This window comes from Pseudonocardia ailaonensis (assembly GCF_039531635.1).
Classification (GTDB): domain Bacteria; phylum Actinomycetota; class Actinomycetes; order Mycobacteriales; family Pseudonocardiaceae; genus Pseudonocardia; species Pseudonocardia ailaonensis.
The window spans coordinates 401,270-458,940 of the sequence record NZ_BAAAQK010000009.1 but is presented as its reverse complement, the minus strand read 5'-3'; the positions used below and the strand labels follow the sequence as shown (position 1 = coordinate 458,940).

General features: G+C 69.9%; 49 protein-coding genes (2 of these 49 running past the window's edge). 37 read left to right on the top strand and 12 right to left on the bottom strand.

The window, feature by feature from the left end; translation table 11 throughout:
* The 4 genes from ABD324_RS17995 to ABD324_RS17980 all read right to left on the bottom strand — a co-directional run.
* Positions 1–463, bottom strand: the 5' end (the start) of a protein-coding gene (locus tag ABD324_RS17995) for an LLM class F420-dependent oxidoreductase (protein ID WP_344418108.1). 467 nt of this gene lie to the left of the window's left edge; only the first 463 of its 930 coding nucleotides appear in the window; the start codon lies at positions 461–463; its stop codon lies beyond the left edge, outside the window.
* A gap of 121 nt (positions 464–584) precedes the next feature.
* Positions 585–1,499 (bottom strand): SMP-30/gluconolactonase/LRE family protein, encoded by a 915-nt coding sequence (locus ABD324_RS17990; protein ID WP_344418106.1) that lies wholly within the window; start codon positions 1,497–1,499, stop codon positions 585–587.
* A 38-nt stretch (positions 1,500–1,537) separates the two neighbouring features.
* Entirely contained in the window at positions 1,538–2,848 is a 1,311-nt protein-coding gene (locus tag ABD324_RS17985) for a hypothetical protein (protein ID WP_344418104.1), read from the bottom strand.
* A 77-nt stretch (positions 2,849–2,925) separates the two neighbouring features.
* Positions 2,926–3,714 carry a hypothetical protein gene (locus ABD324_RS17980; protein WP_344418102.1) on the bottom strand — a complete coding sequence of 263 codons (789 nt, stop codon included), beginning with the start codon at positions 3,712–3,714 and terminating at the stop codon, positions 2,926–2,928.
* A gap of 431 nt (positions 3,715–4,145) precedes the next feature.
* On the opposite strand from ABD324_RS17980, the gene ABD324_RS17975 reads away from it, so the two are divergent.
* The gene (locus tag ABD324_RS17975) at positions 4,146–4,865 is read left to right on the top strand and encodes a GntR family transcriptional regulator (protein WP_344418100.1); all 720 of its coding nucleotides are present in this window, start codon (positions 4,146–4,148) and stop codon (positions 4,863–4,865) included.
* Here ABD324_RS17975 and ABD324_RS17970 read toward each other — a convergent pair.
* Complete coding sequence (locus ABD324_RS17970; RefSeq protein ID WP_344418098.1) at positions 4,862–7,201, bottom strand: CaiB/BaiF CoA-transferase family protein; 2,340 nt, start codon at positions 7,199–7,201, stop codon at positions 4,862–4,864. The two genes, ABD324_RS17975 and ABD324_RS17970, sit on opposite strands and share 4 nt — an antisense overlap.
* Before the next feature lie 357 nt (positions 7,202–7,558).
* Between ABD324_RS17970 and ABD324_RS17965 the strand changes: the two genes are divergently transcribed.
* Entirely contained in the window at positions 7,559–8,371 is an 813-nt protein-coding gene (locus ABD324_RS17965) for an SDR family NAD(P)-dependent oxidoreductase (RefSeq protein WP_344418096.1), read from the top strand.
* Positions 8,372–8,428: 57 nt separating this feature from the next.
* Here the strand turns inward: ABD324_RS17965 and ABD324_RS17960 are convergent, their stop codons facing one another.
* A complete protein-coding gene (locus tag ABD324_RS17960; RefSeq protein WP_344418094.1) occupies positions 8,429–8,884 on the bottom strand; it encodes a Rieske (2Fe-2S) protein in 456 nt (151 codons plus the stop codon).
* Between the two features lie 212 nt (positions 8,885–9,096).
* Here ABD324_RS17960 and ABD324_RS17955 point away from each other — a divergent pair, with 212 nt between their 5' ends.
* Positions 9,097–10,329 carry a PucR family transcriptional regulator gene (locus tag ABD324_RS17955; RefSeq protein ID WP_344418092.1) on the top strand — a complete coding sequence of 411 codons (1,233 nt, stop codon included), beginning with the start codon at positions 9,097–9,099 and terminating at the stop codon, positions 10,327–10,329.
* Between the two features lie 13 nt (positions 10,330–10,342).
* Here the strand turns inward: ABD324_RS17955 and ABD324_RS17950 are convergent, their stop codons facing one another.
* Positions 10,343–11,380, bottom strand: a complete 1,038-nt coding sequence (locus tag ABD324_RS17950) for an amidohydrolase family protein (protein WP_344418089.1) — start codon at positions 11,378–11,380, stop codon at positions 10,343–10,345.
* Between the two features lie 74 nt (positions 11,381–11,454).
* Positions 11,455–12,585 (bottom strand): amidohydrolase family protein, encoded by a 1,131-nt coding sequence (locus tag ABD324_RS17945; RefSeq protein WP_344418087.1) that lies wholly within the window; start codon positions 12,583–12,585, stop codon positions 11,455–11,457.
* A gap of 261 nt (positions 12,586–12,846) precedes the next feature.
* Between ABD324_RS17945 and ABD324_RS17940 the strand changes: the two genes are divergently transcribed.
* The 11 genes from ABD324_RS17940 (at position 12,847) to ABD324_RS17890 (ending at position 27,205) form a co-directional block, all read left to right on the top strand.
* Positions 12,847–14,004, top strand: coding sequence for an alpha-hydroxy acid oxidase (locus tag ABD324_RS17940; RefSeq protein ID WP_344418291.1), 1,158 nt, complete (start codon positions 12,847–12,849; stop codon positions 14,002–14,004).
* Positions 14,005–14,027: 23 nt separating this feature from the next.
* Positions 14,028–14,312, top strand: a complete 285-nt coding sequence (locus ABD324_RS17935; protein WP_344418085.1) for a hypothetical protein — start codon at positions 14,028–14,030, stop codon at positions 14,310–14,312.
* 726 nt (positions 14,313–15,038) lie between these two features.
* Entirely contained in the window at positions 15,039–16,577 is a 1,539-nt protein-coding gene (locus ABD324_RS17930; RefSeq protein ID WP_344418083.1) for an ABC transporter substrate-binding protein, read from the top strand.
* Positions 16,578–16,638: 61 nt separating this feature from the next.
* On the top strand, positions 16,639–17,502 hold the full coding sequence (locus ABD324_RS17925; RefSeq protein ID WP_344418081.1) for an SDR family NAD(P)-dependent oxidoreductase: 864 nt from the start codon (positions 16,639–16,641) through the stop codon (positions 17,500–17,502).
* On the top strand, positions 17,499–18,506 hold the full coding sequence (locus ABD324_RS17920) for a phosphotriesterase family protein (protein WP_344418079.1): 1,008 nt from the start codon (positions 17,499–17,501) through the stop codon (positions 18,504–18,506). Before ABD324_RS17925 ends, ABD324_RS17920 begins: the two co-directional genes overlap by 4 nt.
* 355 nt (positions 18,507–18,861) lie before the next feature.
* The gene (locus ABD324_RS17915; RefSeq protein ID WP_344418077.1) at positions 18,862–20,310 is read left to right on the top strand and encodes an ABC transporter substrate-binding protein; all 1,449 of its coding nucleotides are present in this window, start codon (positions 18,862–18,864) and stop codon (positions 20,308–20,310) included.
* 374 nt (positions 20,311–20,684) lie between these two features.
* Complete coding sequence (locus ABD324_RS17910; protein WP_344418075.1) at positions 20,685–21,770, top strand: ABC transporter ATP-binding protein; 1,086 nt, start codon at positions 20,685–20,687, stop codon at positions 21,768–21,770.
* A 112-nt stretch (positions 21,771–21,882) separates the two neighbouring features.
* Positions 21,883–22,830 (top strand): ABC transporter permease, encoded by a 948-nt coding sequence (locus tag ABD324_RS17905; RefSeq protein WP_344418073.1) that lies wholly within the window; start codon positions 21,883–21,885, stop codon positions 22,828–22,830.
* Positions 22,827–24,878: a dipeptide/oligopeptide/nickel ABC transporter permease/ATP-binding protein gene (locus ABD324_RS17900; RefSeq protein ID WP_344418071.1), complete on the top strand. Its 2,052-nt coding sequence runs from the start codon at positions 22,827–22,829 to the stop codon at positions 24,876–24,878. Before ABD324_RS17905 ends, ABD324_RS17900 begins: the two co-directional genes overlap by 4 nt.
* Before the next feature lie 72 nt (positions 24,879–24,950).
* Positions 24,951–26,189 (top strand): acyl-CoA dehydrogenase family protein, encoded by a 1,239-nt coding sequence (locus ABD324_RS17895; RefSeq protein WP_344418069.1) that lies wholly within the window; start codon positions 24,951–24,953, stop codon positions 26,187–26,189.
* A gap of 104 nt (positions 26,190–26,293) precedes the next feature.
* Positions 26,294–27,205, top strand: a complete 912-nt coding sequence (locus ABD324_RS17890) for an SMP-30/gluconolactonase/LRE family protein (RefSeq protein WP_344418067.1) — start codon at positions 26,294–26,296, stop codon at positions 27,203–27,205.
* 81 nt (positions 27,206–27,286) lie between these two features.
* Here ABD324_RS17890 and ABD324_RS17885 read toward each other — a convergent pair whose 3' ends face one another.
* Complete coding sequence (locus tag ABD324_RS17885) at positions 27,287–28,219, bottom strand: alpha/beta hydrolase fold domain-containing protein (RefSeq protein WP_344418065.1); 933 nt, start codon at positions 28,217–28,219, stop codon at positions 27,287–27,289.
* A gap of 162 nt (positions 28,220–28,381) precedes the next feature.
* On the opposite strand from ABD324_RS17885, the gene ABD324_RS17880 reads away from it, so the two are divergent.
* Together ABD324_RS17880 and ABD324_RS17875 are read left to right on the top strand one after the other, a co-directional pair.
* On the top strand, positions 28,382–30,541 hold the full coding sequence (locus ABD324_RS17880; RefSeq protein ID WP_344418063.1) for an acetate--CoA ligase family protein: 2,160 nt from the start codon (positions 28,382–28,384) through the stop codon (positions 30,539–30,541).
* Positions 30,542–30,559: 18 nt separating this feature from the next.
* Positions 30,560–31,450 carry an enoyl-CoA hydratase gene (locus ABD324_RS17875; protein WP_344418061.1) on the top strand — a complete coding sequence of 297 codons (891 nt, stop codon included), beginning with the start codon at positions 30,560–30,562 and terminating at the stop codon, positions 31,448–31,450.
* Here ABD324_RS17875 and ABD324_RS17870 read toward each other — a convergent pair.
* Positions 31,425–32,174: a TetR/AcrR family transcriptional regulator gene (locus ABD324_RS17870; protein WP_344418059.1), complete on the bottom strand. Its 750-nt coding sequence runs from the start codon at positions 32,172–32,174 to the stop codon at positions 31,425–31,427. The two genes, ABD324_RS17875 and ABD324_RS17870, sit on opposite strands and share 26 nt — an antisense overlap.
* A 319-nt stretch (positions 32,175–32,493) precedes the next feature.
* Positions 32,494–33,201, bottom strand: a complete 708-nt coding sequence (locus tag ABD324_RS17865; RefSeq protein WP_344418057.1) for a TetR/AcrR family transcriptional regulator — start codon at positions 33,199–33,201, stop codon at positions 32,494–32,496.
* Positions 33,202–33,289: 88 nt separating this feature from the next.
* Here ABD324_RS17865 and ABD324_RS17860 point away from each other — a divergent pair, with 88 nt between their 5' ends.
* The 14 genes from ABD324_RS17860 (at position 33,290) to ABD324_RS17795 (ending at position 48,305) form a co-directional block, all read left to right on the top strand.
* On the top strand, positions 33,290–34,189 hold the full coding sequence (locus ABD324_RS17860) for a VOC family protein (protein WP_344418055.1): 900 nt from the start codon (positions 33,290–33,292) through the stop codon (positions 34,187–34,189).
* A gap of 37 nt (positions 34,190–34,226) precedes the next feature.
* Positions 34,227–35,585 (top strand): aromatic ring-hydroxylating oxygenase subunit alpha, encoded by a 1,359-nt coding sequence (locus ABD324_RS17855; RefSeq protein WP_344418053.1) that lies wholly within the window; start codon positions 34,227–34,229, stop codon positions 35,583–35,585.
* Positions 35,586–35,595: 10 nt separating this feature from the next.
* Positions 35,596–36,144: an aromatic-ring-hydroxylating dioxygenase subunit beta gene (locus ABD324_RS17850; protein ID WP_344418051.1), complete on the top strand. Its 549-nt coding sequence runs from the start codon at positions 35,596–35,598 to the stop codon at positions 36,142–36,144.
* A gap of 37 nt (positions 36,145–36,181) precedes the next feature.
* Positions 36,182–36,496, top strand: a complete 315-nt coding sequence (locus tag ABD324_RS17845) for a bifunctional 3-phenylpropionate/cinnamic acid dioxygenase ferredoxin subunit (protein ID WP_344418049.1) — start codon at positions 36,182–36,184, stop codon at positions 36,494–36,496.
* A 14-nt stretch (positions 36,497–36,510) separates the two neighbouring features.
* Positions 36,511–37,818 (top strand): NAD(P)/FAD-dependent oxidoreductase, encoded by a 1,308-nt coding sequence (locus ABD324_RS17840; RefSeq protein ID WP_344418047.1) that lies wholly within the window; start codon positions 36,511–36,513, stop codon positions 37,816–37,818.
* Between the two features lie 32 nt (positions 37,819–37,850).
* Positions 37,851–38,726, top strand: a complete 876-nt coding sequence (locus ABD324_RS17835) for an alpha/beta fold hydrolase (RefSeq protein WP_344418045.1) — start codon at positions 37,851–37,853, stop codon at positions 38,724–38,726.
* A 149-nt stretch (positions 38,727–38,875) separates the two neighbouring features.
* Complete coding sequence (locus ABD324_RS17830) at positions 38,876–40,345, top strand: MFS transporter (protein ID WP_344418043.1); 1,470 nt, start codon at positions 38,876–38,878, stop codon at positions 40,343–40,345.
* 145 nt (positions 40,346–40,490) lie between these two features.
* Complete coding sequence (locus ABD324_RS17825) at positions 40,491–41,690, top strand: LLM class flavin-dependent oxidoreductase (RefSeq protein ID WP_344418041.1); 1,200 nt, start codon at positions 40,491–40,493, stop codon at positions 41,688–41,690.
* Between the two features lie 21 nt (positions 41,691–41,711).
* Positions 41,712–42,965: an alpha/beta hydrolase gene (locus ABD324_RS17820; RefSeq protein WP_344418039.1), complete on the top strand. Its 1,254-nt coding sequence runs from the start codon at positions 41,712–41,714 to the stop codon at positions 42,963–42,965.
* A gap of 55 nt (positions 42,966–43,020) precedes the next feature.
* The gene (locus ABD324_RS17815) at positions 43,021–44,100 is read left to right on the top strand and encodes a VOC family protein (RefSeq protein ID WP_344418037.1); all 1,080 of its coding nucleotides are present in this window, start codon (positions 43,021–43,023) and stop codon (positions 44,098–44,100) included.
* A gap of 36 nt (positions 44,101–44,136) precedes the next feature.
* Positions 44,137–44,484, top strand: coding sequence for a putative quinol monooxygenase (locus tag ABD324_RS17810; RefSeq protein WP_344418035.1), 348 nt, complete (start codon positions 44,137–44,139; stop codon positions 44,482–44,484).
* A gap of 43 nt (positions 44,485–44,527) precedes the next feature.
* Positions 44,528–45,796, top strand: coding sequence for a cytochrome P450 (locus ABD324_RS17805; RefSeq protein ID WP_344418033.1), 1,269 nt, complete (start codon positions 44,528–44,530; stop codon positions 45,794–45,796).
* Between the two features lie 145 nt (positions 45,797–45,941).
* Positions 45,942–47,435, top strand: coding sequence for an aldehyde dehydrogenase (locus ABD324_RS17800; protein WP_344418031.1), 1,494 nt, complete (start codon positions 45,942–45,944; stop codon positions 47,433–47,435).
* Positions 47,436–47,591: 156 nt separating this feature from the next.
* Positions 47,592–48,305 carry an SDR family oxidoreductase gene (locus tag ABD324_RS17795; protein ID WP_344418289.1) on the top strand — a complete coding sequence of 238 codons (714 nt, stop codon included), beginning with the start codon at positions 47,592–47,594 and terminating at the stop codon, positions 48,303–48,305.
* Positions 48,306–49,099: 794 nt separating this feature from the next.
* Here ABD324_RS17795 and ABD324_RS17790 read toward each other — a convergent pair.
* The gene (locus ABD324_RS17790) at positions 49,100–49,570 is read right to left on the bottom strand and encodes an RrF2 family transcriptional regulator (RefSeq protein ID WP_344418029.1); all 471 of its coding nucleotides are present in this window, start codon (positions 49,568–49,570) and stop codon (positions 49,100–49,102) included.
* A 331-nt stretch (positions 49,571–49,901) separates the two neighbouring features.
* On the opposite strand from ABD324_RS17790, the gene ABD324_RS17785 reads away from it, so the two are divergent.
* The 7 genes from ABD324_RS17785 to ABD324_RS17755 all read left to right on the top strand — a co-directional run.
* Positions 49,902–50,618, top strand: a complete 717-nt coding sequence (locus ABD324_RS17785) for an HpcH/HpaI aldolase/citrate lyase family protein (RefSeq protein ID WP_344418027.1) — start codon at positions 49,902–49,904, stop codon at positions 50,616–50,618.
* A gap of 65 nt (positions 50,619–50,683) precedes the next feature.
* Positions 50,684–52,324 carry an ABC transporter substrate-binding protein gene (locus ABD324_RS17780; RefSeq protein WP_344418025.1) on the top strand — a complete coding sequence of 547 codons (1,641 nt, stop codon included), beginning with the start codon at positions 50,684–50,686 and terminating at the stop codon, positions 52,322–52,324.
* Positions 52,321–53,343, top strand: a complete 1,023-nt coding sequence (locus ABD324_RS17775; RefSeq protein WP_344418023.1) for an ABC transporter permease — start codon at positions 52,321–52,323, stop codon at positions 53,341–53,343. Before ABD324_RS17780 ends, ABD324_RS17775 begins: the two co-directional genes overlap by 4 nt.
* Entirely contained in the window at positions 53,340–54,242 is a 903-nt protein-coding gene (locus ABD324_RS17770) for an ABC transporter permease (RefSeq protein WP_344418021.1), read from the top strand. Before ABD324_RS17775 ends, ABD324_RS17770 begins: the two co-directional genes overlap by 4 nt.
* Positions 54,239–55,801: a dipeptide ABC transporter ATP-binding protein gene (locus ABD324_RS17765; protein ID WP_344418019.1), complete on the top strand. Its 1,563-nt coding sequence runs from the start codon at positions 54,239–54,241 to the stop codon at positions 55,799–55,801. The genes ABD324_RS17770 and ABD324_RS17765 overlap by 4 nt, the downstream gene beginning before the upstream one ends.
* A complete protein-coding gene (locus ABD324_RS17760; protein ID WP_344418017.1) occupies positions 55,798–56,910 on the top strand; it encodes an acyl-CoA dehydrogenase family protein in 1,113 nt (370 codons plus the stop codon). The genes ABD324_RS17765 and ABD324_RS17760 overlap by 4 nt, the downstream gene beginning before the upstream one ends.
* Before the next feature lies 1 nt (position 56,911).
* Positions 56,912–57,671 carry the 5' portion of an LLM class flavin-dependent oxidoreductase gene (locus tag ABD324_RS17755; protein WP_344418015.1) on the top strand. The gene runs 434 nt beyond the window's last position, so the window shows 760 of its 1,194 coding nt (coding positions 1–760); it begins with the start codon at positions 56,912–56,914; the stop codon falls past the right edge of the window.

The window sequence follows — 57,671 nt, the reverse complement described above, 5'->3', positions numbered from 1 at the left end:
AGGAGGCCACGCCGTCGCGCCAGAGGGCCTTCATCGCCTCGACCGACTCCCGGGTATAGCGGAAGCGGGTGTCGAAGTCCGTGCCGAACAGCTCCACCTCCTCGCGGGCCCATCCGGTGCCGACGCCGAAGAGCACGCGGCCGCCGGAGAAGTTGTCCAGCGTGCTGACCGCCTTGGCCAGCAGGAGTGGATGGTGCTCGGGGACGATGCAGACGCCCAGCCCCAGCTTGATCGTCGTGGTTGCGGCGCCGATGTAGGAGAGCAGGACGAAAGGATCAGCCATCTGCCCGTAGACCTCGGGGACGGCGCCACCGGTCATCGGGTAGGCCGTTTCGAACGCCGTGGGCAGGATCGCGTGCTCGGGCACCCAGAAGGAGTCGAAGCCGCTGTCCTCCACGGCCTTCGCGATCGTGATCGCGTCGATGGTGTACCCGGTGACGTAGAACAGGACCCCGATTTTCATGCCGGGCCGGCCGCACGGACGGCCGACGCGATGCGCGTCGCAGGGTGGGGAGCTGTAGGGGTCATCGGTGGTTCTCCATCCTTCGGGGCGCAGCGGTCCGTAATATCTATAGATTGTGGCATCAGTCGGCGGGTACGTCGACCCGCACGACATCGATCCGGGAGTTGTCGGACCACCGTGCGGCCAGGTCGGTCATCGCCGGCCCGGGGTGCAATCCCCGGCGGCCGGAGCGGAACTTGCGGATGCCCCACTGCACGGCAATGTCGTTGGACCCGTTGCTCAGCAGGAACAGTGACCGCCCGTCCGCCCCGCCCAGGCAGCACGCCACCGCGCGACGGCCCGGGATCTCCACGATGTCGGTGACCTCGCCCCCCGGCAGGACGCGGCGGTACTGCCCGTCGGCAGTCGAGGAGGTCCAGATCCCACCGCCAGCGTCGGCGGCGATGCCGTCGGCCCGGAAGGGGGTGAGATCGGCCCAGGTCCGGCGGTCGGACAGTGAGCCGTCGGGGTGCCGCTCGAAGGAGGTGAGCCGCTGTGCGGGCAGCTCGGAGACGACGTAGAGGCCGTCGGGTGTCAGACACGGCCCGTTGGGCGCGGTCAGCCCGTCCGCCACGACGCGGGCCGAGCCGTCCGGCTCCACCAGCAGGACTGCGCCGGTGCCGGGCACCGCCGCCGCGTACTCGTCCCGGCGGCCGACCGCGCCGACGTAGGCGCGCCCGGCCCGGTCGACGATCATGTCGTTGACGACGCCCAGACCGAAACCGGACAGGTCGGCGTGGACCGAGGAGCTGCCGTCGGGCCCGATCCGCAGCACCTCGGGATAGTCCAGGTTGGACACCAGTGGGGTACCGTCGGGCAGGAAGCCCAACCCCACCGGCAGCTCCGTGCCCGAGAAGCGGGCGACGGTCTCGGGCTCGTTGTCCTGGCCGACGGCGACGACGCGCTGGCCGAAGACATCGGAGAACCAGAGCCGGTCGCGGTACCAGCGCGCCCCCTCGGCGAAGCACACGCCCGCCACCAGCGGCTCACCCGACACCGCGGTCCTGCGGGCGGGCCGCGAACCGGTCGACGAGCTCACGGCGCCGCCCGAGCGACATGGGTGACCGCGGTGCCTCGGACGAGCGGCCGGAAGATGGAGAACGCCCGCGGGTGGATGTTGGCGCCGACCTCGGGCGCGCCACGCCAGTGGTACATCCCAGGGGTGCGCAGGGACTGCGCGTAGGTGATGTCTGGCTTGTCCTCAAGGTAGGGGAGCTGGTAGCCGATCGCGTCGAGAAAACGGCCGCTCCCGCTGATCCCGGGGTGTGCGGCGGTCATCGCCACCAGCTCGCAGAGGTTCGCGCCCACCTCGTCCTCGGCCAGCCCGGCCCGGGCGTCCGCCGGCGAGATCGGGTCCGGGAAACGCCCGCCCCACAGGGAGAACCAGCCGGAGTACGGCGTCGCGGGCATCCGGCTCCGTTCGTCGACCGGCGCGTAGTCCCCGGCCCGGGGCACGAACCGGATCCCGCACAGATCCGCCTGGCGGGTCCAGGGGATGCGGGTCTCCACCAGCAGCGGCACGTCGAGGCGGCCGCGGTAGGACTGTGGCCGCGCGGCGAACGTGGGCAGGCCGCGGACGTACTCCTCCGCGGACATCCCCAGCGCGGCGGGGTATCCGCGGGCCACGAGGAGGGCGACGAGCCGCTGGCGTTCGGCCTCAGGGTCCAGGTCGGTCAGCCGCGCGAGGGAGAACGGTGCGAGGGCCGTGCGTGACAGCGGGGCGTTCTCGACGAGCACCCGGTGGCGCCGGGTGGCGGTCCGGGCGCCGTGGGTGGGCCCGTGATCGCCCGCCCCCAGGTCGTAACCGACCAGCAGGCTGCCCTCCACCGGGTCGCGGTAGGCGGCGCCCCCGGGGGCCTCGGCGGAGCCGTCGAAGCGCGCAGTGGCGACCCGCCCGTCGACCCGCGAGCCGGTGCGCACCCAGAACCCGCGCTCGTCGAGGTAGTGCCCGGTCAGCCGGCGGCTGTCCTGGCTGGCCACGACGTACTGGTTGAGGGTGAGAAGGACCCGGTCCGCGGCGGCGACCTGCGTCATGAGCTCCGCCTCGGTGGTGTCGCCGAAAGGGCAGTCGATGTCCGCCTCGTAGGAGAACCAACCGGCGGGGTTGTCGTCGTTGGTCACCACGTTGTCGATGTGCAGGGCGTAGCTCGCCATCCCCGGGAACAGGTTGGCGAGGCCGTGCCGGCCCTGCTGGGTAGCGAGGTCGGGCGGCAGGTAGCCCAGCCGCTCGCCGCGTGCCGCGAGCTCGGCGAGCTCCACGGCCTCGAACGGGCACAGGGGCACGACGTAGCGCACGCCGGAACCCTCCGTGCGTTCGTCCCACAGTGCCTGCTGCAGCCCGGTCACGGCGGCCGGCGTGGGACGTTCGCCTCCGAGCCGGTCAACGACAGTGTCCGTCGACGGAGCGTGTTCGGCCACGACGGTCATCCCCTTCCTTCGGTCGAGTTCCAGTGGTGCAGGTCGGGGAGGGTGAGCGCGAGGATCCTGGTCTCGCCGTGCGCCCGCAGGAGGTGGCCCTGCCCGTACTGGTCCTGGACCAGGCAGACGTCCCCCGGGACGAGACGTTGCACCGCGTCGTCGCCCCCGACCTCCAGCTCCAGGGTCCCGGAGGCGACGCACACCAGGTTGACCGTGGCGTCGGTGTGCCAGTCCCCGGCGTGGCCCGGGGAGAACGCGATGAACTTCAGCCCGTCGAGCCGCTGCGGTCCGGCGTCGTCGAAGAGTCGGTCGAAGGCCCGGAAATGCGCGACGTCCTCGGCCACGTACATCTCGCGCAGCGTCGTCCGCCGGTCCGGCGCGGGCGGCTCGACCGGCGGCGGCACGACGCCCGTCGGACGCCACGAGGGAAGGAGCTCGACCCGCAGCACCCGGCTGCCCTCGGGATGGGTGAGTCGGTGGTCCGCCCGAAGTCCGGCGTCGAGCAGGAGCACGTCGCCCGGCCCCAGCTGGACCCGGGCCTGCGAGGTCTCGACCTCGATGCCGCCGGACACGACGAACGTCAGCTGGCGGGTGTCCTCTCCGGCCCACATCTCTCCGTGTCCCGCCGGGAGTGCGAGCGGGTGGACCGCGACTACCGACCCGGCCGGGTCGGGTTCGGGCGTGGCGGCGCGGTCCGCGGCCGTCGCCGCGGGGCCGGTGGCCACGAAGGGCAGGGGCAACGATTCCGGGCGGCTGCGCCCGGTGCCGTCCGCAGACAGCCGAACCGACTTCATGACGATGATCACCTTGGGGTGGTGGTTCTCGGCCCGGGCCGCTGGTCCGGTCCGGGTGTCGCGTGGGGGCACGTGGTCGACGGCCGGCCGCGCCCACCTACCACCGTGCACCGGTGCCGGATCCGCCCGACCGGGCCGGGGCCAGAACGCGGCTCCGGAGCACCGCCGGGGAGCGGCAGGGGCCCGACGGGAGCGGGATGGCGGCGGCCCCCCTGGACGGGCGGGCGGTGTGCGAACTCACCGCGGGGCCACACTCCAGAGATCTCTACCGGGCGAGTCGGGACCCGAGGCGTCGACGGCGGCGACCCTAGTCGACACCGCATCGTGTCCGCAAGAGAATCTACAGTTTTCGCGCGTCCCTGCTCTGGGGGGCGTCGCGGGCCGTCTGAGCTGCTCACGGCGCGGTAACGCTGCGTGCGATACTGCGCCTCATGGCTCAGTCGCGCGCGGATCGGGTGACGGACGAGCTGCGAGCGGCGATCATCTCGCGGGTCTATACACCCGGTGAGCGCCTCGCGGCGCAGGCTCTCGCCCAGCGCTTCAACGTCAGCGAAACCCCTCTTCGCGAGGCGTTCGCCCGCCTCGCGGGCGAGGGCTGGGTGACCTACCTCCCCCAGCGGGGTGTGCGCGTCGCCGACGTGTCGATGAAGGAACTGGTCGACGTCTACGAGCTGCGCGAGCAGCTCGAGCCGCTGGCGGTGGAGAAGGCGACGCTGAACCAGACGGCGCGCGGCCTCGCGGCGGTGAGGAAGTCGTTCGCGACGATGGTCCGCGCGGCGGAACGGGACCCGGGCGCCGAGGACGGCACCACTCCCGGCTCCTACGAGATCGCCCACGACCAGTTCCACCGGGTTGTGGTGCAGGAGTGCGGTTCCCCGCTCGTCGTGCGGTTCATGACGATCCTGATGGACCAGTCCGCGCGTTACCGCCGGCTGTCCATGCCGGTGCGCAGCCGGGGACGGCAGCTGCACGACGAGCACGAGCGGATCTTCCGGGCCGTCGAGGCGGAGGACCCGGCCGAAGCGGCCCAGGCCACCCTGGACCACATGCGCAACACCCGCATGGCGATCCTGGACTGGCTGGCGACCCCGGCCGCGACGGAGATCGAGCCGGAGGTCGAGGCGGACCCGGAGGGCGTGGCCGGGCACTAGCGGTACGCCGTCAGCGTGCGGTACTCCATCGGGGAGCCCTGCCGAACGACGCCGCGTGCCAGCAGCTCCGCGATCCGCTCCGCCGAGAGGCCGGACTCCTGGAGGATCTCGGTGCTGTGCTCGCCGACCCCCGGTGGGATCAGGCCGGAGCGGCGCTGCGATCGGGAGAACCGCGCGTACCGGCCCGGAACGAAGATCGTCTTGTCGTCGACGGTCCGCATGGTGTCGAACACGTCCCACGTCCGGTACTCCGGGTCGTCGATCAGCTCGACCTGCCGGCGCGCGGGCACGGCCGGAATGTCTGCCGCCCGGAGCCTGTGCAGCGCCTCCCCTCGGGTCAGCTCGGCGAATGCGGAGGTGAGCAGCCGGCTCAGCTCGGGCGCGGCGGGCAGCCGCGGGTCCTTGAGCAGACCCGCGCGGTGGAGGGCCTCGCCAGGCCGGTCCAGGGCCTGCACCCGGATCCAACCGTCCTTGGTCTCGTAGAAGGAGTCCGTCGGGCTCGGGCCGCGGAAGTCCCGTCCGCCCACACCCGCCGGGCGGCGCCCGGGGAAGCGGATCAGCTCCTCGCACTGCGAGTACGTCGAAGTGCCGGCAAGGCTGAGCCGGATGCGCTGGCCCGCGCCGCCGCGGTGGCGGTGGAAGAGGGCGAGCAGCGAGGCGAGCACGGCCAGTGCCGCGGTCTGCACGTCGTTGATGCCGACGATGCCCATCACGGGCTCGTCATCGCCACCCTGCGCCATCATCATGCCGCTGAGGGCCTGCAGCAGTGGGTCGAATGCGGGCTGTGAGGCCAGCGGACTGCCCTCGCCGAAGCCGGTGATCGAGACCGAGACGATCTGCGGGTTGACCTGCACGACCTGGGCGTAGTCGATGCCGAGGCGCTCGAGCACACCGCCCCGGTAGTTGTCGACGATGATGTCGGCCGTGGCGGCCAGCGCCAGGAACGTCTCTCGGCCCTCGCTGGACTTGAGGTCGATCGCCACGCAACGCTGGCCGCGGATGTAGGGCATTCCGCGATGTCGGAAGTCGTCACCACCGGGCACCTCGATCTTGACCACATCGGCACCCAGATCGGCGAGCAGGGTCCCGGTGAAGGGCCCGGCGAGGACGGTCCCGAGGTCGAGGACCCGGACCCCGGCCAGCGGTCCGAGCCCGTTGGGTGCGGAGGGACCGGACAGGGCGGTCGCGGCCCGCGGACGCGGTGTCCAGTCCACGACGTCGCCGGTGTGCTCGCCCACGCGGGGCGCGGGGCGGGGCGGAACCGCAGGGGTGCCGGTCATCCGGATCGGGCTCGCCGGCATGACCACCTGGCCGCGCTCCGGGTCGTCGAGCTCCACACGGACGCCGAGCGGCGCCAGCAGGGGGGAGTCCAGCCACTCGTCGCGGGCGAGCACGGGACCGACGGGGACATCGGCCGCTCGGAGCGCGTCGAGCCACTCGGTGCTGGTCCGGGTGGCGAACCGCTCGGCGAGCCGCTGCCGGACCCAGGTGCGGTTGCTCGGCAGGCGGATGGTCTCCAGATCGTCCGCGATGCGCTCGTCGTCGAGCACATCGGACAGGTCGAGCACCCGCAGTGCCGTCCGCTGGAACTTGGAGGTCAGCGTCGCGAGCAGGACCCATCGGCCGTCGGCGCACCGGTAGCGGGTGTACATCGGGTTCAACCCGCCCGGTCCGTAGTCGGCGGGCAGCTCCGTGACACCCGGGTCGATGAGGTAGGCGAAGGCAACCATGGTGGCGTGCAGGCCGCCGGCCGTGACGACCTGGCCCACGCCGGAGGTCTCGCGCTCGATCAGTGCGGCCGTGGCCGTGGCCGCGGCCCACGTCCCCTGCAGGTAGAGCAGCCAGGGATAGGCCATCTCGACCGGTGTACCGCCGTAGGAGCTCTGCCGGAAGCACATCCCCGACATCGCCCAGGTGAGGCCGGCGGACTCGGCACCACCGGCCCAGCGTGGCTCGTCGAGGAAAGCCGGCAGGCGCAGATGGACGAGCCCGGGGTTGCGACGGGTCGTGGTCGCCGGAAGGCAGGCTGCCGCGAGCGGCCCACCGGGGTCGTTGGTGACCAGAACGTCCGCGCCGTCGACCAGCGACGTCAGCCGCGCGAGGTCCGCTTCGGACGCGGGGTCGATCACAACGCTGCGCTTGGTGCGCTGCCACATTGCGTACCCGGGACGGGAGCGGTGCGGGTCCCCGCCCGGCACCTCGATCTTCAGCACGTCCGCCCCGTAGTCGGCGAGATGCATCGCGGCGATGGGCCCGGCCACCCCTTCGCTCAGGTCGATCACCCGGATGCCGCCGAGCGGTCGGGCGGGTCGTCGTGTCGGGGCCGGGTCGCTCATCTGCTGCCTTCCGGAGACAAGGATCGCGAGGGCCGGTGCGATCGATCCGAGGGATGCTGTCGCCTCCGCCCGAGCCGTACGCCACCGCCGGAGGCCGTACCGGCCGGTCGACGCTAACAGCGCGAACTGGCAAAGTCTATAGATTTTTCCGGCCCCCGGGTGGCCCCCTGGAAACTATAGATTCTCTTGTCGGTGCGCGGGCTCTGAGCTAGCCTTCTGCGACGACGACGCGCGATCGGCCAGGGTCGCCGACGGTGGTGCGCCCGGTGACCGGGGTAACGCGCTGGAGTCCGGCGGAGGCTCGACGAGCGGTCGATCCCGACATCTGCGGAGGACGACGTGCGGCTGGATTTCGGTTTGACGGGCAAGCGAGCCGTGGTGGTGGGCGCCGGGCTGGGCATCGGCCGGGACACAGCCCTGTCGCTGGCCGAGGCCGGTGCCTCGGTGATGTGCGTCGATCTGGTGGCGGAGCGGGCGGAGAAGGTCGCGGGCGAGGTCCACGAGATCGGCAGCACCGCGGCGACCTTCGTCGGCGACGTCACCGACCGGGTGGCCGTGGAGTCCCTCGGGGCGGAGACGGTCTCCGCGCTGGGTGGCGTGGACATCGTCGTGGACATCGTGGGGCTGGCCTACAACGTGGGTGTCCTGGAGGCAGCCGACCGCAGCTGGGACGCCAACTTCCGGCTCAACCTCTACCACAACTTCCTGGTCACCCAGGTCTTCGCCCGGCAGATGGTGAAGGCGGGCAACGGCGGCTCCATCGTCCATATCGGATCGGCCACAGGCTTCCTGCCGCACATCGGGAGCCTGCCCTACAGCGCGGCCAAGGCAGCGCTGATCTCGATGATCCAGTCCAGTGCCGTCGAGCTCGCGCCGCACTCGATCCGGGTCAACGGTGTCGCGCCGGGGGTGATCGACACTCCGCGCCGGAACCGCGAGTTCACCGAGACGAGCGTGGCCGCGTCGCTGCGGAACGTCCCGATGCAGCGATTTGGCACGACGCAGGAGATCGCCAACGTGGCGGTCTTCCTCTCCTCCTCCCTGGCCAGCTACGTCAGCGGGCAGGTCTACCTCGTCGACGGTGGAGCGATGGCAGTCGGCCCGTTCCCGAGCGCGCTCGGCAACCCCGTCCAGGCTCCTCTTCCCGCGACCGACGACGCCACGGTGTGACGGGTCGTGGCGTCGCCGCCGTGCCGCCGGGACTACGGCGGACAATCCCGGTGGCGTTCAGCGCGGGGTGGTCACGACCACGTAGTCGTCGTCGGTGTCGACCTGCACCACCTCCGCCACATAGGGCCCCCGGACTCGGCCCTGCGCCGGGTCCCCGTGGAGCGCCGACACGATCTGCTCGCCGTGCTCCACGGCAACGTTGAAGCGCCGAGCTCGGGTGAGCTCCGGATCGAACCAGGACTGGCCGGTCTCCAGCTCGAACTCCCAGCCGTGCCACGGGCAGGTCACGAACTTGCGGTTCGGGTCGAACCGGAACTCCCCGGGCGCGTCGGCCTCGATCGAGCTGACCACCTCACCTCCGCACAGGCTGGCGCCCTGGTGCGGGCAGCGGTCGGCCAGCGCCCGGAAGGTGCCGCCCACGTTGTAGATGCCGATCGCCCGCCCGCCGACCTGTACCAGCCGATGCTTGCCGACGGGGATGTCGCTGACCCGCGCCACGACGTGCTTCCTCATCGACGCTCCCTCGCCTGGTCCCGGTCCCGGCAGTCGCCGGGCGGGTCTCGCCCACAAGCCTGCCAACGTGACCCGGGCCCGCCAATAGCGGCAGGACCGAGAAACGGCCGGCACTCGTTGTCGACGCGACCAACACCACCGGCGGACCGGTCCCGGAGTGGTCCGCACGTCAGTGGGAGGGCAGATCCCGTCCGAGCAGCGAAGCGCGAACGGTGACCCACCTCGACCCGATGCTCTCGCGGGAACCGGCCCGGATGCAGGAGACCTGCGACGCGCTGCTCGCCTCGATCCTGGCCGACACCGCTACGTTCGGGGCCCGGCTCGGGGCGCGGATGCAACAGGAGCTGGCCGCCTACGCCGACATGTCCGAGACCCAGATGACCGCGATTCCGCCGCTACGGTGGGCCCGGCTCGGCCCCGACCGGCGCTCGTTCGCCGAGCCAGGAGCCCGCGAGCGCTTCTACCTGGCGGGGCAGATCCGGGCCCGACAGGGCGTCCCAGCAGGGGAGATGCTGCAGTCGTACCGCATCCTGCACCAGGAGCTGCGGCGCCGGGCGTTCGAACTGGTGGCCGACAATCCCGACCGCGACCTCCTGCTGCTGGAGCTGTTCGAGCGCAGCATCGCCTACGTCGACGCGGCCATGGTGGTGACCGCCGAGGGCCACCGCGCCGCCGAGCTGGAGCTGCGCCGGCGCGACGACCACCACCACAGCACCGTCGTGCGCAAGGTCCTGCTCGACGGCGACGCCAGTGCTACCCTGCGCAACGACCTGGACTCGTTCGGGATCGACTGGACCGGGCCGTTGCACGCCGTGCGGGCCCGCCTGGAGCCCGGGACGCCGCTGGACGTGCTGCGCCGGCATTTGGCGCACGACGCGGTCGGCGGCCGCAGTACCGGCCTCGTGGCCCTGATCGACCGGGACCTCTGCGGGTTCGTCACGAGCCCGCCGCCGGCGCCCGGGCCGATGGTGGTCGGCATCTCCGAGCCGGTGGCCTTCCTCGACCTGCCCCGGGCGTTCGAGCTGGCCAGCAGGGCCATGCACACCGCACTGGCCTTCGACCTGCCCGCCGGGATCTACGACCTCGCGGGGCTGGGCGTACGGGCGGCGGTCACTGCGGACCGTGACGTGGGCATCGAGCTGCACCGCCGGTTCGTGGCCGCGTTCGCCCCGCGCGGCGAGTCCGGCGCGGCCATCGTCGACACCGTCCGGCGCTATCTGGACAACGGACAGCGCCTCGACCTCACCGCGGACGCGCTGTGGGTGCACGTCAACACCGTGCGCTACCGGATCACCCGGTTCGAGCAGCTGACCGGCTGCTCGCTGAAGAACACCGAGGACTTGGTCGCGGTGTGGTGGGCGCTCCAGTACGGCGCCGGGCGCGCGACCGACACCGACGGTCGCGCCCCCGGCGTCGCCGATCCTGGCGACACGCGCGACGGCTGACCCGGTGCAACGGTCAGCCCAGCCGGTAGAACTCGCGGGCAGTCTCGGCCATCACCGCGGCGCGCGACTGCGCCGGCAGCACCGACAACAGCTGCGCCACGTCGTCACCGTGCTCGTGCGGGTAGTCGCTGGCGAACACCAGCATCTCCGGCCCGAGCCACTCGATGATCCGGGCCATCTCCTCGGGCGGCCCGGCGTTGATCGGGGCGGTGGAGAACCGCAGGTGCTCGCGGAACACCTCGCTGGGCGGCAGGCGCATCCATGGCACGGTGCGCCGCAGCCCGCGCCAGTCCTTGTCGAGGCGCCACATCAGTGACGGGACCCAGGTGAACCCGCCCTCCAGCACGGCCATCCGCAGGTCCGGGTAGCGCTGGAACAGCCCCTCCGCCACGATGTTGGTCAGCTGTGACTGGTAGAGCTGCAGCTCGCCCACCCGCTCCTCGATGTACCAGGACGGCCAGCCGCAGGCAGTGGGCGGACCGTCGCTGGTGCCGCCGTGGTGCATCCCCATCACCAGACCGTGCTCGAGCAGTGCTTCGTATACCGGGTACCAGTTGCGCTTGCCGTAGAGCGCTTGCGCCCGGACGGGAAAGAGCACCTGCACGATCCCCGGGTGGGAGCCGACCCGGTGGATCTCGGCGACCATGTCGGAGAAGGTGTGCGCCGGGATGACCATGGACGCTCGGAGTCGATCATCGCGCTCCAGCCACTCGGCGATCAGCCAGTCGTTGACGGCCCGAGTGATCGCGACGGCGAGATCGGGATGGCGGATCGAGTCCACGCCCGCGTAGCAGTTGAGCACGACGTACTCCGGTGAGCCGGGCTCAAGCAGGTCGGTGCGGAGCAGGTCGAACGCGGAGCCGGCCTGCGGGCCGGACTCCCGCCGCCAGCGTGCCGCGACCGTGCTGAGCGCCTGCGGGGGATAGGTTGTGGGGATCGAGTAGGGGCCGTGATAACCCCTCTCGGTGATGAACTCCCGCCACATCGGTGAGAGGTACTCCCAGAGCGCGGGTACGCCGGCGAACTGGGCGTGCACGTCCGTGTCGATCACCGGGCCGGTCCAGCCGCCGGTCGGCGGCGGGGTGCCAGGGCGATCCGGAGAGTTCCGGGGACGAGTGAGCAGGCTCATCGGGCTCGCCGACCGAACCCGTAGAGGGCGGCCGCGGTGTCGGCCATGATCGACTGGCGGACGTCGGTGGGCAGGTCGTGCGGGAGCGCCTCGGCGGGGGAGTCGTAGTCCCAGTGCGGGTAGTCGCTGGAGAACATCAGCCGCTCGACCAGCCCGAGTCGGCTGAACTGATCGAGCGCGCCGGTGAACCACTCCGACCGGGTCGGTTCCTCCATCGGCTGGGTGGTGAACCAGAAGTGCTCGGCCAGGTACTCGGCGGGCCGGCGCTGCAGGTGCGACACCTCGGAGCCGAGCACGTCCATCGCGGACTCCATCCGCCACACGAACGGCGCCACCCACGACCATCCGCCCTCGACGACGACCACCTTCAGGGTGGGCCAGCGGTCGAACACGCCCTCGAAGACCATGCTCGACACCTGCGAGACGACCGGATACTGGTATCCGGCGTGGTTCTCGAAGTAGTACGATGGCCAGCCCGCGCCACTGAGCTGCCCGGAGCCCGACCCGCCCGGGTGGAAGGCCAGCGGCATGTCGTAGTGGGTCAGCGCCTCGAACAGGGGCCAGTACTTCTCGTGGCCGAAGGGGCGTTCGGTGCGAGTACCGACGACGGCCTGCACCCACCGGTCGTCGAGCGCGCGGCAGCGCTCGATCTCGGCGACCGCGAAGGCCGGGTTGTCGTACTGGATGGCCACGCTGCCGCGCCAGCGCGGGTCGCTGCCGAACCACTGGTCCATCGTCCAGTCGTTGTTGGCCGCCTCCAGCGCCGCGGAGAAGACGACCGGGTCGTTGCCGCCGCTGTGCGAGATCTGACCGGGGATGTTGTTGAGAATGGCGATGTCCACGCCGAACATGTCCAGGTGTTGCCGGCGGGCGAAGACCGGATCGCCACCGGCCACCCCGCAGGGCGGCACTGCGTCGTGCCGGCCGGCCTGCGGGCGCAGGGCCGGGGTGACGTCGGCCTCCGCCCGGGTCCGGACGCCGAAGGTCCGCAGACGTTCCGCCCAGCGTTGCGGCAGGTAGGGAAGGAGGGCGTCGGTGTAGGAGATGTTGTGCACGTCGGTGTCGACGAGGCTGATGGCGACCGGGTTCACGGCGCCGCCGACCGGATGTAGTGCGGTTTCGGTCATGCGAGCCAGTGTGGCTCCACTCCGCACCGTGCTCTACGGACGGACGGTCGAACTCAGGCCCACGCCCCTTGTCGACGTCGACAACGTGTGGACGATCTCGACCGCGACCGTCCCCCGGCTGTGGATGTCGACAGAACCGGGCGGACGAGGATCGTGCATAGCCCAGTAGCCGTCGCGGGACGGCCGGTCGATGATGCCGGATGAGGCGGGCCACGATCGGTCTCGGCAGCGAATTGTGGGGGAGGAGGCGTACTGGTGAGGATGCGCTCCGCCGTCACCGTCGAGGACGTCCGCCGGATTGCGCGCCGCCGGCTGCCGCGACCGGTGTTCGACACGCTCGAGGGCGGTGCGGGAGACGAGGTGTCGCTGCGGGCCAACGAGTCGGCCTTCGCGCGGATCGAGTTCCGACCTCGGCCGCTGACCGACGTGACCACGCGGGACCTGTCCACCGTGGTGTTCGGAGAGCGGCTGTCGAGCCCTATCCTGCTGGCGCCGACCGGGGCGAGCCGGATCGCCCACTCCGCGGCCGAGCTCGCCGTGGCCGGTGCAGCCGCTCGGACCGACACCGTCTACATGCAGTCCACCGTGGCCGCGTTTCCCTTGGAGCAGGTAGCCCGTGCCGCCCCGGGCCGGCTGTGGTTCCAGCTCTACCTGCCCCGCACCCGGGACGAAACCGCCGCACTGCTCGGCCGGATAGAGATGGCCGGCTACCGCGCGCTGTCGGTCACCATCGACACCCCCGTCTTCGGAAACCGGGAACGCGACGCCCGCAGTAGGCTGCTCAGCCGGACACCGTGGCACCCGCAGACGCTCGCGCACGGGCTGGCCCGCCCGGCCTGGGCGATGGACTTCGTGCGGGGCAACCTGGGCCCGCGTCGCCCGGGCGGGCGCTCCCGGTTCACCCTCACCCAGACCCGTCAGTCGATCATGACGTCGTCGTTCTCGGTGACCTGGGAGGATCTCGACCACGTGCGTGGGCTGTGGAAGGGCCCCCTGATGGTCAAGGGCTTGCTGCGCGGCGACGAGTGCGGCCGGCTGGCCGACGCCGGGGTGGACGGGGTGATCGTCTCCAACCACGGCGGCCGCCAGCTCGACGGCGTTCCGGCCACCGTCGACGTGCTGCCCGAGGTGGTGGCGGCTGCGGCCGGGCGGCTCGTGGTGTTCGTCGACGGCGGATTCCGTCGGGGCGCCGACGTGGCCAAGGCGCTGTGCCTGGGCGCCTCGGGAGTGTTCGTCGGCCGTCCCTACCTCTACGGTCTCGCAGCCGGCGGCGAGGACGGCGTGGTCCGGGTGGTGGAGCTTCTGCGCTCCGAGCTGGACCGCACTATGGCCCTGCTCGGCGCGGCCACCGTGGCCGATCTCGAAGCCGGGCTGGTCACCGGGGCCCGTGCCCCGCGCGCCCCGGCGCAGGGGGGATAGACCGTGTCGACCCGGGACCCATCGTGCTGCTGCCGCCCGATCTGGATGAGGTCATCGACGACGAGGGCCGGGCCGGGTGTGGTGGTCAGCGAGCGGCGCCGGGGATGACACCGGTACAGATGCTCGACGCGGCGGCGGGTCCTGCAGGACGGGACACCGCCGACATGATCTTCCCGATGGCCGGGCTGATCGCTCATCCGGTCCGGAGTGCACTGCGGGTGGCACCTGGAGATCGATCCCGCGTCGGCATCAACGGTACGGAGGCGGACGAGGATCGGTCCGGTGGGCGATCGACAACAAGCCGTTGACCCCACCGCACAAAACCTATAGATTTGGCAGGGCCTCAACAGCGCCGTTGTCCTGTCCCTGAGCAGGGCGGACGGCAGCTCGCTGGTCGTGTGCCGGCCTCCCTCAGGGAACAAAGGTGATCTCACGTGCAGACTGCGAAGCGCATTTCGGCATTCGGCTCCGGCTCCTTTCCTGGTGGGCCCTCCGTGGCATCGACCGCGTGGACTCGGTCTGTCGTGCATAGCGACATTCAGTACGTCTTCAGTTCGTCGAACAGGGGGAGCCGAGTCATGGGCAAGGGCCCACCGCGAGTCCGACCATGACCCGTACTGCCGCCGACATCCGGGCCATAGGCGATTGGAGTGCGGCAACCTGTCGAGACGTCCTCCTCGGTGAGTGAAGCTCCGAGGCATAGGACAGCCCACATCCGGTCACACGTCTCGCCCCGGTCCCTCCGGGGACGGCGATCCGCGTGTCGGTCCCGTACGCGGACCGCGAGGTTGGCCACGCCGGGCGATCGCGCCGACCCCCCGCGGTCCGGTGACGAGAAGTTCCTCGTGCCGGTCGGAGCAGGCTCGCGGCCGTCCGGTTGCGCCGGTTCCCGTCCCGGCGGGACCGGCCCCAACGGTCCCGTCTGGCCCGGCACGGTCAGCAGCAGGTCAGGTCGATAAGGAGGAACCTTGAGGGACTCGAACCCCCATCAACGGCGCCGCCGGCGCTCGCGTGTCCGTCGGACGTCCCGCCGGATGGGACTCGCTCTGTTGGTGACGGCCCTGTGCACGCTGGCGGCGTGCTCGTCCGGCTCGTCGAACGCCGCGGACTCGGGATCCGACGGCGTGGCCAAGGTGGCGTGGGAGTTCTCGCCGGTCCAGGGCATCCTGCTGGACGCGGTGGCGTCGAAGGGTGGCTACCACCCCTACATGACTCTGATGTACGACTCCATGATCCATCTGACCCCGTCCGGCCCGAAACCCGGTCTCGCGACCGACTGGAGGTTCCCGGACGCGAGGACGGTCGTGCTGACCCTGCGCAAGGGCGTGACGTTCCAGGACGGCACCCCTTTCAACGCTGCCGTGGTCAAGTTCTCCTGGGACCGCATCATCGCCAGCAAGGACATGCAGAAGTCCTCGCAGATCAAGGCGATGGAGTCGGTGGAGACCCCATCGGACGACACGGTGATCGTGCACCTGAGCGGCCCCTTCGCGACCGACTGGCGCGACCGCTTCCTGAACAACCCGTGGCAGCTGGCCGTGGTCTCGCCGGACGCGGTGAAGAAGGCCGGTGGTGACTTCAGCAGGGCCCCGGTGGGTGCTGGTGCCGGGCCCTACGAGTTCGTCTCCTACGAGTCGAACCAGAAGCTCGTGCTGCGCGCCAACCCGAACTACTGGGACAAGTCAGCGGTGACCCTCAAAGGCATCGAGTTCATCAACACCGCCCAGGGAGCGCCGACCCTGGCCGCCCTCAAGGGCGGGGTGGCGAACATGGCCTTCACCGGGGCCGGTCCGGACATCGCGTCCGCCACGGCGCAGGGGCTCAACGTGTCGGCGGCCCTCAAGCCGGACTCGGCCACCAACGCCTACTTCTGCACCAGCAAGGCCCCGTTCAACAACATCAAGGCACGGCAGGCGGTCGCCTACGCGGTCAACCGCGACGCGTTCGTCAAGGGCCCCTACGGCGGTCTCGCCGTCGCCAACTCCGCGACGATCCCCACCTCCTCGCCGAACTACCCAGGCCAGGACGTGCCGGACCCGTACACGTTCGACCCGGTCAAGGCCAAGCAGCTGCTGGCCGAGGCCGGCGTGCCCGACGGAACCACGATCACCGCGCTGGCCGACCCGACCGGGGCGAACGCGGCGGTGCTGCAGGTCCTGCAACAGCAGCTGCAGTCGGTGGGTCTCAACCTGTCGATCCTGCCGACGGCGAACGCGTTCGCCGACCTGCGGACCAAGAAGCCCGACATCTACTACTCCGGGACCGGTATCTCGTACGGGTCGCAGTCGATCTTCGTCTCTCCCGGGGGCACGGCCAACTACTGCGACCTCGACGATCCGCAGCTCAACGCGGCGCTGGCCCGCACCCAGGACCCGAGGCTCGACGCGGCCCAGCAGAAGGCCGCCTGGGCGGACTACCAGCGGGTGTTCTACGACGTCGAGGCCGGCTTCACACTCGCCGACGTCAAGCAGGCGACGATCTCGACCTCCGCGGTCACCGGGATCACGGACCAGCTGGCTCCCTCGAGCGGTGAGCCGGAGACCTGGGCCGGGATCACGGTGAAGGGCAGGTGAGCGGCGGACCTCCGCCGCGGCAGGGGTCAACAGGTAACCGTTCGGCGGAAGGCGGTGCGACATGGATCTAGGGCTGAGCGACCGAACGGTCGTGGTGACGGGCGGCGCGTCGAACCTCGGGCACGGCATCGCCCTGGCATACGCCCGGGAGGGTGCCCGGGTCGTTGTCGCCGACATCGACGAGGCCCAGGCCGAGCGGACCACCGAGCTCGTCCGCGATCTCGGGACGGACGCGATTGCCGTCCGCACCGACGTCACCGACCCGGAGCAGTGCGCTGCCGCGGTGAACCGGGCGTGCGAGGTCTTCGGCGGGGTCGACGTGCTGGTGAACAACGCCGGCGTCGGTGCGGGCACCTACGGCTACTTCCGCGATTACACCGTGGAGGCCGCGCAGCGGGTGATGGACCTCAACTACTGGGGGACCTTTCACTTCTGTCGCGCAGTGATCGAGCCGATGACTGCCGCGGGCGGCGGGGCGATCGTCAATATCGGGTCGAGCGTGTACGAGCGCGGCCGGGCGGACCTGCCGGTGTACTCCTCGGCCAAGGCCGCGGTCGTGGCGCTGAGCAGGTGCCTCGCATTGGAGCTCGGCCCCAGTGGCATCCGGGTGAACGTGGTGGCGCCGGGGTTCGTCCTGCCCTCCGGTGTCGAGCAGATCGGGCGGAGCAGCACCAAGAACACCGCGACCGCGTTCAACGACTACCGCGCTCTCGCTACCGGTCTGGCTCCCGGCGGCGGGCTGCTGAATCCGGAGGACATCGCCGGCCTGGTGACGTTCCTCGGGTCGCACCGGGTGGCCCGCGGAATTACCGGCAAGGTCCTCGTGGCCACCGGCGGCACGGTGTTCGGCGACGAGGACGAGCGGCTGCAGACCACGCTGGAGGCGCTGTTCCCGTCGATGTCGGAGAGCCGGACCGAGCCATGAGCGGTGCGGGGGAGGTCGCCACCGTCCGGGGCCCGGTCGCCGAGGAGTCGCTGGGCCGCGTTCTCATGCACGAGCACGTGTTCGTGCTGAGTCCGGAGGCGGTGCAGGACTACCCCGCCGACATCCACTGGGACGAGGAAGAGAAGATCGCCCTGGCCGTCACCAAGCTCACCGAGCTGGTGTCGGCCGGGATCGGCACCATCGTCGACCTGACAGTGCTGAACATGGGGCGGTTCCTGCCGCGGCTGGCCCGGATCAACGCGGCCGTGGACCTCCACATCGTCGTGGCAACCGGGCTCTACACGTTCGACGTGGTGCCGCGCTTTCTCAAGCACATTGGGCCCGGTCGCGCGATCGAGCGGTCCGAGCCGTTGGTCGAGATGTTCGTCCGCGACATCGAGGCCGGGATCGGGGACACCGGGATCAAGGCGGGGATACTCAAGTGCGCGACCGACGTTGAGGGCCTGACTCCCGACGTCGACCGGGTTCTGCGGGCAGTCGCCCGGGCGCATCGGGAGACGGGTGCGCCCATCTCCACTCACACCCACGCCGCATCGGAGCAGGGCCTGGCCCAGCAGGAGGTGTTCCTCGCCGAGGGGGTGGACCTGACCCGCACGGTCATCGGGCACTCGGGGGACTCCACCGACCTGGACTACCTCAGGCGGCTGGCCGACCGGGGATCCTACCTCGGTATGGACCGGTTCGGGCTAGACCGCCCGCCGCACTCGGACTTCGACACCCGCGTCGGTGTCGTGGCGGACATGTGCGCGGCCGGTTACGCCGACCGGATGGTCCTCTCGCACGACGCGAGCTGCTGGACCGACTGGCTGCCCGAGGAGCTGTTGGACGGTTCCCCGTTCACCATGCCGAACTGGCGGTTCACCCACGTCAGCGAGGACGTGGTGCCGGCCCTGCGGGCGCGCGGGGTGACCCCGGAACAGATCGACCTGATGTTGATCGACAATCCGAGACGCATTCTGGGCGGACAAAAAGAAGGTTACTGACTCTCGCGAGGCCCTGACGACGAAGACGCATTCCATTGTCCTCCGCCCACGCTCCGACTGTTCTCGGCCGACGGTCGCACGGCGCACACCCCGGACACCGGAACGTCGTCCGAGTCTCGTCGAGGCAGCGACCCGATTGGATCTTCAGTACATCTCGTCACCCCTGTCATCCCGTTTCACGTCGGAGGTTCACATGCGTCCCAGGATCGATCACCCGGCCCCTGGCCGGCCGAGACGGTCGAGGCGGCTGCGCCGGGTGCTCGCACTCGGGTTGGTTGCCGGCCTGTCCCTGGCCACGGCGGCATGCTCGTCGTCCACGTCCTCGGACGGCACTGGTCAGGGCGGGTCACCGGCGGTGGCCCGCACCGCCTACACCTTCTCGGAGGTGCAGATTCCGGTGTTCGACTCGCCCACCTTCAAGGGCGGGTACCAGCCGTGGATGCAGCTGATGTACGACACCATGATCCACGAGACGCCGGCCGGAGCCGAGCCGGGCCTGGCCACGGCCTGGACGTTCCCCGACGACAAGACCGTCGAGCTCACCCTGCGCGAGGGCGTCAAGTTCCAGGACGGGACCCCGTTCAACGCTGCGGCAGTCAAGTTCTCCTGGGACCGAGTCATGGCCAGCACCACCATGCTGAAGGGCGCATCGCTCAAGTCGATGACCGCCGTGGAGGCGCCGGCGGACAACAAGGTCATCGTGCGACTGAACGCGCCGTACGCCTACGACTGGAAGAACTACCTGCTCAGAGGGTCGATCTACCTGTCGGTCGTCTCGCCCACCGCGGCGCAGAAGGCCGGTGACGGCTTCTCGGCCAACCCGGTCGGGGCCGGGGCCGGACCCTACGGGTTCGCCTCGTACACCAAAGGACAGAAGGTCACCTTGACCGCGTCACCGAACTACTGGGACCCGCAAACGATCGGCCTCTCAGGCGTGGAGTTCGTCAACACCGCCGGCGGCGCGCCCACCCTCGCCGGTCTCAAGTCGGGCTCGCTCGACGTCGCGTTCGCCAACGGCGGCGCGAACATCAACGCGGCCAAGGCGCAGGGGCTGAAGATCGCCAACACGGTCGTGCGGCCGGACTGGAACTATGGTGGCTACTTCTGCGGCAGCAAGACGCCGTTCAACAACGTCGCGGCTCGGCGCGCGGTCCTGTACGCGCTGAACCGGGACGCGTTCGTCAGTGGACCGTACGGCGGCTACGCCAAGGTCAACCCGACGACCATCCCGACCACCTCGCCGGACTTCCCGGGTGACACCGTGCCCAACCCGTACGCCTACGACGTGGCGAAGGCCAAGGCGGCGCTGGCCGCCGCCGGGGTTGCCCCGGGTACCACCATCACCGCTCTGGCGGACCCGACCGACCTCAACGCTGCGACGCTGCAGGTGCTGCAGTCCCAGCTGGATGCGGTGGGGCTGAAGCTGGAGATCACCCCCAGCGCCAACGCCTTCGCCGACATCCGGACCAAGCAGCCCGACATCTACTTCCAGGGCAGCGGGTTCCCGTACGCATCGCAGGGCATCTTCTTCGAGCCGAACGGGGTGGCCAACTACTGCAACTTCGACAACCCCGACCTCACCAGGTCCCTGGCCGCGGCGCTCGACACCAGCATCACCGCCGACCAGCAGAAACAGCGCTGGGCAGACTTCCAGAGGATCTACTACGACGTTGTCCCCGGCTTCAACCTCGCCGACATCGAGCAGGCCACCATCACCACGTCTGCCGTCTCGGGTGTCCCGGCGGACAAGGACCCTTCCAGCGGGCTGGCCCAGGCTTGGGCGGGCATCTCCATGAAGAAGTGACCGACCCGGACCGGTCGGTGGGCGATCGGATGGGGTGGTCGCGTCCGACGCGCCCACCCCACCCCGGGTTCGCGGCACGACGGCGATCTTGTCGTGTGGGTTCGATCCGGGGTGTTCCGGCCCCGATGAGTAGCGCCCGAGCTGCGCGGGCCGCAGGTCCGGCGACGTTGCCGACCGGTGTCGATCAGTGCGTTCCCGGCCTGTGTGTACGTGCGACGTTCGAGTCCGGATCGGCCTCGGTGTTCGCTTGACACAGCATCAGAATGTATAGATTCTTGTCGCGACACCTCCCTGCAGCAGCAGGCGGGGCCAACCTTTGCGGGAGCGTTCATGCAGTGCCGCACGTCATTTGATGGCGCCGGTGGTCGGTCGACATGACCCTGGCACCGCTCACCCCAGATCTCTCCACCTCGCTCGTCGATGTGCGCGGGCTGGTGAAGGAGTTCCGTCTGCCCCGGGTCGCCCTGCGCTCCGGGCGCCCGTCGGTGAAGGCGGTCGACGGGATCGAGTTCGGCATCGGAGAGAGCGAGACCTACGGGCTGGTCGGCGAGTCCGGCTCGGGCAAGAGCACCGTGGCCCGGCTGCTGGTCGGCCTGACAACGCCGACCGCGGGTCAGATCCAGGTGCGCGGCCAGGACATCACCCGGCTGCGCGGATCGACGTTGCGGGTGCACCGGCGCAACGTGCAGATGGTGTTCCAGGACCCGTATTCCTCGTTCGACCCGACCGCAACGTTGGCCGACTCAATCGCCGAACCGCTGCGGACACACACGTCGATGTCCAAGCAGGCGCAGGTCGCGCGGGTCTCGGAGCTGCTGGGGCTGGTGGGTCTCGACCCCGGGTACCGCGACCGGTTCCCGAACCAGCTCTCGGGCGGCCAGCTCCAGCGGGCCGCCATCGCCCGGGCGCTCGCCGTCGAACCGCGGCTGATCGTGCTGGACGAGCCGGTCAGCGCCCTGGACGTGTCGACGCAGGCGCAGGTGATCAACCTGCTGGAGGACCTGCAGAAGAAGCTGTCGATCTCCTACCTGTTCATCGCGCACGACCTGTCCGTCGTCGAGCACGTCAGCGACCGGATCGGCGTGATGTACCTGGGCCAGCTCGTCGAGTCCGGACCGACCGAGGCGATCTACGAGCGCCCCGCCCACCCCTACACCTCGGGGCTGCTGGACTCCATTCCCGTCCCTGATCCGCACGCGCAGCGCGAACGACGCGCGTTGAAGATTCGCGGGGACGTGCCGCCGATGGCGTTGCGGCCGTCGGGGTGCAGCTTCCGCACCCGGTGCCCGTTCGCCATGGACGTCTGTGCCGACGAGGAGCCTCAGCCCTTCGTGACGACGGAGGCCGTCACGGTGCGCTGCCACCTGCACTTCCACGGGCCGAGGCTGCTGGGCCGCAGCGTGCGCACGTTGCTGTCGCCGCCCACCGTGGGCGCCCCCGACGTGGTGTCGGCCGAGTGACGGCCCGCATCGACCCATCGGCCGCCACCGGCGGGTGTGGTGAAGGACAGGACATGCACGAGACGCCGAGCGGGCTGCGACGCCGCAGCCGCCGGGACCGGGGTGAGGTCACATGACCTGGTACGTGACCAGACGGCTGGCCAGCGTCATCCCGACGCTGCTGGTCGTCTCGTTGTTCACTTTCGCCCTCATCACCGCCATCCCGGGGGACAAGGCCCTCGCGATCGCCGGCGTGGCAGCGTCGGCCGAGGACCTGCAGCGGGTGCGTGAGCAGTACTTCCTCGACCAGCCGATCATTGTGCAGTACTGGCACTGGCTGACCTCGGTGCTGCACTTCGACTTCGGCGTCTCGCGGTTCAACGGCGAGTCGGTGGCGGGGCAGATCGCCTCCCGCCTGCCGGTGACGTTGTCGCTGGTGCTGTTGGCCGCCGCGATCGCGCTGCTGTTCGGCGTGCTGTTGGGGATCTCCTCGGGCCTGCGCCCGCGCAGCCCGGTCGACGTCATCACCAATCTGGCCTCCGGCCTGGTGCTAGCCATCCCGAGCTTCGTCGGCGCAGTCCTGCTGGTCCTGGTGGTCGGTCTGCAGTTCGGCTGGTTGCCGCTGCAGGGCTACGAGAAGTTCGGTGACTCACCCATCGGCTGGTTCGAACACATGCTGATGCCGGCGTTGGCGCTGTCCGGCAACCTCGGCGCCATCGTCTACCGTCAACTCAGGGCCTCGGTGAACGACACGCTGGGCAGCAGGTTCGTCACCGCGGCCTGGGCGCGGGGCGGGACGCCGGTGCCGGTCACCGGCAAACACGTGCTGCGCAACGCCTCCGGCCCGGCACTGACCTCGTTCGGGGTGCAACTGGCGTACCTGATCGGCGGCACCGTCGTGGTCGAGCAGATCTTCTCCATCCCCGGCATGGGGACCTACATGCTGGCGGCGATCAAGGGCAACGACGTCCCGGTCATCCAGGGCTGCATCCTGACCTTCGTCGTGTGCAACGCGGTGTTCTCGTTGCTCGTCGACATCATCTACGGCCTGTTGAATCCGAAGTTGCGGGTGGCCGCATGAGTACTCCCGGCATCATCGGAGGCCCCACGGTGCTGTCCAAGCCGCGGCGGAACTGGACGCGGCGTCTGCTGCGGAACCCGTTGGCGCTGCTCAGCGGCTCGTTCCTGCTGATCGTCGTGGTGTGCGCGGTGTTTGCCCCGCTGGTCGCGCCGTCGGACCCGTCGGCCCAGTCGGTCGACAGCCTGTCCGGGCCATCAGCGCAGCACTGGCTGGGCGCGGACTCGCTGGGCCGCGACACGCTCACCCGCATGATCTACGGGGCCCAGGTCTCGCTGACCGTGGCGGTCTCGGTGGTGCTGATCGGCCTGGCCGTGGCCGTCCCGCTCGGGGTGTGGGCCGGCTACCGTGGCGGCCGGGTCGACATGGTCGTCATGCGCGTCTCGGAGGCCGTCATCTCCATCCCCACGCTGATCCTGGCGCTGGCCATCGTGTCGTTCCTCGGTGCCGGCACGTCGAGCAGCATCTGGGCACTGGCCGTGGTGGTGACCCCCGGCCTGGTCCGGGTGGTGCGGGGGCAGGCCCGCGCGGTGGCGCAGGAGACCTTCGTCGAGGCGTCCCGCTCCGTCGGCACCCGCAACATCACGATCATGGCGCACCGGGTACTGCCCAGCGTGTGGTCGCCCATCATCATCCAGGCGACCACCTACCTGGGCGGCGTGCTGCTGGCCGAGGCGTCATTGAGCTTCCTCGGGCTGGGCACGAAGCCGCCCACGCCGAGCTGGGGCGGCATGCTGCAGGACGCTGTCAGCACCGCACTGTTCGTGGCCCCGCTGCAGGTCGTCGCGCCGGCCGTGGCGATCATCCTGACCGTGCTGTCGATCAACAGCGTCGGAGACGCGCTGCGGGTCGCCACCGGAATCGGCCGCACCCGGCCGCGGCACCGCGCGCGGGGCCAGCGACTGGGCATCACCTCGGTCGACCGCCCCTCGGCGACCCGGTCGACGGGCTCGACCGGGGCGACCCGAGAGGCCGGGCCGACCGAGGCGACCGGGGTGGCCGCGCCCGCTGGGGTGAACGGGTCTGCGGCGACGGTGGACCCGGCCGCGCCACGCCCGCTGCTCACGATCTCCGACCTGTCCATCGAGTTCGGCTCGGACAAGGGTCCGGCGACCCGGGTGGTCGAGGGGCTCAACCTCTCGATCAACCGGGGCGAGGTACTGGGCCTGGTGGGGGAGAGCGGCTCGGGCAAGACCGTCACCGCGATGTCGATCATGCGGCTGCTGCCGTCCCCGCCCGGGACGGTCGTGTCCGGGCGGATCGAGTTCGACGACGTCGACCTGCTCTCGCTGCCGCCCCGGCAGCTGCGCGACATCCGTGGGAGCCGCATCTCGGTGATCTTCCAGGACCCGATGACCTCACTGGACTCGGCGTTCACCGTCGGTCACCACCTGCGCGAGGCGCAGACCAACCACGCCTCCGTAGGCCGGGCCGCCTCGCGCAAGCGCTCGGTGGAGCTGCTCGACATGGTGGGCATCAGCCGGGCGGCCGAGCGCCTGGACGCCTACCCGCACGAGTTCTCCGGCGGCATGCGCCAGCGAGTGATGATCGCGATCGCCCTGGCCAACGACCCTGACCTGGTCATCGCCGACGAGCCGACGACCGCACTCGACGTGACCGTCCAGACGCAGATCCTGGACGTCCTGCGCGGCCTGCAGAGCGAGCTGGGAACGGCGTTGCTCTTCGTCACGCACGATCTCGGTGTCATCGCCGACATCAGTGACCGGGTCGCGGTGATGTACGCGGGCCAGATCGTGGAGACCGCGGAGGTCGACACGCTGTTCGCCAATCCCAAGCACCCGTACACGGCGGGCCTGCTCGCCGCGATGCCGCAGGCGGGCCGCGGGCTGGACCGGCTCCGCGACATCCCGGGCACGGTCCCGATGCCCAGCGCGTTCCCCGCCGGGTGCCGGTTCCACCCGCGCTGCGGCTTCGTCGAGGACCGCTGCAGGGCGGGGGCGATCCCGCTCGAGCTGGTGCAGCGCCAGGGGTCGGTCCGCTGCACCCGCAGCGACGAGCTGGACCTGTTGGGCACGGCCCAGCGCAGGTAGATCCCACTTGTTGGTCGGCCGCCGCCCTACGCGCGGCGCGGTGGCGGCCGCACTGATGGAGAGGAACGAGCTGTGCAGCCTTGGGAGTCCGAGCTGGTCGAGCAGGTCCGCGCGCTTGCGAACGGACCGATCTCCGGACGGGCCAGACACGTCGACCTGGTGGGGGAGCTGTCTCGGGAGAACGTGCGGCAGCTCGTCGATCTCGGCCTCGCCGGTGCAGGTCTGCCGGAGGAGGTGGGTGGGCGGGAGCTGAGTCTGGAGGGCTACACGCGCATTGCTGAGGCTCTGTCGCAGGGGTGCGGGTCCACCGCGGTGGCGCTCAATATGCACGTGCTGGTGGCGGACTCGCTGACGATGGGCCCGCGGTTCCCCCGCGCGGACATGGTGCTGGTCGATATCGCGTCGAACGGGGCGCTGATCTGCCAGCCGGGTTCGGTGCCTCTCGGCCGCCTCGACACCCGTTCGGTCGGGTACAGGTTCGTCGAAGACGGCGACTTCGTCGTTGGCTGTGGCGTGTCGGGGTTCGCCAGCATGAGCGACGCCGCCACCTACGTGAAGATCATCGGAACGGTCGACCGTGGGCAGGGCAGCGAGTCGTCTGCCGAGCCGGACGTCGTGGTTGCCCTGCCGCGCACCGATGCGCCCGGGCTGGAGATCTGCGGGAACTGGGACGGCATGGGGCTGCGGGGTACCGCCAGCCATGATGTGCGGCTGACCGATCTGCGGATGCCGCGTAGTGAGGTGGCGATCCTGTCGGCCGCCGAGTTTCGGGCAGCGAATGCTGGTGAAACCGCGGGATCGGCCACAAGGATGCAGGCCCGCTTCCGTGGCATGTTCGGCAGCCGGGGCATCTGGCTCGGTCTGTGCGAGGCTGCCTTTGCCTTCACACTGGACTACTGCTCACGCCGGTACGGAGCGATGGCCATCACGGGCGATTTCGCCCGCGCTTTCGGGGCCGGTGGCGACGGATTGCGCTCCGGGCAGGCCTGGGCGCAGATCGGCATCGGGCGGATGGACCACTGGATCTCGACGGGGAGAGTCATTCTCTACGACGCGGTGCATCGGTTCCAGGCCGACGAGCTCGCGGCGGGCGAGTCGGGGATCCTGATGAATCGGGTCAACTACCACCTGCGGCGGATGTGCGAGGAGGTCGTCCAGACAGCCATGGGAGTCTGCGGAGCGCATGCTTACGTCAAGGAGCGACCATTGGAGCGCATCGTCCGTGACATCATCGGCTGCAACGTGATGGGCCAGAAGACCGACGAGCTGGCGCAAAGTCTCGGGAGGGCAGCGACGTCGTTCCCCTCCTGAGGGGCGTCGCTGGTCAGACTGCGTTAGCGGTGTCACGGGAATCAGTGAAGCACTGGGTAATGAAAAATGGCTGAGTCTGACAACTGTCCTGCGAAGGATGCGTGATGGAGATTCTGGCATCGGGGCTGCAGGTTCCTGAGGGGCCGATTGCGCTGGAAGACGGCTCGATCGTGCTCGTAGAGATGAAGAGGGGCACTCTCTCCCGGGTGTGGCCGGACGGGGCGGTGTCCGTCGTGGCCGAGCTGGGCGGCGGGCCGAACGGCGCCGCCGTCGGCCCGGACGGCGCGATCTACGTATGCAACAACGGCGGGTTCGAGTGGGGCGACGTGGCCGGACTGACCACGCCAGCTCTTCAGCCGGAGGATTACAGCGGCGGCCGGATCGAGCGGGTCACCCTCGATGGTGACGTGACCACGCTCTACACCGAGGTAGACGGTCGGAAGCTCAACGGCCCCAACGACATCGTGTTCGACACCGCGGGAGGGTTCTGGTTCACCGACCTCGGCAAGAACCGCGGTCGGGAGATGGACGTCGGGCGGATCTGCTATGCAAAGGCGGACGGCTCTCAGATCGTCGAGGTGGTCCATCCGATCATGACACCGAACGGTATCGGATTGTCTCCGGACGGCTCCCGATTGTATGTCGCCGAGACCCACGCCGGCCGTCTGTGGGAGTGGGAGGTCTGCGGCCCGGGTGAGCTCGGATCGCTGGATGGACCGTCCCGCGGCCCGGTGGGGGCGAGCCTGCTACACGGCTTCGGTGGGTACCAGATGCTGGACTCGCTGGCGGTGGACGGCGCGGGCAACGTCTGTGTGGCCACCCTGATCACCGGCGCGATCAGCGTCATTCGGCCGGACGGCACGCTTGATCGACAGATCGCGGTGCCTGGGGCGGATCCTTACGTCACGAATGTATGCTTCGGCGGGGACACCGCGTACGTGACGTCCTCTGGCCGGGGGTTATTGTATCGGTCGGATTGGCCCTACCCGGGCCTCGCATTGGTATATGGCCTGTAAGTCGCCTAGGCGGCCTCCTGTCGAGAAGCAGAGGGCTGATCCCCGGTAGCCTTCTGCGAATATGCAGGGTGCATGGAAATCCTAGCGGCTGACCTGACGTCGCACGAATTTCCGAATTTCCATGGCTACGGACGCTTCTTCGGGGGCATCGCCGAAACCGGAATGGGGGCGGGCATCGATAACGTGCAGATCCGCACTGACACCGGTATCGCGCAGTGCTCGATGCATGCGCACTGTGTTGGAGAGGAAGAGATCTCGTGTCCCGCTGATCAGCAGGGTGGGCGGGAAGCCGCGCAGGTCGCCGAACAGGGGGGACAGGTAGGGGTGCGCCAGGTCATGACCGTCGGCATAGAGCAGGTTCGGCTGCATCAGGCTCTGACACGCCACGCTCAGGTCCTTGAGCGTCTCGAAGGAGTCGCCCGACTCGGTCAGGTCGAGCTGCGGGGTGACCAGAACAAGGCCGGCGGGCACGGGTAGGCCTTCGTCTCTGGCGCGGCAGATCAACGCTGCCGCGAGGTTCCCGCCGCCTGATCCGCCACCGATCACGATGTCCGCGGTGGAACGCTCGGTCAACAAGTGGCGATAGACGGTAACGAGGTCGTCCAGTGCTGCCGGATAGGGGTGCGCCGGCGGCATTCGGTAGTCCGGCGCCCAATGGACCAGCCCGGTGATCACTGCGTTTGGTTCGCTCATCGCCCGGGCGAGGTCACCTTTGCCTATGATTAATCCGCCTCCGTGTATGTCTAGGTAGATTGGCCCCTCCGGATCGGCATCGTCTGGAACGATGACATAATTCGGTACACCGGCAATGTCCTCGGCCTCCGATCGGACGGGAAGGGCTTTGGAGTAGACGCCGGTGAAATGGCTTTCCAGCATGGTGATGTGCTCTTCCCAGCCGAGTGCGTCGTCGAGCGCCGGGAATGAGTTGCGCATGATCGGCTGTTCCAATGCCGCGCGGGCCGCGTCGCTGAGGTACGCCGGAGCAGGTAGCGGAATGATCGGTCCCGGGGTCATCGAAACTCCCTATCGTCAGTGGTGGGCGGCTCGGGCGACTGCGTCGCAGTCCCCACCTTCCAGGAATCGTACAGTTCCTGTACGGTTCCTCCAACGTTCCCCGACGGTACTGCCTTCGTCCGAACCCGCCGGGTGCGACCACACGAGAGTGAGTAGTTCCCGATGACGGTGAGTCCGGCAGGTATCACACGTTTCCTGAACCCTGAGTCGGTCGCGCTGGTAGGAGTGAGCGACGAATCCTGGTGGTCACGGGGGTTCGTGGCCAACATGGCGTCCTTCCCCGGGCCGGTCCACCTGGTCAACCCGAGTCGTGAGGTTGCTTTTGGTCGGCGCACTTCGCCGTCGCTGTCCGCGATCGGCGAGCCGGTGGACCACGCCGTGCTGCTGGTATCGGCCAGGCGCGTCCCCGACGTGCTGCGCGACGCTGCCGCCGCGGGGGTGCACCACGCCACGGTGATCGCCTCGGGCTTCGGTGAGGGCGCCGGGGCCGGGGCCGAGGTGGCCGAGGAGGCCGCTGCGCTGTGCGCCGAGCACGACATCGTGCTCCTCGGCCCAAACTGCTACGGCTTCAACAACTACGCTGGCACCTACCTGTCGCGGTACACGATCGACCCGGCCGCCCGTCCGGGGAACATCGCGCTGTCGTTCCAGAGCGGCCAGCTGGGCGCGGCCACTGCCGACGCCGCCGCCGGCCGGCGGATCCCGCTGCGCTACCTCGTGAGCACCGGCAACGAGCTGGTCGCGGACACCAATGACTTCCTCGAGGCCTTCTTGGAGAACGACGAGGTGGCAGTCCTCGGCGGGGTCTTCGAACGGATCGCAGAGCCGGAGCGCTTCGAGCGCCTCGCCCTGGCCGCCATCGACCGGGGCAAGCCGATCGTCGCGCTCAAGCCGGGTCGTTCCGCGGCGGCGAGCCGCATCGCCGTCGCCCACACCGGGGCGATCACCGGCTCCGACGAGATCACCGACGCCTTCCTGGCCGACCTCGGGATTGTCCGGGTGCAGAGCGTGGAGGAGCTGGCCGAGACCGCGGGGCTCCTGGCCCGGCGCGGCTGGCCGCGGGGAGCCCGGACCGCGTTCTTCGGCTACTCGGGGGGCGCCAGCGAGCTGTTCGCCGACCAGGCCGAGGGCACCTCCATCGGGCTGCCGCAGTACTCCGAGCACACGCTCGCCTCCCTGGCCGAGGCGACCGGCATGTCCTCTACCGTGATCCACAACCCGTTCGACATGACCGTGGACGGCGCCGTCCACTACACCGACATCGTCCGGATCCTGGCCGCGTCCGGCGAGTACGACCTGCTGGTCTCGCAGGGTCAGCCGGAGCGCGCGTCCGATCCGGTGCCCGAACCGCACGAGGCGAGTGCGATTAGGAAGCTGCGTGCGGACAACGCCGAGGCCTTGTTCGGCAGCGCCGCGCAGGCAGGCGTCTTCGCCACCTACCTTGACACCGGTGACCGCCAGCCGGGCCCGGCCGCCGCCGGTGAGGAACCGCCAGCTGGGGCGCACTGGGTGTTCGGTGTCAACGGCGTGCGGGCGATCTCCAACGCGATCGACTACGGCCGTCTGCGGGATCGGACGCTGCACCGCGACGTGGTGCCGGACTACCAAGTGGCGGCCGGGGCAGATGAGCTGCTTCGCGAGGCTGCTGGGGCGCAGTCGGAGTCCCGCAGCAAGGCGCTTCTCGCGCTATACGGCATCCCGGTGTCGGAGGACCTGCTCGCCACCACTGCCGACGAGGCTGTAGCGGCCGCGGCCCGCCTGGGCGGACCGGTGGTCCTCAAGGTCGTGTCCGACGACGTCACGCACAAGTCCGACGTCGGTGGGGTGGTTGTCGGAGTCGAGGGTCGCGAGGCCGTGGCCAGGGCCCACGACACGATCGTGACCGACGTGCGGCGGGCGGTCCCGGAGGCCTACGTCCAGGGTGTCCTGGTTTCTCGTCAGGCCCATGGCGGCTTGGAGTTCTCGGCGGGCATCGCCACGGACGATCGGCTCGGCCCCGTTGTGGTGGCCGGACTGGGTGGGATCTATGTCGAGACGCTGCGCGACGTCGTGCGCATCCGTCCCCCGTTCTCCCCGGCGGAGGCTGTCGAGGCGCTACGCGGACTGCGGTCGTTCGCCGTCCTGGACGGGGTCCGGGGCCGGGAGCGCAGCGATGTCACGGCCCTGGCCGATGTGCTGGCCCGGCTGGGCCGGCTGGCTCTCGACCTGCGGGGCCGGCTGACCGAGCTGGACGTCAATCCGTTGTTCGTGCACCCCGAGGGCCAGGGCGTGCTGGCCGTGGACGCCCTCGCGGTGTTCGCCACCGGCCGCCCGGACGCTTAGCAGAAGAGGCAGGTACCCGTGTCCGGCTATCAGTGGATCACTTGTGAAACCGTCGACGAGGGCCGGATCTGCGTGATCAGCCTCGACCGGCCACGCCAGCGCAACGCCCAGCACCGTGGTCTGCTCGTCGAGCTGGGTGAGGCCATGCGGAGGGCCGAGGAGGACGACGACGTGCGTGTGGTCGTGCTGCGCGGCAACGGGCCATCGTTCTCGGCAGGGCACGACATCGGGTCTAGGGAGGGCCGTGCCGAGCGCGCCGACGGGCCCGAGCGGCATCCCTCGTTCGACCTCAACGGTGCGACCAAGGAACCAGTGGAGCGCAACTGGCGCCAGGAGTGGCACTACTTCTTCGAGAACACCCGGCGCTGGCGCGACTTGCAGAAGATCACTGTCGCCTCGGTGCAGGGCCCGGTCGTGTCGGCCGGGCTGATGCTGATGTGGGCCTGCGACCTGATCGTGGCCGAGGAGGGCGCCACGTTCTCCGATGTAGTCGGCACCCGGATGGGCATGCCGGGGGTCGAGTACTTCGCGCACCCGTGGGAGCTCGGCCCTCGCCGGGCGAAAGAGCTGCTGCTCACCGGGGACAAGATCGACGCCGTGACCGCGTATGAGTGGGGCATGGTCAGCCGGGTCTTCCCAGCGGGCACCCTACAAGAGCGCACGTTGACGTTTGCGAGGCGAATCGCCGAGCTGCCGACCACGGCGGCTCTGCTGATCAAGGAGTCGGTGAACCAGGCGGTCGACGCGCAGGGCTTCCAGGTCGCGCTGAAGGCGGCGTTCACCCTGCACGAACTGGGGCACGCACACTGGATGGTCAGTCAGAACAACTCGCGGGCAATAGTCCGGCTTCCCCCAGGCGGGCTGTGGTCGACCGGCGAGACGACTACCCGCTCGCGCGACGAGGTTTGACGGTGGCCGCCGGCCGCGTTGTCTGGTCGGGCGGGTTCGTCGCAGCTGCGGGCCGACCCGCCGGGAGCTCGGCGTTGGTCAGCCCGGCCATCGCCAGAGCGACGACCCGCTCTACGTAGGAAGGGAACTCGTTGACCTCCTGGGCAATATGCCGGGCATGGCGGAAGTCCCATCGGACGCCGAGCGCGCCGAGCATCATGTCGATCACCAGGCGGACATCGTCGGGCCGGGTCGTCTCGCCGCGCCCGACCGCTCGGTCGATGACTCCTTGTTCCGCGGCGAGGCGGGGGTGACGGGCACGTTCGTCATAGTGCTGCCGCAGCGCCGGGTTGTGCCGGCGGTCCATCTCCAGGCGTGCGCCGATCCCGGCAACTTCGTCCTTCTCGAACCATCGGATGTACTGCATGCCGTAGTCGACGAGGTCGGCGCGCAGCGAGCCCCGGTCGCGGGGAATCGGCAGTTCGAGCTGCGCAAGGGCGTCGAAGAGCAGATCGAGCGGAGTGTCCCAGCGCCGGTACAGTCCCGGCTTTCCCACCTGCGCCTCTTTGGCGATGCTCTCGAAGGTGAAACGCGACCAGCCCTCCCGCGCATACACCCGAAGCGCCGCAGCGAGCGCGGCACGCCCCACTTCTGGATCTCGGCGACGGCCACCTTGGGGTCGGGCCTGATGGTGGGCTTCGGGCGCCGGACTCATGGCGCTCTGATGTCCGCCATCCGTGCTCACCGGATGTCCTCGCCTCGCCGGGCCGCGACGCGGCCTGTGTGGTGCTGTGCTTGGAGTCTGGGAACAGGGTGGGCGGGCGGTCGCCGTGGGCGGTCCCGCTCCACAACGGATCGTGCGGGCTGGTGGATGACCAGCCTGTTCGAGCATATTCTATGGATTTTGTTGCGGGGGTCGCGTCGAGCTGAGTACTGTGACGCCGCTGGCGTCCGCCACCGCGTGGCCCAGGCACGCGAAGGGGAAGGTCGCGGACGTGGTCCAGCGGAGCGGAGGGACGGCGTCGTGGAGCCATGACGTGAGGGGCGGTCTACGGTGCGGTGGATCATCTGCGTTCTCGGGCACGGTCGGACGGGTGCACGCCGGCTACGAGACCATCGATGACGACATCGAGAAGCAGTTGAGCGGTCGTCGCCCTCCTGTTTTCGGGCGTCGAAGCCGGAGAGCCGACCACGGCTCGGACGATGCCGCCCAGCAGGAAGACGAGTTCGGGGGCTCCGATGTCGCGGCGTACGACGCCCGCCTGCTGTGCGTTGTCGAGGAGCGTTCGAGCGGCCTCGGTCAAGAGAGTTCGGCCCCATCGAGCGTTGCTCACCGGGTCCGACTCCTTCAGGCCTTCCGAGAGTAGGAGGGCGAGGCCGCCTTGAAGCTCCAGTCCTAGGGTCACGAACTCCTCGAGCCACATCGTCAATGCTGTGAACGGGGGCTCTGACGCCTGCAGTCGGTTGGCCTCGTCGGCGACGCGAGTGACGTGGCCGCGATGGAGCGCCTCGAGGAGGTGCATCCGGCTCGGGAAGTGTCGGTACAGCGTGGTCGACGCGACGCCGGCTTCGCGCGCAACCTCTTCGAGGCTGACGCTCAATCCGTCGCGAGCGAGAAGCTTCTCCGTCGCGGCGAGGATCTTCTCGACGCTTCGACGTCCGTCCGAACGTGGCGCGCGACGCCGACGCGATGGGGTGTCCCCGGACCCGGCGTTCGTCGCCCCGTCCTGGGCAGTGGCTGCGTGACCGCTTGCTCCTGTGATGGCAGCCACCCTACACTGATGCTTAAATGTGGGTAGACATCCACTTAAGCTTCTGGTCGACTCGCTCGAGGTTGTGCGACACACGAAGGAGGGCCGCATGGGTCATGTCAGTGCTCTGGGCTACGTGGGACTGATGGCGCGGGACCTCGACGCGTGGCAGACGTTCGGAACGGAGGTCCTCGGTCTCCAGGCGATGCGTGCGGCCGACTCGGAGGGGGTTGACACCTTGTTCTTGCGGATGGACCGGCGGCACCACCGGATCGCGGTTCGCGAGGGTGAGGACGGTCTGGGCTACTCCGGCTGGGAGGTGCCCACCGAGGCCGCTCTGGACGCCCAGATCCAGCGTCTGGCCACCGAGGGTGTCGCCTACACCGAGGACCCGGCGCTGGCGGTGGTCCGCAACGTCCGGCGTCTGGTGCGGTGCACCGATCCCGCCGGGTTCCCCGTAGAGATCTTCTACGGGAGCCCGTCGATCCGTGCTCCGTTCACGTCCCCGACCGGGGCCACGTTCGTGACGTCCGACCCGTCGGGTCGCGACCTCGGTCTCGGACATCTGGCCGTGCTCGTCCCGGATCCGGACAAGGTGATCGACTTCTACTCGCGAGTCCTGGGCTTCCGGCTCAGCGACTACATCACGTTTCCGACCGTTCCCCCGATGGTCCTCACCTTCACCCATGTCAACGGCCGGCACCACTCGCTGGCGTTCGGCCCGGCCCCCGAGGGAACGAGCGCCGCCCTGGACCACCTGCTGCTCGAGGTGACGGAGCTCGACGCCGTCGGTCGGGCACTGGACCTGGTCCGGGCCCGCGAGCTCTCGCTCACGGCAACTCTGGGCCGGCACACGAACGACGAGATGGTGTCCTTCTACGTGAAGTCGCCCTCCGGGGTGGGCGTGGAGTACGGCACGAACGGGAAGCTCATCGACGACGAGACGTGGACGGTCACCAACTGGAACGCAGCCCAGTTCTGGGGACACGACCGCAACCACGCCCACTGACCTCGACACCGGCCACCGCCAGACCAGAGGGAGCATCATGGAACCCACCACATCGATCGTGGATGAACTCGACGACCTCGTGTCGTACGAACGTGGTGAGATCGATCGGCGGATCTTCAGCGACCAGGAGATCTTCGACCTGGAGATGAAGCACATCTTCGGTCGGGCGTGGCTGTTCCTCTGTCACGAGACGCAGATCCCGAGGCGGGGCGACTTCTTCGAAGCTCCGATGGGTACCGACAACGTGCTGGTGGTCCGCCAGCGCGACGGCAGCATCAAGGCCTTCCTCAACACCTGCTCGCACCGTGGCAACGCGGTCTGTCGGGCCGAGGAGGGCAATGTCCGCAACTTCATGTGCACCTACCACGGGTGGACGTTCGGCCTTGACGGGGAGCTCGTGGGCGTCCCTGGCAAGCAGATGTTCTATAAGGACAAGCTGGACCTGTCCGAGCACCCGCTGCGCAAGGTGGCCCAGCTCGACTCCTATCGCGGCTTCGTGTTCGCGACGTTCGACGAGACCGCGCCGCCGCTCGGGGAGTACCTCGGCGCTACCGGGCGGCTGGGCCTGGACCTGATCGCCGAGCGCGGGGACATGGAGGCGGTGCCCGGGGTGCAGAAGTTCGTCGTCAAGACGAACTGGAAGTTCACCGTGGACAACGTCTTCGACTACTACCACCCGCAGATTACGCACATGTCGGCGTTCGCCGTCGGCACGCTCAAGGCGCCGACGCCGGACGTCATGGACGGCGGCGCGCTGACCGAGGAGGGCGCCCGACTGGAGGTGCCGTTCCTGCCCACCGACCTGCACAACCTCGTCATGGTCGGGGAGTACGGGCACGCGATCTCCGGGCCGGAGCAGAGCGCGCTGGAAGAGAACATCGGGCACGTGACGCCGTTCGAGTGGCGCTACAAGCCCGAGACCCAGGCCCGGCTGGGCGACGTCGGCAGCCGGGTCGCCGGGCATCCGCACATCTTCCCGACCGCCTGGGTCACGGCCATCGGCCAGCTCAGCCTGCGGGTGCCGCGCAGCCCCGACGAGACCGAGATCTGGTGGTTCTCCTTCCGGGACCGCAACGCCACCGAGGAGCAGAAGGCCGCCGCGCTCAGCACCCAGATCCACTTCTTCGGCCCGGCGGGCATGCTGGAGCAGGAGGACGGCGAGAACTGGTCGCAGAGCACCCTGCAAACCCAGGGCCACAAGAGCCGCGAGGTCCCGCAGCTGCTGAAGATGGGCCTCAACACTGTGGACATCCACCGCAAGGACGGCCTGGCCTTCATCGAGGCGCCGATCAACGAGCACGGCCAGATGTGGACCTACCTCGCCTGGCGGGAGTGGCTGCGCAACCCGTCTTGGGACGAGCTGCGTGAGCGCACCGTGCCGGGCGACCGGCTCTGAAGGGACGTCGATGAGCACCACCGAAGCCAGGCTGGACAGCCAGGACGCAGTCTTGGGCAACGTCCTTCTGCAGCACGAGGTCGAGCAGTTCTACTTCCACGAGTCCGGCCTGCTCGACGAGCATCGTTACGCGGAGTGGATCGCGCTCTTCACCGACGACACCCACTACTTCATGCCGCTGAGGCGCACCGTGCCCCGTCGCCAGCTGCACCGGGAGTTCACCAAGCCCGGGGAGATGGCCTTCTTCGACGAGACGAAGGAGCTCCTGGCCACGCGAGTAGAAAAGCTGAACACGGGTACGGCGTGGGCCGAGGACCCCCCCTCGCGCACCCGCCACCTGATCACCAACATCCGCATTGCCGAGCAGAACGGCGGTGAGCTGGTCGTGCAGAGCAACTTCATGCTCTACCGGACACGGCTCAAGTCCGATGTGGATGTGTGGGTGGGCCGCCGGGACGACACCCTGCGGCGCACCTCTGATGGGCTGGCCATTGCGAGGCGGTTCATCTACCTCGACCAGACCGTGCTGCAGTCCGCCAACCTCAGCAACTTCTTTTAGGCCCGACCGTGAGGACCGAGAGCAGGTGTCATCGACCATGACGTGGGTACGTGCATGTTCCGTCGACGAGCTCGAGGACGGGGACGCGGTCCAGGTCCCCACCATCCCGCCGATCGCCGTGTTCAACGTCGGTGGAGAGTTTCTCGCGCTCGACGACACGTGCTCGCACGGCCAGTCCTCGCTCGCAGACGGCTACGTCGACGGCGACCAGGTCGAGTGCGCCTGGCACCTTGCCAAGTTCGACATCCGCAGCGGCAAGGTGCTCTGTCCGCCCGCGACCCAGAGCCAGCGCACCCACGAGGTGCGTATCGAGGGCTCCGAGGTCTACGTCGCCCAGCCAGGCACCAGGTGACGAAGGAACTCCGGGTGGCCACCGATGGACCCGCGTGCGTGGTCGTGGGAGCCAGCGCGGCGGGCGTCGCCACCGCGATCGAGCTGCGCGCGAACGGGTTCACCGGCCCGGTCACGCTTGTCGACGCCGACCCGCGACTGCCCTACGAGCGGCCCCCGCTGTCCAAGGGGCTGCTGGGCGCCGCGGCCACGAACGGGACCGACGACCTGGTCCCGATCCGGCCACCGCAGACCTACGTGGATCTCGACATCGAGCTCCGCCTCGGTGAACAGGTCCTCGAGCTGGACCCGGTTCGCCGGCGCGTCCGCACCACGGCTGGCGAACTGCCCGCGGACCACGTGGTGCTGGCCACCGGGGTCTCGGCACGCAAGCTGGATGTGCCCGGGGCGGACGCGGCGAACGTGCTGTACCTGCGGAACGCGGCCGACGCGCGGGCGCTGGCCGACCAACTCGCCCACGGCGGCCCGCTGGTGATCATCGGGGCTGGCTTCATCGGGCTGGAGATGGCCGCGGTGGCCCGGGAGCACGACATCAGCGTGACCGTCGTCGAAGCTGCGCTGCACCCGCTGGCCAGGGTGCTGGGCGGCGAGGCGGCCCAGCTCATGATCGACCTGCACCGCAACCGCGGAGTCGAGTTCCTGCTGGGCGCCACGGTCTCGCGTCTGGAGCACTTGCCCGGCGTCGAGGGCCCTTCCGGGACCGTGGGCGCGGTCTGCCTGGCGGGTGGTCGCCGCATCCCCACGGCGACCGTCGTCGTCGGCGTGGGTGTGGAGCCCAACGTGGAGCTGGCCCGCGCGGCCGGGGCCATCGTGGACGAGCACGGGATCGTGGTGGACGGCTACGGCCGTACGTCCGACCCGTGGATCTTCGCCACCGGGGACGTCGCCAGCCAGCCCCATCCCGAGCTGGTGGCCCCGGGGCGCATCGAGCACTGGGATGTGGCCCTGCGCCACGGCGCCGCCGTCGGCGCGACCATCGCCGGGAACCCCACCCGCTTCGTCGACCCGCCCTACGCCTGGTCCGACCAGTACGGCGGCACGCTGCAGCTGATCGGGCGCGGGCGCCCGTCGGACGAGCTGGTCCTGCGCCGGGACGCCGAGCCGGGTCGCTTCCTCGCATTCTGGGTCCGCGACGGCGCGGTGGGGGCCGTGGCCGCCATGGGCATGGCCCGGGAGATCGGCGCGGTCCGCCGCCTCGTCATCGACCGCGTCCCGGTGGCCGCAGAGGACCTCGCCTCCCCGGAGCTCGACCTGCGCTCGGTGCTGCGCGCCCACCAGAAGCGAGCCAAGGCCCGCCCGGTCGGTCAGGAGATGGCCGGATGACCGGGCCGCAGGACACCAGAGAGGACCCCGCCGTGACCGCGTCCACCCCCCAGCTCTCCACCCCCGAGTCGCTCACCTACGAGTCGACCTACCGGCTGGTCCGCACCGCGGACTACGAGATCCAGATCAATGAGGCCGGTGAGGGCCCCCCGGTCTTCATGATCCACGGCACCGGCCCGGGGGCTACCGGATGGTCGAACTTCGAGCCTAACATCCGGGGACTCTCGTCCTCGTTCCGGTGCATCGCGGTGACCATGCCGGGGTGGGGCGACTCGAGCCCGCAGAGCCGCGAGACCGGCCGGGACCAGGGCCGGGCGATGGTCCAGTTGATGGACACGATGGGCATCGACCGCGCCGCTGTGATCGGGAACTCCATGGGCGGGGCGATCGGCATGGTTCTGGCTACCGAGCACCCCGGCCGCATTTCGCACCTGGTCATGATGGGTTCGGGCGTCTGGGGGCCGAGCGTGCTGTCGCCGGGTGGTCTCTCCGAGGGGCTGCGGGTCATCTTCGAGACCTATGAGGACCCGTCCCCGGAGAACTTCCGCCGCCTGGTCGCGGTCATGTGCCACGACCCGTCCTTCGCCACCGAGGAGCTCGCACAGGAGCGGTCCCGGTCCGCGACGAGCAAGCCGGAGCACCTGAAGAACTGGCTCGAGCTGATGCGATCGGGGGAGGGGACCGTCGGCTTCGCCGAGGCCGGCCAGAAGATCGCCCGGTCGCAAATCCCGACGCTGCTGGTTCACGGCCGCGACGACCGCACCGTGCACTTCGAGGTCAGCCTGCGCGCCAACGGGCTCATCCCGGACTCGCGGCTGGTCATGTTCAACCGGTGCGGGCACTGGGCCCAGCTGGAGCACGCCGCCGAGTTCAACGCCCTGACCGCGCAGTTCCTCGGCCGCGGCTAGGCACCGACCGCACCCGCCACCACCCGGCACGGCCCCGACCCAGCGCCGCCCGACCACCAGCACGACCCACCCCGACAGCACGCCCTGCCCCGGACGCCCGACGGCCCGCGCGTCCCCCCGGCAGACCCCCAGTGAGGAGATGGACGGCAATGTCAGAGCACACCGCCGACGTGCAGACCGTCGAGGCCGCCCCGGCGCCCGAGGCCCGCAGCGGCCGCGGGCTGGTGGTCTTCACCGCCGTGATGACCTTCGCCGCCGGGGCCGTGAGCTACATGCTGGCGCCCCTGCTGCCCGTCCTGCAGCGCGACTACTCCCTCTCCCTCGGTGAGGTGGCGCTGGTCTTCACCCTGATCGTGCTGGGCGGCGGGGTGAGCGTGGTGCTGCTGCCGCGCTCGGCCGACGCCCTGGGCGACCGCGGCGCCGCGGCGCTGGGCACCGGCCTGATGACGGCCGGCACGCTTGTCGCCGGTGCGGTCCAGACCTACCCGGCGCTGCTGGTCGGGGCCTCGCTGATGGGGCTCGGCGCAGCGACCAGCCAGATCGGCGTGGGCATCCTGCGCCGCCACCTCCCGGGCACCTCGGTCCGCACGGCCGTGACGGTGACCCAGGTGGCGCACGCCCTCGGCGGTGGAGCCGGCCTGATCGCGGGCGGCATCGCGCTGAGTTACGTGGACATGCGCGGCTTCTTCTTCTCCGCCGCGGCGATCTACGCCCTGATCGGGGTCTTCGCGATGGTGATGATCCCGCGCAGCCCGCGCAACCCGGACACCCGGTTCGGGGCGGCCGACCTGGTCGGGCTGGTCGTCTGGGTCGTCGCCCTGCTCTACGGGATCAAGCTCGCCTCGTCGTCGGGCTTCCTGCAGCCCCTGTCTATCGTGCTGCTCGTCGTCGGCCTGCTGGGCGGGGCGGCGTGGCTGCGGTTCGAGCGGCGCTCGGCCGCCCCGGTGCTGCACCTGGACCTGCTGCGCTCACCGGTCGTCGCAAAGACCGTCGTGGCTGGCATCTCCATCGGCATGGCCATCCAGGCCGTCACCTTCCTCATCCCGTTCTACGTGCAGCGCTCACCGGACACCGCCGGGTTCGGCTTCGGGTTCACCGTGCTCGACACCGGCCTGGTGCTGCTGCCCTACGCGCTGGCCGCCGCGGTGAGCAGCGTCGTCGCGGGCACCTTCATCTCCCGCGGCCGCCCGCTGTTCATCGCCGGCGTCGGCGCGGCCTGTCACGCGGTCGCCGGGCTGACCCTGGCGCTGAACCTGGCGCACCTGCCGGCCTTCGTGGTCGCGGCGGTCGTCTACGGGATCGGCAGCGGCATGGTCGCGGTCGGGCTGTTCGGGTCGGTGCAGAGCGCGGTCCCGGAGAAGCTCGCCGGGATGGGGACGAGCATGGTGGGCATCGTCCTGACGATCTCCGGCTCGCTCGGCCCCGCCATCTACTCCGCGGTACTGCAGGCTAGCGCGACGGCGGGACCGGCGGCCGGGCCGTCGCCGCGCGGCTTCGTCGTCTGTTTCGTCATCGCCCTCTGCGTGGACCTCGCGGTCGCCCTGCTCTGTGTGCTCCATCGTTACCGCGCCACCCCGGCCACCCCGGCCCCCCGGTCCGCAGTGGCCGCCACCCCTTGAGTCCTCGCGGTGCGTCGCCTCGGCGGCGCACCGCGGGTGTCGTCCCCGACCCGAGACCGACGGCGGACGAGAAAGACCCTGACGCGTGCCCTGACCAATGCATCGTCCCGCGTGCCGCGGGCCGTGCGGAACGAGGATCACTCACATGACAGTCAAGTTGCGACACGGCATCTTCATGGCGCCGTTCCACGCCATGAAGGAGAGCCCGGCGCTGCTGTTCCAGCAGGACCTGGAACTAGTGACGCACCTGGACCGGCTGGGTTTCCAGGAGGCCTGGTTCGGCGAGCACCACTCGGCCGGGCAGGAGACGATCTCCTCGCCGGAGCTGTTCATCGCCGCGGCCGCAGAGCGCACGAGCGACATCCGGCTGGGGACCGGCGTGGTCTCTCTGCCCTACCACCACCCGCTGATGGCGGCGGACCGGATCATCCAGCTCGACCACATGACCCGGGGCCGGGTCATGTTCGGCGTCGGCCCGGGCCTGCTGGCCTCCGACGCGATCATGCTGGGCATCGACCCCGCCGTGCAGCGGGACCGGATGGCCGAGGCGCTCGACATCATCCTGCGGCTCTTCCGCGGCGAGGTGGTCAGCCATAAGTCCGAGTGGTTCGAGCTGTCCGAGGCGCGGCTGCACCTCGCGCCGTACTCCCACCCCCACCCCGAGGTGGTGGTGGCCAGCGCGGTGACCCCGTCCGGCGGGCGCATCGCGGGCAAGTACGGCCTGGGCATGCTATGCGTGGCCGCCGGGGAGAACGCCGGCTTCGACGCGCTGGACGTGAATTGGCGGGTGGCCAACGAGGTCGCGGCCCAGCACGGCCACACCATGGACCCGAGCGGGCTGCGCCTGGTGGTCGGCATGCACATCGCCGAGACCCGGGAGGAGGCGATGCGCCAGGCCCGGCACGGTTTCACCAACCAGATCGACTACCTCAACAACGTGCTGCCGCGGCTTTTCGCCCCGCCCGGGGAGGATCTGATGGACTGGTACGTCGGCACCGGCAGCGCGGTCATCGGCACTCCGGACGACGCCATCGCTCGGATCGAGCAGCTGCTCGGCAAGGTGCCCGACGTCGGCGCCATCCTGCTCAACGCACACAGCTGGGCCAACCCGGAGGACACCAAGCGTTCCTTCGAGCTGTACTCCCGCTACGTCGTCCCGCACTTCGAGGGCTGGAACAAGCCCCGCCAGGAGTCCTACGCCTGGGTCGGGCGCAACCAGGAGGAGTTCGTGCAGAAGCGCAAGTCCGCCGCGCAGGCGGTGTTCGACCGGCACGAGGCCGAGATGGCAGACAAGGGTGCGGGCTCCGCCCGGCCCGACCAGGGGCAAGAATCCACCTTCGGCTGATCCACGGAAACGGAGACCACGATGACCGTGACGCACTCCCGTATCGCCCAGTTCGTGTCCGAGACCGCCACTGATCCGCAGCGGGCGCGGGACGCGCTGTCCGCCGACCTGCACGCCGCGGGTGGACCGCTCGTCGAGCGGGTGTCGCCGACAGAGGTCGACGTCACGTTCGTACACCTCGCAGATGAGGATGACGTCCAGCTGCGGACCGCGCTGCTGAGGACCTCCCCACCGTTGCTGTCCCTGCCAATGGAGACTGTCGCTGACGGGGTTCACGCCCTCACGGTCCGGGCGGCCTCGGACGCGGCCGTCTCCTACTGCTTCCTGTACTCACCCCCGTCGGCGGGGGAGACGATGGCGGAGATGATGGCGCTTTATACCGACCCAGAGGCTGCCCGGCGATTCCAGACCGATTTGGAGGCCTCAAGTCGACTCGACCTCTTCAATCCCGCCGAAATGCAGCGGGACATCGACTTCGGGACCGGCCACGCCCGCGACTCGGTCCTCGTCCTGCCGGACAGCACTTACGACCCGCAGGCCGTCAGCACCACCACGCCCGAGCTCGACGAGCTCGAGCTCGACGGCCGGCGGATCAGCGTCTACCAGCCACGGGGGGCCAGACGTGACGACGTCTTGCCGCTGGTCGTCCTGGTCGACGGAGAGGTCCTACTGCGTGGGGGTTTCGAGCATCGCCTCGACCACGCCATCGAGACTGGGGCGATACCTCCGGTCCGCTGCGTCTTGTGGCACAACAGGACGCTGACCTCGCGGATGCTGGAGATGGCGTGCGACGAGGCGCTGGCCGACGAGCTGGCCGACGGCCTGCTTCCGCTGCTGCAGAAGCGCTATGGGATCCCGGCCGACCGCGCGCAGCGGGTCATCGGCGGGTTCAGTATGGGCGGGCTGGCCGCGGTACACACCGCGTTCACCCGGCCCGATGCCTTCGGCTCGGCGCTGCCGATGTCCGGAGTGCTGTGGTTCACCCCCGACCCCGCCACCGAGGCCGGCGGCTGGCTCACGCGTCAAATCGCGGCGGCGCCCGGCGGCGACACACGCTTCTACCTGACTGTCGGCAGCCTGGAGGACATCCCGGTCAACGCGCCCGGGGTCCCCGAGGGGACGACCTGGGTCACGGCAGTGAGTGATCTGCACGACACGCTGCGGGCCAAGGGGTACGACGTCCGCGGGTTCTCTCAGATCCCATCTGGCCACGAGTTCATCAACACGGTCCAGGCCATCGCGCTGGGTCTCCCGGCCCTGCTGACAACCTCCTGACAGCGGCGGCACTGAACCCGACGGGGTCGCTTCGCCGCGGGCCGAAAGGACGATCATGGGAATACTTCCGCCAACTCTTCATCACGTCGGCCTCGTCATTCGCGACCTTGACGCCATCTCCGCCGGGTACGCCGAGTTGCTCGGCCTGGACACCTGGAACGTCACCGACCTCGGCGAGCTGACCACCGGCGCGCGCGTCCGCGGGGCGCACACGCAGGTGACCGGCCGCCTCGGCGTCGGGGTCGCCCCCTGGGGCGACTCGTTCTGGCTGATCGAGCCGGGCAAGGGGCGCAGCACCTACAAGGACTTCCAGGCCACCAACGGCCACGGCATCCACCATCTCGGCTTCGCGGTCGAGGCGGCCGAGCTGCAGCCCACGGTCGACGCCTTCGACCGGCTCGGCGCCAGCGTGGCGCAGAGCTACGAGGTCACCGGCGTCGGGTCTGTCACCGAGATCGACACCCGGGCGCTGCTGGGCGGCTACTACATCCAGCTGGTGACGCCGAGCGGGCCGGACGCGTTCGTCGTCCCCGAGGGCCGGGCCGTCGACCTGTCCCGCAGCTATGCCCGGCCCGACGGGCTCGGCCCGCTGCCGGTGCCGCGCGGCATCCAGCACTTCGGCGTCGTGGTGCGGGACATGGTCGAGCGGGTCGACGCCCACGGGAACGTGTTCGGCATCTCCGACTGGGTCGTGCAGAACTGGCGCACCGAGCCCGGGTCGCTGGAGTCCCCGACGTTCGAGGGCCGCCCGGTCGACCACGAGTACTTCGCAGCGGCGTCCCCGCTCGACGGCCCGCTGGGCTTCGAGGTGGTCCAGCCGACCCTGGGCCCCTCGGACTACAAGGAGAACTTCCTCAACCTGGTCGGCCAGGGCATCCACCACATGAACCTGGTCGGTCTGGACGACCACGCGCACTGGCTGCGGCTGCGGGACTGGCTGCAGAGCGCCGGGGTCAGCGTGTGCATGAGCGGGGACCTGATGGGCGGGGCCGCCGAGTTCTACTACATCGACACCCGCAAGCGGCTCGGCGGCGTCGTCGTGGAGTGCTTCGGCATGGACCCGAATGCCGACCTGACCCAGATGAAGCAGCGCGGGCCCTACTACCGGATCAGCAAGGAGCCGGCACCCGCCTGAGCGCGGGCACCGGACCGGCGCGGAGGAGACGAGACGATGGCAGCAGTACGGGTCGTGGTGAACATCCACGTCAAACCGGGTGACGAGGACGCCCTCAAGGAGGCGTGGAAGAGCACCTACGAGTGGGCCAACGCGCAGCGCGGCTGCATCCAGTACGAGCTGTTGCAGTCCACGACGACACTCAGCAACTTCGCCATGCTCGAGCACTGGGCCGACGAGGAGGTCTACGAGGAGCACTGGGAGGCCGAGCGCGGCCGAGAGATCCCCTACGCCCACCTGCTCGACTGGGGCGAGCGGCTCACCGGGCGCGACGGTGTGGAGTTCTACGAGCAGAAGTACTACCGCCAGGTCGACGGGCGCTGGCAGCCCGTCGAGGAGGGGTGACCCGGTGGCCGCGTCCACAGTGAGCAGAGAGGAGCAGAACGACGTGACCGTTGCGCTCGCGCCGCCGTCGCCCCGTGATTTCGACCCGACGGCTGACATCTCCCGGATGGCGTTCTGGCGGCAGTCCCACCTGGAGCGGGAGAAGGTGTTCGCCCGGCTGCGCCGGGAGTCCCCGGTGTCGTGGCAGCGGCCCGTGGAGTGGCCGCTGCCGCAGCCCTTCAGCGGCTTCTGGGCGCTCACCCGGCACGCCGACATCACCCGGGTGAGCACGGACAACGAGACCTTCCGTTCGGCGGAGAGCGTCGTGCTCGAGCCGATCCCGTCGGACATCGCCCGGATCAGCGCGTTCTTCATGGCGATGGACGCGCCGGAGCACACCCGGCTGCGGAAGATCATCTCTTCGGCGTTCTCCCCCCGGCAGATCCGCAAGATCACCTCCTCGATCACGGACAACGCCCACGAGATCGTCCGCGTCTTCGCCAAGAAGGGCGAGGTCGACGTGGTGGAGGACCTGTCCCGGCACCTGCCGGAGCGGACGTTCTTCGAGCTGGTCGGCATCCCGGAGTCTGACCGGGAGTACCTCGGGCGGGTCATCCGCACCTTCACCGCCGAGCCCGGGCGCGCCGACAGCGACGAGGACCCGATCCAGCGGCTGCTGCGGGTCAACGGGGAGCTGCGCGAGTACGGCGCCGAGCTGGCCGCGCGCAAGCGGCGCGAGCCGGGTGACGACGTGATCACCACGCTGGCCACGACCGAGACCGACGGCCAGCGCCTGTCCGACGACCAGATGGGGGCCGCCATGGTGCTGCTGGCCGTCGCGGGCAACGACACGACCCGGCAGACGACCTCGCACGCGGTGAAGGCCCTGGCCGAGCACCCCGAGCAGCGGGACTGGCTGCGCGAGGATCTGCCTGGGCGGATCAACGTCGCGGTCGAGGAAATGATCCGCTGGGCCAGCCCGATCGTGCAGTTCGCCCGGGTGGCGGCGCACGACGCGGAGGTCGGCGGGCAGCTGGTCCGGGCCGGGGAGAAGGTCGTGATGATCTACTCGAGCGGCAACCGTGACGAGCACGCCTTCGACGACCCGCACCGGTTCGACGTCGGGCGCTCGCCGAACACACACGTCGGCTTCGGGGGCGGCGGGGTCCACCACTGCCTGGGCTCCCCGGTCGCCCGGGCCCAGCTGCGCGCGCTGTTCACCGAGCTGCTCACCGTGGCGCCGGTGATCGAGGTCGGGGAGCCCGTCTACACCCAGAACACCCTGGTCAACGGGATCACCAGTCTCCCCGCGCGCGTCGTGGGCGGTGGGTGAGGACGAGCCGCGCCGTGGCGGGGGACCGCCTGCGTCACCGCCCCGCCAGGACCCCGGAGCCGTCTCTCGTGCGGCTCCGTCACCCTCTCGGCTCCGTGACGGGCGCAGGTCCTGGAGCCGGCACAGCCTTCGAAGGAGCACACCCATGACGAACGTCCAGGATCCGCGTGTTGTGCCGTTCCTGCACCGGCCCGGCGACCTCTACGTCGGCGGGGAGTGGGTCGCACCGTCCTCGACCGCGCGGATCGAGGTGATCGATCCGACGACCGAGGAGCTGTTCCTCGAGGTCGCCGAGGCCCGGCCCGCCGACATGGGCCGGGCGATCTCGGCGGCGCGAACCGCGTTCGACGACGGGCCGTGGCCGACACTGACCCACGCTGAACGGGCGGGCTACCTGCGTGCGATGGCGGACACGCTGCGCACACGGCTCGACGACGCGAGCGGCATCTGGTCCCGCCAAGCCGGTGTGGTGCATCGTTCCGCCCGGTTCAGCGTGGGCTTTGTCCCCGAGGCCTACGAGTTCTATGCCGGAATGGCCGACTCGTTCCCGTTCAGCGAACCGGCCCAGCCCGGCGGTGGCGGCGCGTACGGCCTCCTGGTGCGCGAGCCCGTCGGTGTCGTCGGCGCCATCGTCCCGTGGAACGCGCCGCTGACCCTGATGGCCTACAAGCTCGCGCCGGCCTTGATCGCGGGATGCACAGTGGTCCTCAAGGCGGCCCCCGAGGCGCCGGGTGAGGCCCTCCTGATGGCGGAGATTGCTGAGGCGGTGAATCTGCCGCCCGGTGTGCTGAACGTGGTGACGGCCGACCGGGAGGTCTCCGAGCTGCTGGTGACCGACCCGCGGGTGGACAAGATCGCCTTTACCGGGTCCACCGCCGCCGGCCGGCGGATTGCCGCGCTGTGCGGGGACCGGATCGCGCGGTACACCCTGGAGTTGGGCGGCAAGTCGCCGGCGGTGGTCCTCGACGACGTGGACCTAGAACAGACCGCACGGACCTTGGCCCGCGCGGAGTGCTTCCTGTCTGGCCAGGTCTGTTCCTCGCTCACCCGGGTGATCGTCAGTCGGCACCGACACGACGCGCTGGTCGAGGCACTGGCCGCCGAGTTCTCCGGTGTTCGGGTCGGCGACCCCTTCGACGAGGCGACGGAGATGGGTCCGCTCGTCTCGCGCCGGCAGCGGGACCGGGTGCTCGGCTACGTCGAGCGGGGCAAGCAGGAGGGCGCGACCCTTGCCGCGGGCGGTGGGCGGCCGTCCCATCTCGATCGCGGCTGGTTCGTCGAGCCGACGGTGTTCGCCAACGTGGACAACTCCTCGATCATCGCCCGGGAGGAGATCTTCGGGCCCGTGCTCACAGTGATTCCCGTCGAGGGCGAAGAAGAGGCAATCCGAACTGCCAACGATTCAATATTTGGCCTCAATGCGTCGGTGTTCACCGACGACGTGGATCATGCGCTGTCCGTTGCTCGCCGCCTCCGGTCCGGAACGGTGGGCCACAACGAGTTCCGGAACGATCACGGGATCGGGTTCGGTGGTTTCAAGCAGTCTGGTACCGGGCGTGAGGGCGGCGCGGACGGACTGCTTCCGTATCTGGAGTCAAAGACCATCATTCTGAATGCCGTGCCGTCGGACCATTCCTGACGCAAGCCTGGGGTCGTTAGGCGAGGCGTGCATCGGCGGGGCCGGCGCTCCTTCTGTGTCGACGCGGTCGGATGTGCGGCGAAGCTAGCATGAAGAATAAGATTGCCGAGCGCGGGAATCGGATCTGCGGCCTATTTGGGAGAATCATTGAACGCGGTGGTGATTGAAGCTGGTTGGGGGCTGGGTCGTGTCGTTGCGCGTGCTCTTCTGGGTGACGGTTGCACCGTTGTCCTCGCCGGGCCTCATCTCGACTCATTGAGCGAGACGGCCGACGGGCACGCCAGGGCGATTGTCGTACCCGCAGATGTGTCGGACCCGGCTGAGGTTGACGAGCTGTTCGCATCCGTTCCCGGTCGCCTGGATCTGCTAGTCAATAGTATGGGTCAGTTCGGCCCGACAGGCACTCCTGATGAGATCTCGGTAGATGACTGGAAGACGACCGTGTCCGCTAATCTCACTAATGCATTTATTTGCGCTCGCGCAGCCTTCGCCGCAATGCGGAGGCAGCGTCCTCAGGGTGGCAGGATCGTCAACATTGGTTCAATTTCGGCTCACGTTCCTAGGCCGGAGAGCATTGCGTACACCGCTGCGAAGCATGCAATCACCGGACTGACGAGATCGTTGTCCCTGGATGGTCGACCGTTCAATATTGCCTGCGGCCAGATCGACGTCGGAAATGCCACTCGACACCAGACTGCCGGGGTTAGGATTAGAGCTCAGCAGGCGGATGGCAGTGTTCGATCCGAACCGACATTTGATGCTGTGTATGTCGGCGCCGCTATTCGGTTCATGGCATCGTTGCCTCTCGACGCCAATGCTCAGTTTCTCACTTTGGCCGCTACTACGATGCCGTACGTGGGTCGCGGGTGAAGCGCCCAGACCGGTGAGACGTCTCGTGCAGCATTGATCCGTCGTGGCGGGTCGTGAAGAGTCGTCGTGAGGACCGTTCTACTCGGTCGCCACGTCATTCGTGTGGAGTATTCGTTCGCCGTCGCCCGGTCATTCGATTCCTGGACGGCGTATTTTCGACACGATCGGATGGTGAGGCGAGAGTCGGGAGCGACTGGAGCGCTTTCGCGGGAAGAAACGCTCGCCCCACTCAGGGCATTGATTCATGCCACCCCAGCTCATGACACCACTCGTGACGCGAAACCCCGTTCAACCCTGTTCCTGAGGGGCCTGTAGAGGGATGTCGCGGGGATGTTGTCGCAGGCGGGAGACTTGTGAGGGGAGTTGTGCTCGCTTTACACCCGAGCGGTCGCAGGTTCGAACCCTGCCGCGCCCACCCTCCTCAGCCTGCGGATTGTTGGGTCCGGCGCTCTCGTACCTCGCGTGTCGTGACCCCATTTCTGACCCGAAACGGTCCTAGCGTCGCCGCATGACTTCCTCTCGAGCAGGACGCAAGCGGATCCGGGGCAGTATCGACAGGCTGCCGAACGGCGGGCTCCGCGTACGCGTGAACGCCGGCTACGACGCTGTCACCGGGCGCCGGCATCGCCTGACGGAGATCATTCCGCCGGGCCCCGACGCAGTTGCCCAGGCCGAGGCCGCGCGCACCCGGAGCAATCGCCGCGCGCGTGGCCGGGCAGACTTCGTCCGCGGCTGCCCTCTCGGACCCCCGCTCAGGGGATCGGCGGTTGCAGAGCCGAGGTCGGCTCCTGTGGTCAGCGGATGACCCAGTGCGTGCGCCAGGCGTCGGGGTCCTCGGTGAGCTTCTCGATCTCCGGCGGCACGCCGCCCGCCGCGAGCTGGGCGATCGTCACACCCTCGAGAACCGTCCGGATGTTGACCCGCAACGCGACCCACACCAGTTGCAGCGCGGCGGCGGAGGAGTTGTAGGTCGCGTCTTCGGGGCAGCCGCCGCGGATCTCGGTCAGTGGGCCATCGATGGCGCGCAGGACGTGGGCGACCTGGATCTCCTCGGCGGGCCGGCGAAGGCGGTAGCCGCCGTCGCCCCCGCGCTGGCTCGACACGAAGCCCGTCTTGCGCAGGTCGCCGAGGATCGCCTCGAGGAACTTGTGGGGCACCTCCTGCGCCGCGGCGATGGCCTCGGACCGCAGTGGCGCCCCGTCGGTGGCTTGGGCCAGCTCGATGAGCGCGCGCAGGGCGTAGTCGGCCTTGGCGGAGATTCGCACCTATTGTGCCTCCCGTCACACTCGAACGAGCAGGATTGATCCCTATCGACTTTATAGGGAAACTGGGGAACATGCGACAGCGTGCCGCCACCGACACGAGCAGCCCTCTGCTCGTCGTGCGCCGGCACGTCGATCATGGTCGCACGTCCAGCGCCATCTGTTGCTGAGACTCACCACTCGCCGCTGACCCGGAGTCGTGGCCGTGGTGCCCGGGCCGCCGTCGTCCTCGACGGAGCCGCTGTGCTCGTTTCCTGAACCTCCTGCGCCGCCCTGTGTCGTCGAGTGAGCCACTCGTCGGTGCACGTCGCTGTGCCTCTCGAACAGGTGACCCATGACCACCTTCGCTCCGCCCACCGGGCTCCCCTTCACCTCCTACCTCTACGTCCCGGCGTTCGAAGCCGGCTCCTCGGCGGGACACGCCGCCGCGGGCGCCGTCGTGCTCGATCTGGAGCACCTCACCCCGGCCGAGCACAAGGAGCTCGGGCGCCGCAACGCCTCGTCCTATCTGGACGCAGCCACCGGGCCGGTGCTGGTGCGGGTCAACCATCCGTCCACCGGACTCCTGGAACAGGACCTCGACGCGATCGTCCGGCCCGGCCTGCGGGCGATCCGGCTGCCGAAGTCCGAGCACCCGGATGAGGTCCGCTACATCGCGTCGCTCGTCGAGCGTCTCCGTGCAGAGCGTGGGCTGGTCGACACGATCGGCCTGCAGGTCATGGTCGAGACCGCCCGTGGCGTCGAGGCGATCGCGGCGCTGGCGCGGGCCACGCACACGGTGTGGTCGGTGGGACTGGGGGAGGGGGATCTTTCCGCGGACCTCGGCACGCGGGAGGACGAGGGGCTCGCGTTGTCCCGCAGCAGCGTCGTTCTCGCCGCGCGTTCGGCCGGCCTGCCGGCTCCGGTGCAGGTCACCTATGGCGGTCCGGTCGAGGGTCTGCGGGCCTCGACCGAGCGCGGCCGGCGACTCGGGTTCGGTAGCCGAACCGTTCTCGATCCCGCCTTCGCCGCGACCGTCGACGAGATCTATTCCTCCGCGGTCCACCGATGATGTCCCGCCAGATCGACCCGAGCGAGATCCGCCCGACCACCCCCACCCGAGAGGACACCCCCGCCATGACCACGAGACGCCGCCGGACCTTGCGGACCGGCACCGCTGCCGGTGCGCTCCTGCTCGCACTTGCGGCCTGCGGCGGACCCGGTCAGGCCGGGCAGGCTGCCGGGCCTCCGGTCGACGGCGGGCAGCTGACCTACGCGCTGTCGGTCTTCCCGAAGTGCGTGGATCCGGCCCTGCAGGCGCGCGGGCTCTCGGCTCCCCAGCAGTTCGTCGAGACCCTGACGGACCAGGATCGCAAGACGGGTGAGGTGGTGCCCCGGCTGGCGCAGTCGTGGGAGATCTCTCCGGATGCCCGCAGCATCACCTTCCACCTGCGGCAGGGCGTGACCTTCAGCGACGGGACGCCGCTGACGGCGGAGGTCGTCAAGACGAACATCGATACCCTCAAGACCCTCGCCGGGCAGGCAAAGACGGACACCCCGCTCATCAGCGCGCTCAATTCGTACAAGGGCACCACGGTGCTCGACGCGGCGACGTTCCGGGTGGACTTCGGTGACCCGGAGCTGGGCTTCCTGCGCTATGTCAGCGACCCGTATTTCGGGATCTACTCCGCGTCCACCGTGGCCTCGAGCTATGACGCGCGGTGCGCGGGGACGTCGCTGGTCGGCACCGGCCCGTACGTGATCGACAGCGTGGTGAAGAACCAGAAGATCGAGCTGAGCAAGCGGGCCGACTACAACTGGGCCCCTGCCGGCGTCACCGGGCACACCGGGGCCGCGCACCTCGACAAGATCGTGTTCCAGGTCGTCCCGGAGTCCGGCGTGCGCGTCGGCGGCCTGCTCTCCGGCCAGTTCGACGTGGCGGACGACATCCCGGTCACCGACCAGGACTCGGTCACCGCGGGCGGGAACCAGCTGGTCACCGGCCAGGTGCCGAACCTCGTCCCCGGCCTGCGCCAGAACCCCTTCAGCCCGCTCGGCGGCGACGCGGTGGTCCGTGAGGCGCTGCAGAAGAGCATCGACCGCACGGAAATCCGGGACACGCTCTACAACGACAACTACGCCCTGCCCACCAGCGTGATCTCGAAGATCACCCCGTACTACGCCGACCAGTCCGCGCTGCTGACCTACGACCCGGACGTGGCGAAGGCCCTGCTCACCGGCGCGGGATGGACGACCGGTGCGGACGGGATCTGGCAGAAGGACGGGCTCCGGCTCGCCCCGCGCGTCATCTACGTCTCCGGCACGGTCCAGGGCGCGACCCAGCAGGAGCTGGAGCTGATCCAGCAGCAGCTCAAGAAGGTCGGTATCGACCTGCAGCTCAAGCCGGGCACGCAGTCCGAGTACGACGCGGTCTACAACGACAAGAAGAACGCCTCGTACGACTTCCTCACCGGATCCGGCCCGGCCAAGGACATCGACTTCCTCTCGGGCCTGTTCAGCAAGACCAACCCGGCTCTCGGCGGCGCCGACCAGCCGGAGCTGCAGGCGGCCTCGGACCGGCTGAACCTCGCGTCGACCGAGGCCGAGCGCCGGTCCGCCGCGTCCGACCTGCAGAAGCTGATCATCGGCAAGGGCTACTGGCTGCCGATCCGGGAGCAGACCAAGGCGGTCGGGGTCCGGTCGGGGGTGCAGGGCGTCGCGATCGACCCGTACGGCGCGACGGTGCTGTACGACGCGTGGAAGAAGGACGCGTCGTGACGGCGTCCGGCCCGGCTGCCCGCCGGGCCGCGGCGCTCCGCCGCGGTGGCTACGGCCGCTACCTGGCGCGCCGGGCGGCGCAGGGGGTGTTCGTGCTGTGGGCGGCCTTCACGCTGTCGTTCGTCGTGCTCTACCTGCTGCCGGGCGACCCGGTGTCGATCATGCTGAACGCGACCGGGGACGGGGTCGGGGTCGATCCCGGCGCGGTGGCCGCGCTGCGGGCCGAGCACCATCTGGACTCCTCGCTGGTGGTGCAGTACCTCTATGCCCTCGCGGACGCGGTGTGCGGCGACTTCGGCAGCTCCATCCCGACCGGTGAGCCGGTCACCCGGGCGATCGCGGAGGCACTGCCGCAGACCCTGGCGCTCACCGCGGTGTCGTTCACCCTGGCGGTGCTGGCCGGTGGGGGACTGGCGCTGCTCTCCACCTCGGTGCGGTGGCGGCCGCTGCGGCGGGTCCTGCTCTCTCTGCCGCCGCTCGGCGTCTCGGTGCCCACCTTCTGGATCGGGCTGATCCTGTTGCAGCTGTTCTCCTTCCGGGCGCAGCTGTTCCCGGCGACCGGCAACGCGGGGTTCTCGGCGCTGGTGTTGCCGGCGATCACTCTCGCCGTCCCGACGGGCGCGGTGTTCGCGCAGGTGCTGGCGAAGAACCTGGCGGCGGCTTGGCGCTCGCCGTTCGTGGAGACCGCGCGGGCGAAGGGCCTGAGCCGAACTCACATCCAGCTGCGGCACGCGTTGCGTAACGGCTCGATCCCCGTCCTGACGATCATCGGCATCACGGTCGGGCAGATGCTCGCCGGCGCCGTCGTCGTCGAGACGGTGTTCTCCCGCAACGGGATCGGCCGGCTCACGGAGGAGAGCGTGGCCGCTCAGGACATCCCGGTGATCCAGGGCCTGGTCGTGCTGTCCGCGCTGGTGTTCGTGCTGGTCAACCTGGCCGTCGATGCGGTGTACCCGCTCGTCGACCCCCGGATCGGGCGGCTCGAGCGCCGCCGTGCACCCCAGGAGGCCCTCGCATGACGGCCGTCGAGCTGTTGCCGGACACCGCCACCAGTGTCGTCGCCGATCCGCGCGGCTCCCACGGGCCCGTGCGGAGGGGCGGCGCCCTGCGCGCGGCGGTGCGCAGGCCGGGGCTGGTGCTGGCGGTCCTGGTGCTGCTGCTGGTGCTGGGCTGGGCGTTCTTTCCGGAGTGGTTCACCTCCCGGGACCCGTTCACGGGTGTGCCGCGGGACAAGCTGACCGCCCCGGGCGCCGAGTACTGGTTCGGGACCGACCATCTGGGCCGGGACCTGTACACGCGGGTCGTCTACGGGGCTGCGCTGTCGCTCAAGGCGACCGCGATCGCCGTCGCGGTGGGGTTCGTGGCCGGAACGCTGATCGGGCTGGTGTCCGGCTTCGTCGGCGGCCGGTTCGACGGCGTCGTCATGCGGCTGGTCGACGTCCTGCTGTCGATCCCGGGCCTGCTCCTCTCGCTCGCCGTCGTCACCGCGCTCGGGTTCGGCACCGTCAACGTCGCGATCGCCGTCGGGGTGGCGTCGGTGGCGAGCTTCGCCCGGGTCATGCGCGCGGACGTGTTCCGTGCCCGCACCGAGGTCTTCGTCGAGGCGGCCACGGTGAGCGGGGTGAGCAGACCGGAGATCCTGCTGCGCCACGTGCTCCCGCACGCGCTGGGCTCCGTCCTGGTCCTGGCCGCACTGGAATTCGGGGGGGCGATCCTCGCGGTGTCCGCACTGAGCTTCCTCGGGTTCGGCGCACCGCCGCCGCAGCCGGAGTGGGGGGCGCTGGTCAGCGAGGGCCGCAACTACCTGGCGTCCGCCTGGTGGCTGACCACCCTGCCCGGCTTCGTCGTGGCCGCCTCGGTGCTGGCGGCCAACCGGATCAGCCGGGCACTGGACCGGGACGGAGGTGACTTCCGGTGAGCCTGTTGGAGATCACGGACCTGCGCATCGCCTATGGGGACCGGCCCGCGGTCGAAGGAGTCGCCCTGACTGTGGCGCCCGGTGAGATCGTCGCGCTGGTGGGGGAGTCCGGCTCCGGCAAGTCGACGACGGCGCACGCCGTCATCGGCCTGCTGCCGGGCAGTGCCGCGGTCACAGGGAGCGTGCGCTTCGCGGGCGAGGAGCTCGTCGGGTTACGGGACAAGGAGCTGGAGGCGGTGCGCGGCAGGCGGATCGGGTTCGTCCCGCAGGATCCCGGGGTCTCGCTGAACCCGGTGAAGCGGATCGGCGAGCAGATCGCCGAGACCCTGCGCGCCCACGGGCTCGCGGACCGCAAGGGCGCCGCCGAGGAGGCGCTGAAGGTCCTGGAACGGGCCGGGCTGCCCGACCCCGAGCTGCGGGCGCGGCAGTACCCGCACCAGCTCTCGGGCGGGATGAAGCAGCGCGTGCTGATCGGCATCGCCCTGTCCTGCGGCCCCGAGCTGATCATCGCGGACGAGCCGACGAGCGCCCTGGACGTGACCGTGCAGCGGCGGATCCTCGACCACCTCGAGGAGCGGGCCCGCACCACCGGCACCGCCGTCCTGCTGATCACTCACGATCTCGCCGTCGCGGCGGACCGCGCGGACCGGGTCGTCGTGCTGCGTCACGGACGGGTGGTCGAACAGGGGCCGGCCTCGGCGGTGCTGACCGAGCCGCGCGAGGACTACACGAAGGCGCTGATCGCCGCCGCGCCGACGCTCACGTCCGACCGGCTCAAGACGACGGACCCCGCCGGCGTGCCCGTGCTGCGGGTGGAGGGTTTGCGGAAGGACTTCGGGAGCACGCTCGCAGTGGACGACGTGTCGTTCGCCGTCCGCGCGGGGGAGACGTACGGTCTGATCGGCGAGTCCGGCTCCGGGAAGTCCACGATCGCGCGGCTCGTGCTGCGTCTGGAGGACCCCACGGCCGGCCGGATCACTGTCGTGGACGAGGACGTCACGGCGTTGCGGGGGAAGGCGCTGCGCGGCTTCCGGCGCCGGGTCCAGCTCGTCTACCAGAACCCGTACTCGTCGCTGGATCCGCGCTTCACTGTGGAGCAGGCGGTGGCGCAGCCCGCGAAGGCGTTCGCGGTGGGGGACACCGCCTCCCGGCGCCGCTCGGTCGCGGAGCTCCTGGACCGGGTGGCCCTATCGGCGGACACGATCGACCGGCGTGCAGGCGAGCTGTCCGGCGGGCAGCGCCAGCGGGTCGCGATCGCACGGGCGCTGATCCTGGAACCGGAGATCGTGGTGCTCGACGAGCCGGTGTCCGCACTGGACGTGTCCGTCCAGGACCAGATCCTGCGGCTGCTGGTGGATCTGCAGGCCGAGCGAGGCCTCGCGTACCTGTTCATCTCGCACGACTTCGCGGTCGTCCGGCAGGTGGCGGACACCGTCGGTGTGCTGCAGGCGGGCCGGCTCGTCGAGCAGGGCCCCGCCGAGGAGGTCCTGCGCGAGCCGGAGCACCCGTTCACGCGAGAGCTGCTGGCCGCGGTACCCGGCCGGGAGGTGCGGGTATGAGCTTCGTGGCGCGGGCGGAGGCACTCGTCGCGGAGCTGGCCGAACGCGCGGCGAAGGACTGGGAGCGCACCTACGTCCCGGAGAACACCGCGGCGGTCCGGACGGCCGAGCTGCCGCTGCTCATCGTCCCCGAGGTGTGGGGCGGCCCGGGCGGGACGATCACGGAGGCGTCCGCGGTCGTGCGGGCGGTGGCCCGCGGGGACGCCTCGACCGCGCTGATCCTGGCGATGCACTACATCCAGTCCGCCAAGCTCTTCGCCGGAGCCGATCCCCGGGTGGAGCCGGTTGCGAAGGCGATCCTCGCGGACTCGTCCCTGCTCAGCGGCACCGCGAGCGAGCAGCGCAGCGGACCGCCGAGCCGAGGGGGGCGCATCGACAGCGTGGGCCGCGCCGTGCCCGGCGGCTGGGAGCTGTCGGGCCGCAAGCGGTACGTGACCGGCAGCCTCGCACTGGGCCACCTCGTCGTCGCCGCCCACGTGGGCGACGAGCAGGGCGGACTCGGGCAGTTCCTCGTCCCGTTGCCGGCCGAGGGCGTGCGGATCGAGGAGAACTGGCAGGTCGCGGGCCTGCGCGGCTCGGCGAGCAACGACGTCGTGTTCGACGCGGTCGCGCTCCCGCCGGAGGCTCTCCTCGGCCGGGCCGAGATCGGCGCGGTGGCCCCGAAGGACCCGGTGTTTGCGCTCTGGTGGCCCCTGCTGCTGGCATCGGTGCACCTCGGGATCGGGGAGGCGGCTCGGGCGGAGGCGTTCGCCTTCGCCCGGAACCCCCGCAACGACGGAGAGGAGGGCGTGCTCGCCGACCTGCCCCGCATCCGGGAGCGGGCGGCCCGCATCGAGCTGGAGATCCACCGGGCCCGGCTGCTGCTCCGCGACGCCCTCGACCGAGCCGGGGAATCACTGACCCCGGCCCAGGCCGCGGCGGTGAAACTGACCGTCCACCAGCACGCCACGGACGCCGCCGACCACGCCGGCCGGCTGATCGGCGCCGCCTCGATCTGGCTGGACCACCCCGTGCAGCGGCACCTGCGCGACCTGCGGGTCGCCCTGCACAACCCGCCCGCCGAGGACGTCGTGCTCGCCGACCTCGGCCGCGACCTGCTGGAGGAGTGACATGCACCTGAACCTCAACCTGCGGGCCCGCGGCTTCCACCGCGCCGCCTGGCGGCACCCGGACGCCCGGCCCGAGGCGATCACCGACGTCGGGTTCGTGACCGAGCTCGTCCGTGAGTGCGAGGCGGCGGCGTTCGACGCGGTGTTCCTCGCCGACACCCCCGTGCTCCGCGAGCCGCCGCTGTCCCAACCGTTGGAACCGTTCTCCCTGCTGGCGGCGGTGGCCGCGGGGACCTCCCGGATCGGGCTGATCGGCACGGTGTCCGCGACCTACACCGAGCCCGGCGAGGCCGCGGCGCGGCTAGCGTCGCTCGACCTGCTCTCCGGCGGGCGGCTGGGCGTCAACGTCGTGACCAACGCCGGCGACGAGGTGGCCCGCAACTTCGGCTCCGATGCCCACCCCGAGCACGCCGACCGCTACGCCAACGCGGCCCGCTTCCTCGACCACCTCCAGCGCACCTGGGCCGGCGGCCGCCGGTCGCCCCAGGGCGAGCCGGTGATCGTGCAGGCGGGCGCCTCGGACCGCGGCCGGGACCTGGCGGGCCGCTACGCCGAGGCGGTCTACACCGGATCATCCACGGTGGACGACGGCGTCGCCTTCCGGACCGACGTCCTGGGCCGGGCCGAGCGGGCCGGGCGCCCGGCGGGCAGCGTGAAGATCCTGCCCGGGCTGATCCCGTACGTCGGGCGGACCGAGCGCGAGGCCCGCGACCTGGAGGCCGAGCTCGAGGCCCTGGCCGTGCGCGGCGTCGATCCCGTGG

Coding starts and splice junctions, on each gene's coding strand:
- ABD324_RS17980 (WP_344418102.1), bottom strand. CDS start 3,714: ATGAAGTCGGTTCGGCTGTCTGCGGACGGCACCGGGCGCAGCCGCCCG.
- ABD324_RS17975 (WP_344418100.1), top strand. CDS start 4,146: ATGGCTCAGTCGCGCGCGGATCGGGTGACGGACGAGCTGCGAGCGGCG.
- ABD324_RS17970 (WP_344418098.1), bottom strand. CDS start 7,201: ATGAGCGACCCGGCCCCGACACGACGACCCGCCCGACCGCTCGGCGGC.
- ABD324_RS17960 (WP_344418094.1), bottom strand. CDS start 8,884: ATGAGGAAGCACGTCGTGGCGCGGGTCAGCGACATCCCCGTCGGCAAG.
- ABD324_RS17945 (WP_344418087.1), bottom strand. CDS start 12,585: ATGACCGAAACCGCACTACATCCGGTCGGCGGCGCCGTGAACCCGGTC.
- ABD324_RS17940 (WP_344418291.1), top strand. CDS start 12,847: ATGCGCTCCGCCGTCACCGTCGAGGACGTCCGCCGGATTGCGCGCCGC.
- ABD324_RS17930 (WP_344418083.1), top strand. CDS start 15,039: ATGGGACTCGCTCTGTTGGTGACGGCCCTGTGCACGCTGGCGGCGTGC.
- ABD324_RS17925 (WP_344418081.1), top strand. CDS start 16,639: ATGGATCTAGGGCTGAGCGACCGAACGGTCGTGGTGACGGGCGGCGCG.
- ABD324_RS17920 (WP_344418079.1), top strand. CDS start 17,499: ATGAGCGGTGCGGGGGAGGTCGCCACCGTCCGGGGCCCGGTCGCCGAG.
- ABD324_RS17910 (WP_344418075.1), top strand. CDS start 20,685: ATGACCCTGGCACCGCTCACCCCAGATCTCTCCACCTCGCTCGTCGAT.
- ABD324_RS17905 (WP_344418073.1), top strand. CDS start 21,883: ATGACCTGGTACGTGACCAGACGGCTGGCCAGCGTCATCCCGACGCTG.
- ABD324_RS17900 (WP_344418071.1), top strand. CDS start 22,827: ATGAGTACTCCCGGCATCATCGGAGGCCCCACGGTGCTGTCCAAGCCG.
- ABD324_RS17890 (WP_344418067.1), top strand. CDS start 26,294: ATGGAGATTCTGGCATCGGGGCTGCAGGTTCCTGAGGGGCCGATTGCG.
- ABD324_RS17885 (WP_344418065.1), bottom strand. CDS start 28,219: ATGACCCCGGGACCGATCATTCCGCTACCTGCTCCGGCGTACCTCAGC.
- ABD324_RS17880 (WP_344418063.1), top strand. CDS start 28,382: ATGACGGTGAGTCCGGCAGGTATCACACGTTTCCTGAACCCTGAGTCG.
- ABD324_RS17860 (WP_344418055.1), top strand. CDS start 33,290: ATGGGTCATGTCAGTGCTCTGGGCTACGTGGGACTGATGGCGCGGGAC.
- ABD324_RS17855 (WP_344418053.1), top strand. CDS start 34,227: ATGGAACCCACCACATCGATCGTGGATGAACTCGACGACCTCGTGTCG.
- ABD324_RS17850 (WP_344418051.1), top strand. CDS start 35,596: ATGAGCACCACCGAAGCCAGGCTGGACAGCCAGGACGCAGTCTTGGGC.
- ABD324_RS17845 (WP_344418049.1), top strand. CDS start 36,182: ATGACGTGGGTACGTGCATGTTCCGTCGACGAGCTCGAGGACGGGGAC.
- ABD324_RS17830 (WP_344418043.1), top strand. CDS start 38,876: ATGTCAGAGCACACCGCCGACGTGCAGACCGTCGAGGCCGCCCCGGCG.
- ABD324_RS17825 (WP_344418041.1), top strand. CDS start 40,491: ATGACAGTCAAGTTGCGACACGGCATCTTCATGGCGCCGTTCCACGCC.
- ABD324_RS17820 (WP_344418039.1), top strand. CDS start 41,712: ATGACCGTGACGCACTCCCGTATCGCCCAGTTCGTGTCCGAGACCGCC.
- ABD324_RS17815 (WP_344418037.1), top strand. CDS start 43,021: ATGGGAATACTTCCGCCAACTCTTCATCACGTCGGCCTCGTCATTCGC.
- ABD324_RS17810 (WP_344418035.1), top strand. CDS start 44,137: ATGGCAGCAGTACGGGTCGTGGTGAACATCCACGTCAAACCGGGTGAC.
- ABD324_RS17800 (WP_344418031.1), top strand. CDS start 45,942: ATGACGAACGTCCAGGATCCGCGTGTTGTGCCGTTCCTGCACCGGCCC.
- ABD324_RS17785 (WP_344418027.1), top strand. CDS start 49,902: ATGACCACCTTCGCTCCGCCCACCGGGCTCCCCTTCACCTCCTACCTC.
- ABD324_RS17780 (WP_344418025.1), top strand. CDS start 50,684: ATGACCACGAGACGCCGCCGGACCTTGCGGACCGGCACCGCTGCCGGT.
- ABD324_RS17770 (WP_344418021.1), top strand. CDS start 53,340: ATGACGGCCGTCGAGCTGTTGCCGGACACCGCCACCAGTGTCGTCGCC.
- ABD324_RS17760 (WP_344418017.1), top strand. CDS start 55,798: ATGAGCTTCGTGGCGCGGGCGGAGGCACTCGTCGCGGAGCTGGCCGAA.